Below are 56116 nucleotides of genomic sequence, written 5' to 3'. Positions count from 1 at the left end.
CCAAGCCCAGAGGTTCAGGTTGCTGCGCTGGGCCGTCGGCGTCAGGTGCCGCTCGAACTCCCGCTCCCGCCAATGGCGCATGAGCTTCGGCAAAGGAATCTTCACCGGGCAGACGCTCTCGCAACGGCCGCAGAAGGTGGAGGCATTGGGCAGCAGCCCGGTCTTGTCGATGCCGACCAGGCTGGGCGTCAGCACCGAGCCCATCGGCCCAGGATAGACCCAGCCATAGGCATGCCCGCCGACCGCGCCATAGACCGGGCAGTGGTTCATGCAGGCGGCGCAGCGGATGCAGCGCAGCATCTCCTGGAAGTCGGTGCCGAGCATGTTGGACCGGCCGCCATCGATGAGCACCACGTGGTACTCCTCCGGCCCGTCGAGGTCGGCCTCCCGCCGGGCGCCGGTGGAAAAGGTGGTGTAGACCGAGAAATCCTGTCCGGTGGCCGAGCGCGCCAGCAGCCGCAGCAGGCTGGTCGCGTCCTCCAGCGTCGGGACTACCTTCTCGATGCTGGCGAGCGCGATATGCACCCGTGGCAGGGTCTGGGTCAGGTCACCATTGCCCTCATTGGTGACGATGACGCTGCTGCCGGTCTCGGCGATCAGGAAATTGGCGCCGGTGATGCCGACATCGGCCTGCAGGAACTTCTCCCGCAGCTTGGTCCGGGCCTCGGCCAGGATGTCGCGGCGCTCGGCGAAGACGCGGTCGGCCGGCAGGTCTGTATGCAGGCGGCGGAAATCGGCTTCCCAGTCCTCCCGGTTCAGGTGGAAGGCGGGGGCGATGATGTGGCTGGGGTGCTCCTGGCGGAGCTGCAGGATGTACTCGCCGAGGTCGGTCTCGACCGGGCGGATGCCGTTGGCTTCCAGGTGGGCGTTGATCCCGAGTTCCTCGGAGATCATCGACTTGCCCTTGGTGACGGTCTTCGCCCCGGCCTTGCGGCAGATCTCCAGCACCACGGCCCGGGCATCATCGGGGGTTGAGCACCAATGCACCATGCCGCCGGCGGCCAGCACCTTTGCCTCATAGGCATCGAGGTAGAAGTCGAGGTTGGCCAGCGTGTGGTTCTTGATGTCGCGGCCGATCTCCCGAAGCCGCTCGAATTCCGGCAGGTTGGCAACGGCCTGGGCGCGGCGCTGCAGGAAGGCGCCCTTGGCGGTACCGAGCGCCTTCTGCAGGCCGGGATCGGCCAGGGCGCGGGCGGCGTTCTCCTTGAAGGCGGGCGAGGTGATGGCGACCACGGGCGAGCTCCTGTCTTCCCCGTATGTAGCGCCTCGGGCTCCGCTGGTCAGGGGGCGATGGCTATCGCTTCGCCTCCACCAGCCGTTTCGCCTGCTCGGCCGCGGCATTTCCCGCATCGGCCACCCGCCGCAGCTCCAGCCTGGCCGCCGCCAGCTCCTCCTCGCTCTGGTCCTCCAGCGCGATGAGCCGGTTGTGCGCACCCTTGGTGGCCCGGATTAGTTCGTCCAGCTTCACGTGAATAGCCTGGGTGTCCCGGTTCTGGGCGTGCTGGATCAGGAAGACCATCAGGAAGGTGATGATGGTCGTGCCGGTGTTGATCACCAGCTGCCAAGTGTCGGAGAAGCCGAAGATCGGCCCGGTCACCGCCCAAACCACCACGACGACAACCGCCGTGATGAAGGCCCAGGACCGCCCGGCCTGGTGCGAGGCCCATTGTGCGGCGCGGGCGAAGGGAGATGATTCGGCCATACGGCGGGAACGCCGCATGGCCGGGCTTCGTTTCGTTCCCGCGGGTTAAACCCCGGCAATCATTCCGCGGCGGCGGCGAAGAAGCGGTTCTTCAGCCCCTTCTGGTTCTCGTAGATCGAGCCCTGCTTCGCCGCCGGCGGCAGCGGCAGCTTGACCGGCACCGGGGTGAGCCGCGGCGTCAGGGTCGGCTTGCCCGCGACCATCAGCCGGTCATAGGCCTCCATCCCCTCGGGAAAGCCGAGCAGCGGCCAGGCATCCGCGGCGCGGAACTGGAACAGCAGCAGCCGCCGGTCGCGGTTCGAGGTATTCGGCGCCGAGCCATGCACCGCCCGCACGTGGTGCACGGTGATCGACCCCGCCTTCCCGGTCAGCGGCACCGCGGCGCGGTAGTCCACTTCCTTCTTCCCGGGATCCATGGCGCCGCAGAAGCGGCCATCCTCCCCATGATGGTCGTGCACCACCGGGTCCTTGTGGCTGCCGGGGATGATCAGCAGCGGGCCGTTCTCCAGCTCCATGTCGTCCATCATCACGCCGACCGCGGCCAGGTCATCGTTGGTATGGGGGTAGAAGGCCCAGTCCTGGTGCCATTCGACGGCGGCGCCGAAGCCGGCCGATTTCAGGTTCAGCTTCGCCGTGTCGAAGCGGATGTCGGGACCCCAGAGGTCCTGCAGCACCGCGACGATCTTCGGGTGCCGCACCAGCGCCGCATAGGCCGCGTGGTGCAGGTGCGGCGCCTTGATGCGGCGGACGCGGGGCTGCGCCGGGGTGTGGCTGTCCTCAAGGTCGTAGATCGCGTCATGCGCGGTGATCGCGCGGGCGCGCTCGACGAAGCCGTCGGTCACCGCGCGCAGCTCGGCGACCTCGGCCGGGCTGAGGACGTCCGGCACCACGATGGCGCCGACGCGGTCGTATTCGTCCTTCTGGGCCTGGGTGAGCATGGACGTGGCCTCTCTCATGTTTGGCCGGCCGGTTCACGTCCTTCGGCTTTGCCTGCGGACGACCGGGCGGCTAGGTCTTGTACCAACGCCGCGCCGCGCGCTGCGCTTCCCGCATGCTCTCGGCCGGGCTCTGCTGGCCGGTGACGACGCGGGCGAACATGTCGACGACGACCCAGTTCTCCCCGACTGCGCCGGCAGCCGGGGTGATCGGGCCACGATAGCCCTCGTAGAACGGGGTATCCATGGCGTCGCTATAGACCTTCAGCTTGGGGTCGAAGGCCCAGACCGCGCTCTGCGCATAGGCCTTCAGCGGCTGCGACCAGTAGCCGAGGCAGCCAGTCAGCCAGGGGTCGTACTGCTCCGCCTCCATCATGAAGCGGATGTACTCCTTCGCCGCATTCGGCACCTTGGTGTATTTCGGCACCATGGCGCAAAGCGTCAGCGCCGTCTCCGGCGCCTTCTTCGCGGCGCCATAGGGCATCTCCGCATGGTCGGTATCGGCGGCGATGGCGTTCTGCGCCGCGTCGGCCGCGGTCTTCAGCGAGTAATAGACCGAGACGCCGTTCTGGGTCAGGCCGATCTCGCCGGAGATGAAGGCGCGGTTGTTGCTGACGCCGTTCCAGGCCATGGTCCCGGCGACCATCGTCTCCTGCATCGCCTTCGCATAGTCGAGCGCCCGCGCCGTCGCCGGGCTGTCCAGCGTGACCTTGCCGTCCTCATCGACCAGCGACGCACCATGCGACCAGAGCAGCCAGTTGGCATAGCCCGGCGCGTCCCCCGGAGCGTGGCTCAGCGCGAAGCCGCAGGGATGGCCGATGCGCTTCAACCCCTGGCAGAGCTTGAGGAATTCGCCGAGGTCGTTCGGGATGCCGTCGAACCCGGCCTCCTTCACCCAGGACTTGCGGTAGACCACCGGCCCGGTGGTGCCGCCCATCGGCAGGCCGAGCCAGGACTTCGACTTCCAGCGCCGTCCATAGGTCTCCGCCAGTTCGTACCAGCCGCCGTACTTCGCGCCGAGATAGTCGGCGAGGTCGGTGACCTCGAGCAGCTTGTCGGCATAGAGGTGCGGGTCGGCGCTGAAGCCGATGAGGACATCGGCCCCCTGCCCCGTATTGGTGGCGACCGCGACCTGCACCGGCATGTCCGGCCAGTTCACGTAGTCGACGCGGACCTCGATCCCGGTCTGCTCGGTGAAGCGGCGGGTATTGGCGTTGAAGATCGCCTCGTCCGGGTCGATGTACTTGGCGGGGCGGAGGACCCGCAGCTTCGCGCCGCGTTCCAGCGGGAAGCCCGGCGGCTTCACGTCGGCCCTGGTGATGGCGCGGGCCGGCAGGGCGCCGCCGACGAGCAGCCCGGCGCCCAGCGCCATGGCCCCGCGCCGGCCGGGCCGGGGCATCCTGGGGTCCGTCATGCTTTCCTCCCGCGGTTGGTCCGCTGCGCAACGCTAACGGTATGCCGCGCCGGCCGGCAAGCCGCGTGACCGCGAGCCGCCCCGGCGATAGCCTGCCCGCAAGGGACAGGAGGAAACGCCCATGGATCAGGCGATGGCCGCATGGCCGACGCGCGTGGCGGCCGAGGCGGCGCTGGAACGCCGTGGCCGCACGCTGGATGCCGATGTGCTGATCGAGATCGGCGACAAGGCTTGGCTGGCCTCGATCCGACGCGGCGAGGTGGCGGCGCTGCAGCGCGGCCCCTTCGTGCTGCCCGCTTTCACCCTGGCGCTGCGCATCACCGCCGAGGGCATGGCGCGCTTTCTCGCCCCCGCCCCGGTACCCGGTTGGCACGACCTGCTGGCGCTGCGCCGCCAGGGCGCGCTGCGGATCGAGGGCGACACCACCACCTTCTTCGCCCACCTCGCCTGGTTCAAGGGCGCGCTGGCGCTGCTGCGCCAGGGCCCGGCGCCGGCGAAGCCCGCGGCGCCCGCTGCCCCCTGGGGCAAGCCGTCCTTCGAGCCGGTGACCGGCCGCTACCTGCGGATGGACATCGAAGGCCGGCCGCACCGCGTCTATGTCGAGGAGGCCGGCGAGGGCGTGCCACTGCTGCTGCTGCACACCGCCGGCAGCGACGGACGGCAATGGCGCGACCTGCTGAACGACACGGAGATCACGCAACGCTTCCGCTGCATCGCCTTCGACATGCCCTGGCATGGCAAGTCCTCCCCGCCCGCGGGCTGGGAGGGCGAGGAATACCGGCTGACCACCGCCGGCTATACCGGGCTGGTGATGGCGGTGGCGCGGGCGCTCAGGCTCGACCGGCCGGTCGTCATGGGCTGCTCCATCGGCGGGCGGATCGTGCTGGACTTGGCGGCGGAGCATCCGGATGCGCTGCGCGGCGTCATCGGCCTGCAGGGCAGCGCCTTCACGGGCAGCTACTACGACCTTTCGGTGTTGCACCACGCGCGCATCCATGGCGGCGAGGTCTGCGGCGCGATGGTCTCGGGGCTGGTCGGCCCTACCGCCCCCGAGGCGGGGAAATGGGAGACGCTATGGCACTACATGCAGGGCGGCCCCGGCGTGTTCCGCGGCGACCTGCATTTTTACGCCGAGGAGGGCGACCTCCGCGGCAAGCTCGCCCGCATCGACACCGCGCGCTGCCCGGTTGCCTTGCTGTGCGGCGAGTTCGACTATTCCTGCCGGCCGGAGGATACAAGGGCGACCGCGGCGGCGATTCCGGGCGCGACGGCAGTGATCATGCCGGGCCTCGGTCATTTCCCGATGAGCGAGAACTTCGCCGGGCTCCGGCCGCATCTGCTGCCGGTGTTGGAGGCGATGGCGGGGCGCTGAACCCCGCCGCTCAACACGCCGTCGCGTGCCGCGCCTTGATCAGGCGCAGCACCTCGTCCGGGTCCTCCGCCCACCAGCGCCTCGACAGCAGCTCGACCTCGACGAAGCCGCGGTAGCCCGCCGCTTCCGCCAGCGCCCGGATGCGCGGGATGTCGATGCAGCCGTCGCCCATCATGCCGCGGTCGAAGACCAGGTCGGTCGTCGGCACCAGCCAGTCGCAGGCATGGAAGGCGGCGATGCGGCCCTTGGCGCGGGACATCTCGCGTTCCAACGCCGGGTCCCACCAGACGTGGTAGACGTCGAGCGCGACGCCAGTGCCGGCGCCGAGCTCGTCGCAAAGGTCGAGCGCCTGGCCGAGCGTGCTGAGCACGCTGCGGTCGGCGCAGGTCATCGGGTGCAGCGGCTCGAGCGCCAGGGTCACGCCGGCGGCGCGCGCCTCGGCCAGGATGGCGTGCAGGCCGTCCCGCACCATCTCCCGCGCGCCGGGCAGATCCTTCGACCCGGGCGGCAGGCCGCCGCAGACCATGACCAGGCAGGCGGCGCCGAGCGCTTGGGCCTCGGCGATGGCGCGGCGGTTGTCCTCGATCGCGGCGGCGCGACCGGTAGCTTCGGCGGCGGGGAACATGCCGCCGCGGCAGAGGCCGGTGACTGTCAGGCCCGCGTCGCGGATCCGCCGCGCCGCAGCCTCGACGCCCATGGCGGCCAGCACGTCGCGCCAGGGGGAGATGCCGGGGATGCCGTGCCGGGCGCAGCCCTCGATGCAGTCGGCAAGGCCCCAGCGTTCCTTCACCGTGACGGTGTTCAGCGACAGCGGACCGGGCGGGCTCATGCGACGCCGTGCACCGCGAGCAGCGACCGCATGCGCGCCGCCGCCAGGTCCGGGTCGGACAGCAGGCCCGCCACGTCGGCCAGCCGGAACAGCTCGGAGAAATGCCGGATGCTGCGCGTGGATTGCTGGCCGCCCACCATGGTGAAGTGTCCCTGGTGGCCGTTCAGCCAGGCCATGAAGACCACGCCGGTCTTGTAGAAGCGGGTCGGCGCCTGGAAGATGTGGCGCGACAGCGGCACGGTTGGCGCCAGGATGGCGTGGAAGCCGGCGAGGTCCTTAGCCGAGAGCGCCGCCAGCGCACCGCCGACCGCCGGGGCAATTGGGTCGAAGATGCCGAGCAGCGCGTCGGAATGACCCTCGGCATCGCCGGCGATAAGCTCGGGGTAGTTGAAGTCATCTCCGGTGTACATCCGCACGCCGGCCGGCAGCCGGCGGCGCATGGCGACCTCCTTCTCCTTGTCGAGCAGGCTGATCTTCACGCCGTCCACCTTGGCGGCGCTGTCGCGGATGACGGCCAGCGCCGTCTCCATCGCCTTGTAGTGGTCGGCCTCGCCCCAGTAGCCGTCGAGCGCGGGGTCGAACATCTCGCCCAGCCAGTGGATGATCACCGGCTGCTTCACCTGCGACAGGATGCGGGCATAGACGCGTTCGTAGTCGGCCGGCCCGCGCGCCGCCCTGGCCAGGGCGCGCGAGGCCATGAGGATGATGCGGCCGCCCATCCGCTCGATCGCGGCACACTGTTCCTCGTAGGCGCGGATGACGTCGTCGATGGTCACGTCGGGGTCGGGTGCCAAGTGGTCGGTGCCCGCGCCGCTGGCCATCACCGCGCCGGGCATGTCCTGCATGGCGTCGAGGCTGCGCCGGATCAGCTCCTGCGCTGCCGTCCAGTCGAGGCCCATGCCGCGCTGCGCGGTGTCCATGGCTTCCGCCACGCCGAGCCCGAGCGACCAGAGGTGCCGGCGGAAGGCGATGGTGCGGTCCCAGTCGACCCTGGCGTCGAGCCAGGGGTCCTGCTCGGCCAGCGGATCGGCCACGACATGCGCGGCGGCGAGCGCGAGGCGCGGGACGGGTGGCGTCGCCTTGGGGAAGGCGCGCGGCGCACTCAGGGTGAAGGGCTTCAGGCCGTCCGCGGTGGGCAGGATGATGGTCGGCATCGTCGGTCTCCCGCAAAGGAAGCAAGAGCGGGGAAGAACCCCCGCACCCCCCTTTCCTTTTGTGAGTCTGGCACCCTCCGCGTGGCGGCAGCCGACTCCCAAAATAGATGGGGGGCTCGGGGGGAATACCTTCCCCCCGCCTTATGCTTCGAGCTTTTCCAGATCGATCCAGCGCCGCTCGCGCCAGCTCCGCAGCCCCGCCTCCGCCAGCTGCACGCCCTTGGCACCCGCCATCAGGTCCCAGGGGAAGATCGGCGTCTCGCCGACGAGGTAGCACAGGAACATCTCCCACTGCACGCGGAAGCCGTTCGGATAATCCTGGCTGTTCGGCACCTCCTGCCAGCCCGCGAAGAAGTCGATAGGCTGCGGGATGTCGGGATTCCAGACCGGCTTCGGCGTGTTGACGCGACTCTGCGTCCAGCACTTCTGCAGGCCGGCGATGGCGCTGCCATGCGTGCCGTCCACTTGGAAGGTCGCAAGGTCGTCGCGCCTGACGCGCGTCACCCAGCTGCTGTTGATGTGGGCCACGACACCACCCTTGAGCTGGAAGGTCGCATAGGCCGCGTCGTCCACATCGGCTTGGTACGGCCTGCCGTCCTCCCCGATCCGCTCCGGGATATGCGTGGCGCCGAGGCAGCTCACCGCCTCCACCTCGCCGAACAGGTTGTCCAGCACGTAGCGCCAGTGGCAGAGCATATCGAGGATGATGCCGCCGCCCTCGGCCGCCTTGTAGTTCCAGGACGGGCGCTGCGCCGGCTGCAGGTCGCCCTCGAAGACCCAGTAGCCGAACTCCCCTTTCACGCTGCAGATGCGGCCGAGAAAGCCGCTGTCGATCACCATCTTCAGCTTTCGCAAGCCTGGCAGGAACAGCTTGTCCTGCACCACGCCGTGCTTGATCCCGGCTGCCTTGGCACGGCGGGCGACGTCCAGCGCATCCTCCAGCCGGTCGGCGGTCGGCTTCTCCACATAGATATGCTTGCCGGCGGCAATCGCTTGGCGGATCAGCCCGGCACGGAGCTGCGTGGTCGCAGCATCGAAGAAGAGCTCGTCCTTCGAATCGGCCAGACAGGCGTCGAGGTCGGTGGAGATGCGCGTTACATTGTGCGCGCGGGCCAGCGCTTCCAGCTTGTCGCGGTTGCGGCCGACCAGGACCGGGTCGGGCATCAGCCGGTCGCCATTGGCGAGCCGCACGCCACCATCGGCGCGGATCGCGGCGATGGAGCGCACCAGGTGCTGGTTGGTGCCCATGCGGCCGGTGACGCCGTTCATGATGATGCCGATGCGGCGTTCCGCCATGCTTCCCTCCCGCTGGCCGGTCTGGGTAACCGGCTGGTTACTTTGGCGCGTCACGCCCCGGGCGGTCAAGCTTCACCACAGCCCTTTTCACCAGAGACCGGGCACGAAGCGGTGGCGGACGCGACGGGCATAGTCGTCGTAGCCGGGCAGGCCCTCCCGCAGCGCCGCTTCCTCCCACCCCACCCGAAGCGCCAGGATCGCGGCGCCGATGGGCAGGCCTAGCATCCCGAGCGGCGACCCCAGCAGCAGCGGCATGCCGAGGAAGAGAAGCAGCGCACCGGCATACATCGGGTGCCGCACCCAGGCGTAGGGGCCGGTGTCGACGACATGGTGGCCGCGTTCCGGCTGCATCCGCACCGCGGGAGAGGCAAAGCTGTTGGCGGCGAAGGTCCAGGTGGTCACCGCATAGCCGCCGACGAAGAGCAGCGCGCCGATCCCCTGCAGCCAAGCCGGCATCGCGGCGAAGCGGTGGTGCGCGGCGTCCCGCCCCATGCCGAAGAGCCAGAAGCACCACAGCAGGCCGACCGCCAGCAGCAGCAGCTTGTCCCGCCGCGGCTGGTTGCCATGCGCCGGCAGGGTCATGCGTTCGCGCAGCAGCGCCGGGTCGTGCCGCAGCAGGAACAGCCCGACGACGATGCTGCCCAGGCCGAACAGCGCCAGGAAGGCCCAGCCCGCCGGCCAGTCCGCGGTGCGGGCGCCGCGATACAGCAACCAGCCCTGCGCCAGCAGCGCGATGACGGTCTGCACCAGAAGCTTATGCAGCATCATGGCCGCAGATAGCCGCGGATCACGGCGATACAATGGGCCTCTCGCGCCGCCAGCGCAGCCGGATCGCCGAGATCGGCGCGAAAGATGGTGGAGAGCGTATGCAGGTTCGCCACGTAGAAATGCCCGAGCGCGACTATGGTTATGTAGAGCTGCACCGGATCGACCCCGGCGCGGAAGACGCCGGCCGCTTCCCCGCGCGCGAGCACCGTACCGATCTGCCCGACCAGCGGCGAGTACATCGCCGGCACTTGGTCGCTGGCGGCTAGGTAGGCGGCGCGGTGGATATTCTCCTGGTTCAGCAACGCGACAAATTCCGGATGCGCCGCGGTGTAGCGCAAGTTGAAGGCGACAAGCCGCGCCATGGCCTCCTCCGGCGGCAGCGCATCCACCGCCAGCGCACGTTCCTCCGCTCGTTTCATGGAATAGGCGGTCTCGAGCACCGCCAGCCACAATGCCTCCTTGTTGCCGAAATAGGCGTAGATCATCCGCTTGTTGGCGCCGGCTCGCGCCGCGATCTCGTCCACCCGCGCGCCGGCCAAGCCCTTTTCGGCGAATTCCGCCACCGCCGCGTCCAGGATACGTTGCCGTGTCGCCGCGGCGCGAGGCGAGAGCGCGCCGTCCATCAGGCGGCCAGCACGCGGTCGAGCAAGGCGTCGGGCACGACCTCGTCCGCATCGGCCAGCGGGTCGCGGGGCAGCACGCGATGGCGCAGCACGGCCTCCGCCAGCGCCAGCCGCGCCGGGTCGTCCAGCCGCCCGGCTTCCCAGGTCATCGCCGCGGCGCTGGTCAGGTGGTAGAGCGCGCTGGCGGCTTGGCGGGCGAGTGCCGGGTGGTCCTGTGCCCGCGTGGCCAGCGCCGCGGCGCGGTCGAACAGCGGCAGCGCCCCCTCCAGCGCCGCACCGTTGCCGAGCAGCCCGGCGACATGCGCCCGCAGCACTGGCAACGAGCCTTCGCGTTGCGCCGCGCGCAACACGTCGAGCGCGACGATGTTGCTGGTGCCCTCCCAGATGCTGCCGAGATGGCTGTCGCGCAGCAGGCGCGGGTCGGCCCACTCCTCGATATAGCCGCAGCCGCCACGCACCTCCATCGCGTCGCCGGTGACGCGCCGGGCGTCGCGACAGGCGCGGAATTTCAGCAAGGGCGTCAGGATGCGCAGCAGGGCATAGGCGCCGTCCTCCCCGGCGTCGCTTCGGCGCAGCGCCTCCGCCGCCTGGAAGACCATGCTACGCGCCTGCTCCATGGGCAGCACGAGCTTCATCAGTTGCCGGCGCATCAGAGGCATCTCGACGAGGCGGCGGCCGAAGGCAATCCTGTGGCGCGCGACGAAAACCGCTTCCGTGACCGCCCGGCGCATCAGCCCGGCGGCGCGCATGCCGTTCGACAGTCGGGAGGCGTTGACCATGTCCGCCATCTGCTTGAAGCCGGCCTCCGGCTCGCCGACCAGGAAGGCGGTGGCGCCATCGAGGCGCACTTCGCCGGAGGCCATGCTCTTGGTCCCCAGCTTGTCCTTCAGCCGGACGATCCGGTAGGCGTTCGACGAGCCGTCTGGCCGTTCCCGCGGCAGCAGGAACAGGGAGACGCCACGCAGCCCTGCGGGGCCACCGACGCGGCGCGCCAGCACCAGAGCCATCCCGGCATCGGCATTGCTGCAGAACCACTTGTCGCCGGTCAGCCGCCAGGTGCCGTCGGCGGCTTCCTCGGCCAGCACGGCGGTCGCGGAGATGTCCGACCCCGCGCCCTGTTCCGTCATGAACATCGCGCCCTGGCGCAGGGCGTCGAGGTCGGTCGCGGTCAGCGCCGGCAGGTAGCGTGCGACCAGCGCCGGGTCACCAAAGCGGCGCAGCGTGCGGGCCAGCGCGTCGGTCATGGACAGCGGGCAGCAAAGGCCGAACTCCGCCTGCACGAAAAGATAGGTCAGCGCATATTTCGCCGCCGGCGGCATCGGCGCCGGCCAGCCCAGCACGCCGGGGCGATGCGACATCGCCGCCAGCCCGTAATCGCTGAAGGCGATCCGCTCCATCTCCCGATAGGCCGGGTGGTACTCGATCGCCTGGGCATCCTCGCCACGCCGTGTGCGGTGACGCAGCACCGGCGGATTGCGGTCGGCCAGCCCCGCCAACTCGTCCAGCCTGCCGCCGGCCAGCGCCCCAATGCGGTCAAGATGAGGCGCCAGGTGCGCCAGCAGGTCGGGCGGCAAGTACAGCGATAGCACCGGCACAAGCCAAGGGTCGACCCGGCATAGGTTCAGCCCGCGGCTGTCCGGCACGGCCTCGGCGCCGGTGGGCGCGGCCTGCTGCGTTGCGGCTGGGCCGATATCCATGGCCTGTGCTCCTTCCCCGGCCTCCAGCTTAGCCCGGGCGGGGCGAGGAGGTAGCGTCGCTCGGCCGCACCCTGGTTGCCGGGCAGCAGGACCTGTCCGCATCCCGCCGATAAGATGAACGCATTTTCACCTTTGCCTCGGTCGTTCCCGTCGTCGTTCGCGTTGTGGTGCGCTGCATCGGCTCGATATGTGTCCAATCGCCCAAGCAAAGCATGTCCGCACGGAGAGGGAGTGCCAGGAAAGACCATCGCCACCGCCCTTACGGGGAAGAGCGCATCCATCATTTCTGTCGTGCCGGAAACCGGTCTGGCGGAGGTGACGCATGTGGTCGCCACTCGCCGGATCGGCGCGGTGGTAGTGATGGATGCCGCCCGGAAGCTCGTCGGCATCCTCTCGGAACGCGACGTGGTGGAAGCCTTTTCGCAGCGCGGCAAAGCGGTACTCGAGTTGAAGGCTGCCGACATCATGACCCGCGACGTGACGATGGTGGACCCGAAAATGCCGGTCGACCTGACCATGGAGATCATGGACCGCAGCTGTTTCGGTCACCTGCCGGTCTGCACCGAGGATGGCGAGCTGACCGGCATCGTCAGCATCCGCGACATGGTGAAGTACCGCATCATGCTGCACCAGCACGACGTGGAGAGCATGAAGGCCTACGTCACCCGCATGGCGTGACCCCTTGGCGCGGCGCCCCCTGCCCGGCAGGATCGCCGCCGCAATCCAAGGGGGAGACAATGCCATGACTTGGCAGCCGAGCGAGCGCTACCCGGACCCGTCGATCGTCGCGCTCGACCCGTCCTTCAAGAAGTATCACCTGGCGCTCTCGGCGGTGGAGAAGCTTTGGACCGGCTCTCGCTGGGGCGAGGGCCCGGTCTGGTTGGGCGATGCGCGTTGCCTGCTCTGGTCCGACATCCCGAACAACCGCGTGCTGAAATGGGACGAGACGACCGGCACGGTATCCGAGTGGCGGAAGCCGTCGAACAACGCGAACGGCCATACGCGCGACCGCCAGGGCCGCATCATCGCCTGCGAACATGCCGGCCGACGCGTCGTGCGCTTCGGATACGACGGCAGCATCACCGTCATCGCCGAAAGCTTCCAGGGCAGGAAGCTGAACAGCCCGAACGACGTGGTGGTGAAGTCCGACGGCAGCATCTGGTTCACCGACCCGCCCTTCGGCACCTATGCCTTCTATGAGGGCAACAAGCTGCAGGCCGAGCTGCCGCACACCAATGTCTACCGCGTCGATGGGCAGAGCCTTGAGATCACGCTGGTCGCCGACGACATCGACCATCCGAACGGCTTGGCCTTCAGCCCGGATGAAAGCCTGCTCTACATCATCGAGAGCCGGTCGGAGCCGCGCAACATCCTGGCCTATGACGTCGTCGGCGGTACCAAGCTGGCGAAGCGCCGGGTCTTCTACGTCTGCAAGCCGGGAGAAACGCCGGACGGCTTCCGCGTCGACATCGACGGCAACCTCTGGTGCGGCTGGGGCATGACGGCGGAGTACGACGGCGTGCGCGTGCTGAACGCCGGCGGCGAGCCGATCGGGCATATTCACTTGCCGGAACGCTGCGCCAATCTCTGCTTCGGCGGCCGCCACCGGAACCGGCTGTTCATGTCGGCGGCGCAATCGCTCTTCTCGCTCTACGTCAACACGCAGGGCGTCGCGGGAGGCTGAGCAAGGTTGGGGAGGGAAAAAGGCATTCCCTCCCCAAGCCCTACCCTTCCCGTTTCTGTGAGTCTGGCACTCGCCGCGCGGCGAGTGCCAGACTCACAGAAATAGATGAGGGGTCTGGGGAGAACACCTTCTCCCCAGCCTTCCTTCACATCTTCTTCCCGGTCGTCCAGCCGCCATCCACCGTCAGGATGCTGCCGGTGACGAAGCCGTTCTCCTCGGCGGCGAGGAACATGATGGCGCGGGCGATCTCGTCCGCCTCCCCCCAGCGTCCCAGCGCGTGGATGCCGCGGACCACCTCGGAATAGACGGGATCCTGGAAATAGCGCTCGGTCATCGCGGTGCGGGTCACGCCCGGCGCCACCGCATTCACCCGGATGCCCTTCTCGCCGAGTTCGAGCGCCATCTCCTTGGTCAGGCCAACGACGCCGTGCTTCGACGCCGTGTAGGCCGCCCGGTTCGGCGCCGCCATCAGGCCGAGCGTGGAGGCGAGATTGACGATCGACCCGGTCTTCCCCGCCGCGACCAGCTTCCGGGCGAAGGCCTGGCTCGGCAGGAAGGTGCCGGTCAGGTTAACGGTGATGATCCGCTGCCATTCCTCGAAGGACAGGTCGAGGACTGGCACGATCTCGCGCATGCCGGCAGAGTTCACCAGCACGTCGAGCCGGCCGAGCGTGGTCTCCGCCGCCTCGACGAAGGCGTTCACCGAGGCGGGCTGGGCGACGTCGATGCGGAAGGCCTGCGCCTCCCCGCCCCGCTGGCGGATCTCGGCCGCCGTGGTCTCGGCGCGCTCGGGGTCGAGGTCGCCAACCGCGACCCGGCCACCTTCCTTCGCCGCGGCGTAGCAGACCTGCTGGCCGATTCCGCTGCCCCCGCCGGTGACGAGCACCGCGCGATCCTGGAACCGCATGTCGTTTTCCTCCCGCATGCGCCGGCGTGGCGCGGCGCCCAGGGGCATTCTGCCGGCTAAGGAAAGCGTGGCAATCGAAAGCCGTCAGCGCCCCGCGTCGCTCGCCGCCAGCAGCGCGTGGGAGACCAGCGCCGAGACCGCACCCATGGCCGGCAGGGCGGCCGGCGGCTGCACCGGCAAAAGGATCGTGAGGCGGCTGAGGTCGCTCACCATCTCCTGCGCCGCCTGACCCGGCAGGGCTCGCAGCAGGCCGAGGGCGCGGCGGGCCAGGGCCTGCGCCTCGGCATAGGCGGCGCGGTCGGTCAGGCGACCGCACTCCTGCGCCGCACCGAAGGCCTCCAGCGCCAGGGCGGTAAGCCCCGCCGCTCGCTCGACCGGCGGGGTGGTGGGGATGGCGGTTTCCACCGCGCGCAGCGCCGCCCCCTTGGCCGCGGCATCGGCGGGTGCCGCGGCCAAGGGGGCGAGCGTCGCCTCCAGCGCTGCATCGGGACCGTCGCCGCGGCGGGCGAGGCGGGCTGGTCCCTCGTCGGTCGCGGCGGCGACCAGGATGTCGGCGCTTTCGGCATCGCCGGCCGCCCGGGCTGCCGCGGCGCCCTCGATCTGCGCTGCCATGCGGTCCAGCAGCAGGGCGCGCGAAGCGGGGGTCGCCGGCCCGCCCTCGCCCGCCTCGCCGCTCTCGCCCGCCTCGCCGAGCGGCGCCGGCGCGGCGGCAACGCAGCCCGGATCGGCGGCCCGCACCGGGTCGGCGGCGCCGGCCAGCAGCACGGAAATCCCGAGGCCAAGCCAGATACGGGGGCGGTAGCAAGTCATGGCATCTCGGTGTTGCGACTGGATTGCAATATTATGGGAAGCGAGGAGGCCGGGGAACGCCGATGCTGCCGATCGGGGGAATTCTGGACACGGCGGCGCTGGTGCGGCTCCGCACGCTGCTGGCGGAGGCGCCCTGGCAGGATGGCCGCGGCACCGCGGGCGCCGCGGCCGCCGCGGTGAAGCGGAACCTGCAGGCCGAGCCCGCCCATGCCGCGACCCGCGCCGCGGCGGCGGAGCTGGAAGCGGCGCTGCGAGCGCATCCCGTCTTCACCTCCGCCGCCCTGCCGCTGCGCATGACCCGGCCGCTGTTCAGCCGCACCCTGCCCGGCGGCGGCTACGGCCGGCATGTCGCCAACGCGCTGATGGGCGAAGGCCCGGGCGCTGTCCGTACCGACCTGGCCTGGACTCTGTTCCTGGGTGGCGAGGTCAACGGCGGCGCGCTGGTGATCGAGAACATCGGCGGCGAGCGGGAGGTGGCGCCCGAGGCAGGGCTGCTCGCGCTCTATCCCGCGTCCAGTCTGCACCGGGTCGCCCCGGTGCTGTCCGGTGAAAGGCTGGTTGCCTTCGGCTGGGTGCAGAGCCGGGTGCGGGACGCGGCGCGGCGGGCGCTGCTCTTCGACCTGCACCTGGCGGAGGCGGGCGTCGAGGATGCCGCCCTCCGCGTCCAGCTCGCCCGCGCCAACCTGTTGCGGATGTGGGCGGAGGGCTGAAGCGGATCGCCGGAGGGCAAAACCGCCTGGAGGCGTCGGGCGCCTTCCCCGGGAGAGGCGCTTATTCGGCGGCGACGGCCGGCGGCGCGGTGCCGCCGTGCTTCGCGCCACGCTTCGGCTCGTGCGCCATCTCGCCCATCGCCTTCTCGACATGGCGGCTGAACACGTATTCCGCCGGGCGTTGGTTGGTCAGGTCGATCTCGGGGGCCATCTCGCCCTCGGTTCGCGGGCCGCGCATCTGAACCGCCAATGCCTTCCAGGGGCGCTTCACGGCATCGACCACGGCGGTCGCCTCGAACCCGCTATGCACCATGCAGTCCGCACATTTCTCGTAGTTCCCGGTGCCGTACTTGTCCCAGTCGGTCTCGTCCATCAGCTCGGCAAATGTTTTGGCATAGCCCTCCCCCAGCAGGTAGCAGGGCCGCTGCCAGCCGAAGATGTTGCGCGTCGGGTTGCCCCAGGGCGTGCAGTGGTAGGTCTGGTTGCCCGCCAGCATGTCGAGGAAGAGCGGGCTGTTGCCCATCTTCCAGCCCTTGCCCTTGCCGCGGGCGAAGATCCCGCGGAACAGCTCCTTGGTCTTGCGGCGATTCAGGAAGTGCTGCTGGTCCGGGGCACGCTCATAGGCATAGCCGGGCGAGACCATGATGGCGTCAACGCCCATCTTGGTGACGCTGTCGAAGAACTTCGCCATGCGCTCGGGCTCGGCATTGTTGAACAGCGTGGCGTTGATCGCCACCCGGAAGCCGCGCGCCTTGGCATCCTTCAGCGCCGCGACGGCACGGTCGTAGACCCCGGTCTGGGACACCGCCCAGTCGTGCTGGTCCTTGTCGCCGTCCAGGTGAATGTCCCAGGTGAAGCGCGGATGCGGCTTGTACTGCTCGATCCGCTTCTCCAGCAGCAGGGCATTGGTGCAGAGGATGATAATCTTGCCGCGCGCCAGGATCTTCTCGACGATCTCCGGCATCTCCTTGTGCAGCAGCGGCTCGCCGCCGGCGATCGCCACCACGGGGGCGCCGCACTGGTCGACCGCGTCCAGGCATTCCTCGACCGAGAGGCGCTTGTTCAGGATGGCGTCGGGATAGTCGATCTTGCCGCAGCCGGCGCAGGCCAGGTTGCAGCGGAACAGCGGCTCCAGCATCAAAACCAGCGGGTAGCGCTTCCGCCCCGCCAGATGCTGTTTCAGGATATAGGCGCCGACCTTGATCTGCTGCCGCAGCGGGATACCCATACGCCGTCCACTCCTCCTCGGGCGGGGTCCCTGGCTGGGAAACGCGCCGGCCCGCGATGATAACCCACGGATGCCATAGCATCCCTGGCAAGAACCACACCCATTCCCGGCGGATCAGACCCGCGCCAGACGGCGGGCGGTCACGACGCCGCGCTCGCCTCGGGCTCCAGCAGCGCGGCCGGTAGCTTGAACTGCACGTCCTCGACGACCCCGCCCATGGTCGAGACCTCGACCAAGCGGAGCTCGGCGATGGCCGCGATCACTTCCTGCACCAGGGCTTCCGGTGCGGAGGCCCCAGCCGTGATTCCCACCGTCTCCGCCCCCCGCAGCCAGTCCGGCTGCAGCGCCGTCGCGTCAGCAATCATGTAGCAGGGCACCCCCTGCTCCGTCCCGATCTCCCGCAACCTGTTGGAATTGGAACTGTTGGCCGCGCCGACAACCAGCAACACGTCCACCTGCCCCGCCAGTTCCCGGACCGCCGACTGGCGGTTCTGCGTGGCGTAACAAATATCCCGCGTATCCGGCCCCTGGATGTCGCTGAAGCGGCGGCGCAGTGCCTCGATCGTCGCACGAGTGTCGTCCACCGACAGCGTGGTCTGGGTCACGTAGGCGACAGGCCGGTCGGGCGGGATCGGCAGGCGGTCGACTGCCTCGGCGCTGGCAACCAGGTGCACCTCCCCGGGAATCTGGCCCAACGTCCCCTCGACCTCCGGGTGCCCGGCGTGGCCGATAAGGATCACGGTGCGCCCAAGCGACAGGTAGCGCCGGCCTTCATTGTGCACCTTGGAGACCAGCGGGCAGGTCGCGTCCAGCACCGGCAGGCGACGGCCTGCGGCATCCTCCTCCACCGCGCGGGAGACACCATGGGCCGAGAAGACCGTGACGGCGCCGGCGGGCACCTCGTCCAGCTCCTTGACGAAGCGGGCACCCTTGGCTTCCAGCGATTCCACCACGCGGCGGTTGTGTACGATCTCGTGCCGGACATAGACCGGCCGGCCATACTTCTCGAGCGCACGCTCGACAATATCCACTGCCCGGACGACCCCGGCGCAGAAACCCCTGGGCTGCGCCAGTATGATTCGCATTCCCCCACGTCCCCCGCTTTTGACGCACACCCCGTCATGCCACACCGCATCGCATCCGGGACCGCCGCATCTTGCGCCATCTGATTTTTGCGGCAGGTTGCGGCGCGCTTGCAACCAGGGAAGGAATGATCCTCCTTCCCGAGGAGAATTGCCCTGTCCTCGCTCCATCTCCTGGTTCGTACTGGCAGCCGGCTGCTGCCCTTCCTGCTGTTGGCCTTCCTGGCCTGGCCGGTGCAGGCCGCCGCACATGCCGTGGTCGTCGCCTCCGACCCCGCCGCCGGCGCCAGCCTGGCTGTCGCGCCGCGGCAGGTGACCGTCCGCTTCAACAGCCGCATCGACCATGGCCGCAGCCGGCTGGTGCTGGTCGGGCCGGATGCGGTGCAGGTGCCCCTGGACCCGGCGCCTGAGGGTGAGCCGACGGTGCTCGAAGCGCCGGTCGCCGCCGCGACCCTGGTCTCCGGCGCCTGGCGACTGCGCTGGCAGGTACTGGCGGTGGATGGCCACATCACCCGCGGCGACATCCCTTTCACCCTGACGGCGCCCTGAGGGTGGAACAACTCCTCGACCTCTATGGCTTCGCCAGCGTGGTGCTGCACGCGGCAGAGCTGGTGGCCCGCACCGCCCTGCTGGGCGGCGTCGTCTTCTGGACCCTGCTTGCCGTTCCGCTCGGCCGCCTGCTGCCGCCTGGGGATGCTGCCCGGCTGCGCTCGATCGGGCGTGCCACCGTGGTCTGGTCGGCGCTGGCGACCCTCGGCGCGACCCTGGGCCTGACCGGGCTCGACCTCGCGGCGCTGTCGGCGACGCTGGATTCCTCCTTCCTCGACCTGTTGGGGGCAGATTTCGTCCGCGCCGCGGCGGTCGCGGCGGCCGCCATCCTGCTGCTGCTGGTGCTCGCCCTGGGGCCGGCCGCACTTGGTCCGGCCCGGCGCTGGGGACTGCTGACGGCCGGGCTGGCGCTGCTGCTGGGGGCGACCGCCGGCAGCCATGCCGTGGCGCGGACCGAAGGGCGGGCCATGCTGCTGGCGGCGACCGGCCTGCACCAGCTCGGCGCCGCCTTTTGGATCGGCGGCTTGCCGGCGCTGCTGGCCAGCCTTCGCCTCAGTCCGGCCTCCGCCCGGCTGGTCGGCCAGCGCTACTCGCACTTCGCCGCCGCCGGCGTCGGGCTGATCCTGCTGGGCATCGCCGGCTACTGGGTCGGCTATATCGGCAGCGTCGAGGCGGTCTACGGCACCGCCTATGGCGCCATGTCGGCGACCAAGGCCGTGATGCTGGCCATGCTGCTGACGCTCGGCGGGTCCAACTGGCTGCTGCTGCACCGGCTGCGCGCGTCGGAGGGCGGGCTGCTGCGGGTCCGCCGCTTCGTCGAGGCGGAGATCATCCTCGGCATTGCCGTGCTCGCAGTCGCCGCCTCCCTCACCTCTGTCCCCCCCGCCGCCGACCTGCCCGACGACCGGGTGACCTGGGGCGAGATCGCCGAGCGCTTCACCCCGGCCTGGCCGCGCTTCGAGAGCCCGAGCCATGCCGACCTGGCCATCCCGGCCCTGCAGTCGCAGCTCGATGCCGAATGGCAGCAGCGCCAGGCGGCCGAGGCGGCCAAGCCGCAGGCCTTCACTCCCGGGGAGGGCCTGCTGCCGCCGCGCAATGCCCAGGACATCGCCTGGTCCGAGTACAACCACCACTGGGCCGGTGTGATGGTGCTGCTGGTCGGCCTCGCCGCCCTGCTGGACGCGACCGGGCGGGTGCGACTGGCACGGCACTGGCCGCTGGTCTTCATCGGCCTCGCCGGCTTCATCTTCCTGCGCTCGGACCCCGAGGCCTGGCCGCTCGGCGAGATTGGCCTGCTCGACAGCCTGCGCGACCCGGAGGTGGTGCAGCACAAGCTGGCCGGGCTGCTGGTGGTGGGCTTCGCCGTCGTCGAGTGGTGGGTGCGGCTCGGCCGCATCACCGGGCGGGCGCGCTTCGTCTTTCCCTCGGCCATGGTGGCCGGCGGCGTGCTGCTGCTGGCGCATACCCATGCCATCTCCAACGTGCGCGACGCCCTGCTGGTCGAGCTGTCGCACCTGCCGCTGGCGGTGCTGGCGGTGGTCGGCGGTGCCGCCCGTTTCACCGAGTTGCGCGGTCCGGCGGAGATGGCGCGCGTCGCGCGCTGGGTCTGGCCGGTCTGCCTGGTGCTGATCGGGCTGCTGCTGATTCTCTATCGTGAGGCGTGAAGGTAAGGCCGAGGGAGAGGGCATTCTCCCCGTTGGACGCATGCGTCCAACCCCCTCATCAATTTTGGGGAGTCTGGCGCCCTCCGCGCGGCACGTGCCTGACTTCCAAAAAGGGAAGGGTGGGGTTCGGGGGGGAATACCTGCTTCCCTCCCCGACCTTCTTCCCTGCCCCCTGAAAGCGTGCCGATTCCCCAATGGCTATTGACACGCCCCTCGCCGCCCGGCTGGCCGCGCGCCTGGTCGGCTGGAGCATCCGCCGCCCGGCGCTGGTGCTGGCCCTGACCCTGCTGGTCGCCGCGCTGTCCTGCTGGGCGGTGGTCACCCGCTTCGCGCTGAACACTGACGTCGTCGCGCTCTTTCCCCCGGACATCCCCTGGCGGCAGACCGAGGTGGCGATGGACCGCGCCTTCCCGCAGCGGGTGGACCTCATCGCCGTGGTGCTGGACGGTGCGACGCCGGATGTGGCGGAACGAGCGGCATCCGCGCTGGCCGGGGCGCTCGAGGCCCGGCCAGCGCTGTTCCGCAGCGTCTCCCGCCCCGACGCCGACCCTTTCTTCCACCGCAACGCGCTGCTCTTCCTGGACCAGGCGGAGGTCCGCGCCACCACCGAGCGGATGATCGCGGCGCAGTCCCTGCTCGGGACCCTCGCCGCCGATCCCAGCCTGCGCGGCGTCGGCCGCGCGCTGGACCTGGTAGCCGAGGGTCTGAAACGCGGCGAGGGCGACCCGCAGGTGCTGGGCCCGGCCCTGGCGGCGCTTGCCGGCAGCGCCGAGGCCGCGGCCGATGGTCGCTTCCTCCCGCTCGACTGGGCACGGCTCTTCACCGGCCAGGCGCCAGACCCGCTGGCGCTGCGCCGCTTCATCCTGGTCAAGCCGGTGCCGGACTACGGCGCACTGGCCCCGGTCTCGGCGGCGGTCGATGCGGTGCGGGCCGAGGCGGCGCGGCTCGGCCTGACGGCGGAGAACGGGGTGCACATCCGGCTGACCGGCGACCTGGTGATGGCGGACGAGGAATTCTCGACCGTCTTCGGCAGTGCGATCGTCGAGAACATCCTGTCCCTGGTGGCGGTCGCCGTGCTGCTCTGGCTCGGCCTGCGCTCCGGCCGACTGATCTTCCCGATCCTCGGCACGCTGGTGCTGGGCCTGCCGATCACCGCCGCCTTCGGCCTGCTGGTGGTCGGGCCCTTCAACCCGCTCTCGATCGCATTCGCCGTGCTCTTCATCGGCTTCGGGGTCGATTTCGGCATCCAGTTCGCCGTGTCGCTCCGCGAGCAGCGCTACCGCCTGGCCGACCAGCCCCTGCCCGCGGCGCTGGTCGAGGCGGCGCATGGCGCGGGGGAAGCGATCGCACTCGCTGCCATGGCGCTCGGCTGCGGCTTTCTCGCCTTCCTGCCGACCGACTACCGCGGCGTCTCGGAACTCGGCCTGATCGCCGCGGCGGGGATGGTGGTGGCGGTGATCCTCAGCCTGACCGCCCTGCCGGCCTGGCTGATGTTCACCCGGCCACGGCCCGAGCGGGAGCCGGTCGGCTATGCCGCGCTTGGCAGGGTCGACCGCTTCCTCGCGCGCAATGCGGCCGCGGCGGCGGCGGCGGCGCTGCTGCTTGCCATCGGCTGCGCCGCGCTGCTCCCCTGGCTGCGCTTCGACACCAACCCGCTGAACCTGCGCAGCCCGAAGACCGAGGCCGTCGCCACCTTCCGCGAACTGATGCGCAGCCCCGACACCACACCGAACACCATCGACGCGTTGGCGGCCGACCTGACCGCCGCCGAGGCGCTGGCGAAGCGGCTCGAAGCGCTGCCGGAGGTTGCCGGCACCATGACCCTGGCGAGCTTTGTCCCGGCGGGGCAGGACGCGAAGCTGGCCCTGATCCAGGACGCTGCCGACCTGCTCGGCCTGACCCTGGAGCCGCCGGAGGTTGCGCCGGCGCCGACCGATGCCGAGGCCAGTGCCGCGCTGGCCAAGGCCGCCGCGGCGCTGCGGGTGGCGGGTGGGGCGGGGGCACCGCGGCTGGCGACGGCGCTGGACCGCGTGGCAGCGGCGCCCGGAGCGGCGCGCGACCATCTGGCCGCGGCGTTGCTGCCCGGGCTGGCCTCGACGCTGGACGCGCTGCGCCAGGCCCTCGCCGCCCGTCCCGTGACGCTGGACAGCCTGCCCGACAGCCTGCGCCGGTCCTGGATCGCGCCGGACGGTCGGGCACGCATCGAAATTCGGCCGCGTGACCTGTCGGACCATTCCGATGCCATGGGCCGCTTCGGCCGGGCGGTTCAAGCGGTGGTGCCGGACGCGACCGGCCCGGCGATCTCGGTGCGGGAAAGCGCCGAAACCATCGAAGCCGCCTTTATCCAGGCCGGAGTGATCGCCACCGGTCTGACTGTGCTGCTGCTGGTGCTGGCTCTGCGGTCCGTCAGGCTGGCGCTATTGGCGCTGGCGCCGTTGACCCTGGCCGGACTGCTGACCATGGCGACCTGCGTCGTCATCGGCCAGCCGCTGAACCTGGCCAATATCATCGCCCTGCCCTTGCTCTTCGCGCAGGGGGTCGCCTTTAAGATCTACTACGTCGTCGCCTGGCAGCATGGCGAGCGGTCGCTGCTCGCATCCTCGCTCACCCGCGCGGTGGTCTACAGCGCGCTGACCAACGGCACGGCCTTCGGGGCGCTGGCGGTTTCCGGCCATCCCGGCACAGCCAGTATGGGGTTGCTGCTCATGTTGAGCCTGCTGTTTGCCCTGACGGCGGTAATGCTGACCCTGCCTGCGCTGCTGCCGCTGTTTGCCGCGGATGCGCGTCGTGGACGGCCGGACTAAAGGATGCGCGTGTTCGATACATTCCTCGCCCGGCTCGGGGCGCTGTCCTGGCAGCGTCAGCTGCTCGCCGCCCTCGGCCTCGGCCTGCTTTCCGCCCTCGCACTGCCGCCGGTGCATGCGGTGCCCGTGCTGCTGCTGGCCATTCCGGGCCTGCTGACCCTGGTTTGCGGACAGCCCAACTGGCGGCGGGCGGCCTGGATCGCCTTTGCCTGGGGCTGGGGCCATGGCGTCGCCGGCATCTGGTGGGTAACCGAGGCCATCCTCAAGGATGTTGAGCATTTCTGGTGGCTGGTGCCGCTGGCGGCACCGGTCCTGGCAGTGGCGCTGGCGGCCTTCATCGTGCTGCCGGTGCTCGTGGCGCGGCTGTTGCCGGCGGGCTGGCCGCGGGTCTTCGCCTTCGCCGGCGCCTGGGTACTGGCTGAGCTAGCGCGCGGCTTCGTCCTCACCGGCTTTCCCTGGAACCTGATCGGCACGGTATGGGCCTTCGCCGCCCTGCCGGCGCAGGGCGCCGCCATAATCGGCGTGCATGGCCTCTCGCTGGCGACGATGCTGCTGGCCGGGGTCCCGCTGCTGCATGGCCGCACCCCTTGGGCGCTCGCCGCGCTGACGCTGGCCGCCTTCGCCGGCTTTGGCGCCTGGCGCCTGTCCCTGCCCGACCCGCCGGACCAGCCGGTGCAACTGGTGCTGGTGCAGGGCAACGTGGCGCAGGAGGTGAAATGGCAGCAGGACCAGCGCATGCCGATCTTCCGGCGCTACCTGGGCCTGACAGAAACGGCGGCGCAGGCAGCCCATCTCGCGGCACCCCATGATCAATTAGTTGTGATATGGCCTGAGACTGCCAGCCCTTTCCTGCTCACCCAGGACCCTGAGGCACGACGCATGGCGGCTGAGGCGCTGCCGGTGGGGGCGCGGCTGCTGGGCGGCACGGTTCGCGCTGAATGGAGCCCCGATGGCCGGCTGCGGCAGGTCTGGAACAGCTTGGCGGTGCTGGACTCCGCGGGCCGGGTGCAGGGGGTGTACGACAAGTCGCACCTGGTGCCATTCGGCGAATACATGCCGCTTGCCGGCCTGATCCCAATCCGCATGGCGGCGGGCGGGATGGACTTCTCGGCCGGTCCCGGGCCGGTGCCGCTGGCACCGCCCGGCATGCCGCCCTTCGGCGCGCTGATCTGCTACGAGGTCATCTTTCCCGCTGCCGTGACACCGAAGCCGCGCCCGGAATGGCTGGTGAACATCACCAATGATGCTTGGTTCGGTGAGACCTCTGGCCCCTGGCAGCACTTGGCGGCGGCGCGGCTGCGCGCCGTGGAGGAAGGCCTGCCGCTGGCGCGGGCGGCGCAGACCGGCATCTCCGCTGTCTTTGATGCGCGTGGCCGGCGCTTGGCTTTCCTGCCGATCGGCGCCACCGGAACGCTGACGCTTCCCCTACCGGGCGCGGTCGCGGCACCGCTCTTCGCTCGGTCCGGCTTGGTGCTGCCGGGCTTTGCCGCGCTGCTTTGCATGCTGCCGGGACTTGTGAAATGGCGTTTGATACGCAGGCGTGTGTTATCACCCCATCGATAAAGCGAAAGCGACACAAAGATCGTTTTTGAGAAATCTCTTGAGTATTGACGCCTTCTTAATCCTCCCGTATGACGGGTGGGCAGACGGTGGCCGACGCGGGTGCGTTGTGCGACCCGCTGTTTCGGACGCGGCCCGCGAGCAGGAAAAACGGTAGATGCCGAGCGACGATATCGTCGAACGTCCCGAGCGTGAGCACCGTCCAAGCCCGATCGACGTCCATGTCGGTGGCCGGGTCAGGCTCCGCCGTACCCTTCTCGGCATGAGCCAGGAGAAGCTCGGCGACGCGCTCGGCCTGACCTTTCAACAGGTCCAGAAGTACGAGCGCGGGGTGAACCGCATTGGCGCCAGTCGGCTCTTCGACCTTTCCCGCGTGCTTGACGTGCCGATCGGGTTCTTCTTCGACGACATGCCCGATGCGCTGGGCGGCAGCCAGCACGCCGCCCGCCGCAGCTACGGACTGGCCGAGCAGCAGGAAGGTTTCGACGACGAGACCCTGCACCGGCGCGAGACGCTGGAACTGGTCCGCGCCTATTACCGCATCAACGATCCCTCGGTCCGGAAGCGGGTGTTCGAGTTGATCAAGAGCCTGACACCAACCGATTGAAGCAGATTGCCGAAGGGCGGGACCGCCCGGTGGCGCTTATCAGCCTTGCCTACGCATGGCGCGCTGGGCTGTTCACCCGTCCCGAAGCTGTGGGTTGTCGAAGACCGGCTCGCGGTAGCGCCGAAGCGCGGTATCCAGCGCTGCCGCAAGATCGCGCTTTTGCTGATCTCCAAGCAGCTTTCCGATCTCCACGTCGCGCTGCCGCTGCCGCAGAAGCAGCAGGCTGACCCGGCCGGGCCGTTCCTCCAGCCTCAGCCGGGTCCAATACGGATCTAGCGCGACCGCTTGCCGTCGGCCATGCGCATCGGTGCGGCAGATGGTCAGGTTGCCCTCGGTCAGCACCAGTACCTCCATGCTGCGCGCCGCCCAGCGCCGGTGCAGCAGCATCAACCCGAGCACCAGCGCCGATTCCAGCCCGGTGAAGCCCAGCACCGGCCATGCGCCGAAAAGGGTGAAGATGCCGCCGATGGTCAGCGAGGCGGTCAGCACCCCGCCGGCGAGAATCGCCATGCCCCGCGGCCCCAGGCTGCGCGCCGGGGTGCAGATGGCCTCGAACAGGATGGGATCCGGCTGGGCTGACATCGTGCACATGACATGGGAAGGGAAGGCGATCCTGTCACCGTCGGAGACAAGCCGATGTCGCGTCAACCCATCCGCCAGGCCAAGCCGCTGCATGGCACCGCGGAGGCGCCGCGCCGCGCACGGCTAATGTCGCGCGACCAAGCGGCCGCCTTCCTGCGCACGCTGGCCACCGCCAATCCCAAACCGGAAACGGAGTTGCTGTACCGGGATCCGTTCTCTCTGCTCGTCGCGGTGGTGCTGTCGGCGCAAACGACGGACGCGGCGGTGAACAAGTGCACGCCGTCGCTCTTCGCCGCGGCGCCGACGCCGGCGGCGATGGCGGCCCTGGGGGCGGAGGGGATCGGGCCGCATATCCGCCGCATCGGCCTGTGGCAGGGCAAGGCGCGCAATGTCGCCGCGCTGGCTTCGCTGCTGGTAGAGCAGCATGGCGGCGAGGTACCGCGCGACCGCGCCGCGCTCGAGGCACTGCCGGGCGTCGGCCGCAAGACCGCCAATGTCGTGCTCAACGTCGCCTTCGGCGAGAACACAATGGCCGTCGACACGCATATCTTCCGCCTTGGCAACCGCACCGGCCTAGCGCCAGGCAAGACGCCGCGGACGGTTGAGGACGGGTTGGTAAAGCGCTGCCCGCCGGAGCTGCTGCGCGACGCGCATCACTGGCTCATCCTGCACGGGCGCTATGTCTGTAAGGCGCGGCTGCCGGCATGCTGGCGCTGCATCGCGGCGACGCACTGCAATTACCGGGACAAGGTCGTGCCGCCGGCTTGAACCGCTGCGGCCGACGCAGGCGTGATAGGAACCGCGTTCGGCCGCTACGCGTTCCGGTTGTACAGCGAACTACTGCCGCCCCGGCGGTCCTGCTTCTTCCGAAGGCCGGTTTGCTGCACCGCCGGCGTGCCCCTTCCGGCGGTCCTTGTTTGATGGTCCGACCACGAAGGGAGTTCGCATGACCGATGCCCTGCCGGGCAGCGTTGCCCAAGCTATGACCCTGTCCCAGCCCGCCCGGCGGCCGATGCTGCTCTGCCTCTCCCATTTGCGATGGAATTTCGTTTTTCAGAGACCGCAGCACCTGCTGACGCGGGCGGCGCGCGACCATGAGGTAATCTTTTTTGAGGAGCCGTTGTTCGAGCCGGGCATCGTGCCGCGGCTGGACCTGAACACGACGCCCGAGGGAGTAACCGTCGCTGTGCCGATGCTGCCAGAGGGGTTGCAGGGCACGGCCATGATGGCGGCGCAGCGCAGCCTGCTGGACGCGTTGCTGGCGCAGGAGGCGGGCCGGCCGCTGATCGCTTGGTTCTACACCCCGATGGCGCTTGAGTTCGCTGCGCACCTGCGGCCCGACCTGACCGTCTATGATTGCATGGACGAGCTTTCGGCCTTCCGTGGCGCGCCGCCGCGCATGCTCGACCTGGAACGCGTGCTGCTTGGCCGTGCCGACCTGGTCTTCACCGGCGGGCGCAGCCTCTATGAAGCCAAGCGCGGTCGGCATCCGCGGGTGCATTGCTTCCCGTCCTCGATCGACGCAGCGCATTTCGCCGCGGCGCGGGTCACGCAGCCGGACCCGGCCGACCAGGCCGCACTGTCGCGCCCGCGCATCGGCTTCTTCGGCGTGGTGGACGAGCGGATGGACCTGGAACTGGTCAACGCGTTGGGTGCCGCGAGGCCGGACTGGACCTTTGCGATGATTGGGCCGGTGGTAAAGATCGACCCCGGCAACCTGCCGCGCTTGCCCAACATTCATTGGTTGGGTGGCAAGGGCTACCCGGAGCTGCCGCGCTACCTGGGCGGCTGGGATGCTGGTTTCATGCCATTCGCCCTCAACGAGAGCACCCGCTTCATCAGCCCGACCAAAACGCCCGAATTTCTGGCGGCCGGCCTCCCTGTCGTGTCCACGCCGATCACCGACGTCGTGCGGGACTGGGGGCCGAAGGAGGATGGGGGCTCGGGCTTGGTCGAGATCGCGGCCGACCCAACGACCTTCGCTGCAGCGCTGCAGGTGGTGCTGGACCGGCCGCGCGGGCCTTGGCTGAAGCAGGTGGACCGCCGATTGGCGCAGCTGTCCTGGGACCGCACCTGGGCGGAGATGCGCGGGTTGATGGCGGCACGGCGGACTGCCGTGCGAGTCCCGGTGCGGGAGGAGGCGGCGGCACTGAGCGCCTGAGCGGAACGAGGGCAGGGGGGAGAGATCCTTCCTGGACCTTCTGCATTTTCTTGGTCCGGCAGCCGCAGCGTGGCGAAAGCAAGCCGCCGAAAAGCAAGGGTGGAGCTTGGAGAGATCTTAGCTTTCCTTCCCCGATTTGGTCACACCGCCCCGCTCCATTCCGGTAACTGAGTTTCCTGCCGAAGCCTGAGGCGGCGGAAGTCGAGTGCAGCAAAAAGCTCGTCCAGTGTCGGCTCACGGTCCTGTGCCAAGGGCAGGGTGGTCTGCGCTTCCTCGGTGAAGCGGGCGCGAAGCGCCGGGTCGGCGCGCCGATAGGCGTCTTCCCACCAAGCAAGGATGCGCGGCTTGGCATCTGCCAGCGCCATGGCGCCGACGATCAGCCCGCTCTTCCGCTGGTTCGCCGCGCGTGACGCGGGCAGCAGGTTCCACAAATCGTTGCACGCCCATGCGGACCAGGGCAGGCAGTGGTCGATCTCCACGCCACGCGAGCGCAGCGGCTCGCCGGTCCAGACGCAGGCGACAGCCTCGCCGCGCACGACGCGACCGTCCACAAGGTCGCGCACCAGTGCGGTGTCGCGCAACGGCTCCAGCCAGGTCAGCGCACGCATCACCGCGTCTGCCGGGATGTCGCGGCCGACCCGGGCGCCATAGGCCTGGGTGAGCCGCACCCATTCGGCCAGCAGCATCGGCTCGATCCAGGCGGCCATGCGGCGCAGCGCCTGCCAGACGGGCAGCGGCACGCCGGTCGTGCCGTAGCCCCAAAGCAGTTCCGCGCCCAGTACGATCGGGTCCGTCGCGCGTGGCGGGCGGCGCGGCGTGGTGGGGAAGACCGGCGTGTTGTCGGCGAAGGTCAGGTGGGTGGCGGGCATCGTGGCGATCAGCCGGGCCGCATCCGCCAGCGCCCGGTGCAGCGCAGCGGCGAGGTCTCCGGCGAAGCGCGCCCCCGGCCGAAGGTCGTAGGGCGCGAGCGGCGCCAGGGCGCGGAAGGCCGGGGTGACGAAGCCCATCGCCTCGCCCGGCCGCTGCGGCAGGCGGCGTTCGACCAGCGGCTTGAACATGCGGATCCAGTAGAGCGCGACCAAGCCGAGCGGCAGCTCCACATGCTCGCCGGCCTCTCGCGCGATATTGGGCGAGCTGTCGGCGATGCGGGCGATGCAGCGCAGCAGGGCGAGCTTGTAGGTGGCGGCCTTCTCCTGCCGCAGGATCACTCCGCGCAGCAGCGGCAGCGCCCCGGCGCCGTCATCCGGCAGGTCGAGGATGACGGTTCGCCAGCGGATGTCGCGGCGGCCATGCCGGTCCTCGACGTGCTCGGTCGCCACCCTCAGCGCCAGGCCATGATCGAGGCCGAGCCGCTCCACCTCGTTCGCGTCGACCGGCCACATCGGCCGGTCCTCCGGCGCCGGGCCGTGGCGCAGGGTCAGCACCAGCCGCCCGCCCGGCCTAAGCAGGGTCGCCAACTTGCGCATGGCGCGCGGGCGGTCCTCCGGCGGGATGTGCATCCAGACGCCACTGAGCCAAGCTAGGTCGAAGCCAAGGCCGAGCCGGTGGACCGCGGCGAGCGCGGGTAGCCGGTCGTCCAGCCAGCGGATCTGGGACGAAGGGTGCCGGCGCGCCGCCTCCTGCCGCATCGCTGCGGCGGGCTCGACCGCCACGATCTCCCAGCCCTTCGCCGCGAACCAGCCAGCGTCGCGCCCGCTGCCGGCCCCTATGTCCAGCATGAGGCCGGGCTTCGGCGGTAGGAAGGGCAGGGCGCCGGCATGGATCTGCTCGAAGCCGAAGGCTTCGTAGGCCTCGGCGAATTCGCGGAAGCCGCGGTGGTAGGGGGTGACGGTGTCCCAACCTCGTGGGGACGGCTTCGGGCGATCCTCGCTCACGTGGAGAAGCATAGGGCTGCCGCGGCCTGTGCCGGAAGAGGGTGCCGGGTCTTGCACGCCGCACGGCACGATGCCCTCATTGCCCGCAAGGAAGGGTCTCGCAGGGACCCGCGGGGAGAACGCCAGATGCGGATCGGATTCGTCGGATTGGGCAACATGGGCGGCCCGATGTGCCGCAACATGATGAAGGGCGTGAACCACGAGGTCGTGGTGCACGATTTGAACCCCGAGGCGGTGCGCGCCTGCACCGAGGCCGGCGCGACCGCCGCCGAAAGCCTGGCGGCCCTGGCCGCAAGCTGCGACCTCATCTTCACTTCGCTACCGACGCCGAAGGCGGTCGAGGCGGTGGTGGACGGTATCGCGCCGAACATCCGTCCAGGCACGGCGATGTTCGACCTGAGCACGAATGCGCCGGCGGTGGTGAAGCGCCTGCACGCGATCCTGGCGGAGAAGGGCGTCGCGCTGCTCGATGCGCCCGTCACCGGCGGCGTGGTGCGGGCGACCGACGGCACGCTGGTCGTCATGGTCGGCGGCGAGGAAGCGGTATTCGAGCAGCATCGCTCCATCCTAGCAGCCTTCAGCGGGCAGCTGGTGCATGTCGGTCCGGTCGGCAGCGCCTCGGTAGCGAAGCTGATCAACAACATGCTGCTACTGTGCAATTCTGCAGCGGCCGCCGAGGGGTTGATGATCGGCGCCAAGGCCGGCATCGACATGGGCAAGCTCACTGCCATCATCCAGAACGGCTCGGGCGACAGCGCCGGCATGCGCGGGCTGGCGGCACGGGCGCTGAAGGGCGAGTTCAAGGCGAGCTTCGCGCTCGACCTGGCCTACAAGGATCTTGGCTTGGCGGTGGACCTCGAGGCCGAGTACGGCGTGCCCGGCCTGCTGGCACCGCAGGCCCTGGCGCTGCTGCGCATGGCGCGCGGGATGGGCTTCGGCCAGCTCGACACCACGGCGATGCTGAAGGTCTACGAGTCCATCCTGGGCTGCGAGGCGCGGCTCTAGCGTCTCGGTGTCCGCGCCGCCCTGCGGACGTGCCGGGCGGCGAGCAGCGCCGCCAGCTCCTCGTCGCCCTCGGCGACCGCGTTCAGGATCAAGGCGTGTTCCTGCCAGTCCTGCGCCGCGCGTTCGATGGAGTTGCGGCGGAAGACCATTTCGGTCCGCTCGCGCAGCGGCCGCATCAGTTCCTGCAGCACGCGGTTGGCACCGGCTTCGGCGAGCAGGACATGGAACTCGGCGTTCAGCGCCGTCACTTCCTCGGCCGGGCTGGTGGTGGAGAGCGCCGCACCGCGAGCCAGCAATGCTTCGATCCGCGGCACCTTGGACGGTGCGCGGTTGCGGGCGGCAAGGCGGGCGTTCAATCCCTCCAGCACTGCCCGCACCTCAATCAGCTCTTCCGCCACATCGGTCGAAAGCATCGCCACCTGGGCGCCGCGGCCACCCGGGGCATCGGCCGCCGGGACCGCCAGGCCTTCGACCACCAGCTGCTTGATGGCCTCGCGGATCGGCACCCGGGACATGCCGAGCTCGCCCGAGAGGCGTTCCTCCACCAGCCTGTCGCCGGGTGCCAGGCGGCCGGCGAGGATTGCCTCGCGCAGCGTCCGCAGCGCTTGCTGGCTGAGCGGCAGGCGCGGCGTGCCGGCCTCCGCATCTGGGCGGGGCAAGGGAAAGGAGCGGCTCATTCTGGTCCGGTCATGGTCGCAGGAATATCGGCATATCCGCAAGTCTCTGTATACGGTAAATGCAAGCACAAACCACACATTGTCATATTGCAACGCAAACGACAGCTATTTCGCCCAAAATTTAGGCTATTTGACGCAAAATGCATGCTGGATTTGCGGAGATCGCCGGCTGAGCCCCGTGAGATTTCATTGACAGCTTCACTCTCCGTATACAAACATCCGTCATCCATCGCCGAGATGGATCGCCAGGGCGGCCGCGTCGGCCACCACAATGACGGGATGGATTGTGCATGGATGTCCAGCTCGATGCGGTGCACAGCGTCTACTTGCTCGGCGTCGCGGCCATCGTCCTGTCCATGGTGCTGCGGGCCAATGTCGTCGTTCCTGCGATCATCGCCACCTTCGCCGTCGCCGCGACCTTCTCCGGCAGTCTGATCGGCGCCACCATCTCGATCTTCAACGGCTCCCTCGTCGCGGCGAAGGAGCTGTTCAGCATCTTCCTGGTCATCGCGCTGATGACCTCCCTGCTGAACGCGTTGCGGGCGCTGGGCGCCGACCAGCAGATGGTGCAGCCCTTCCGCAGGGTCATGACCAACGGCCATGTCGCCTTCGTGGTGGTCGCGGTCGAGACCTATGTCATCTCGCTGTTCTTCTGGCCAACGCCGGCGGTGCCGCTGGTGGCCGCCACGCTGCTGCCCGCCGCGCTGGTTGCCGGCCTGCCGCCGATCGGCGCGGTGATCGCCATCGCCGTCGCCGGGCAGGGGATGGCGCTGTCCTCCGACTATGTGATCCGCGTGGCGCCCGGCATCAGCGCCCGTGCCGCCGGCCTGCCGGATGCCGCGGCGATCATTGCCGACAAGGCGCTGGTGCTCTCGCTGATCACCGGTGCCGCCGCGCTGCTGCTCGGCTATCTCGCGGTCCGCAAGCAGATCCAGGCGCCGAGCCAGCTGCACCTCGACCGCTGGCAGGCCGGTGCCTCCATGGCGAACAGCCTGGCCGAGCAGCGCGAGCAGGTCGCGCCCAATATCGGCTCCTTCGACAAGTCGGTGCTGGCGCTGCAGGCGGCCGAGGGCGTCGAGCCGGGGCCGGCCGCGGCGCTGGCCGGCGGCGGGACGCTGGCCGTGGCGCCGGCCGCGCGCTGGTGCAAACTGCTGTCGGTTGCCACGCCGGTGGTGTTCGGCTGCCTCATCCTCTTCATGCTGGCGCCCAAATTCTTCCCCGACCTGCCAGACCTGAAGGGCGGCGACGCCGCGGCGCTGGTCGGCGGCACGGCGGCGCTGATGATGCTGGTGGCGACCTTCGCGGCCGACGGCGCGAAGGCGATGCACACCGCGGCCGACCACATCATCGACGGCCTCGTCTTCTCCTTCCGCGCCATGGGAACGGTACTGCCGATCGCCGGCTTCTTCTTCCTCGGCGCCGCCGAGACCTCGGGTGCCATCCTCGGCCTGCCCGCCGGCACCCAGGGGCCCGGCCTGCTCTTCGAGGTGATCCATTCGGTCGAGCACCTGATCCCGCACAGCCCGACCGTCGTCGCCTTCGCCGTGCTGCTCGTCGGCATGGTCACCGGCATCGACGGCTCGGGCTTCGCCGGGCTGCCGCTGACCGGGGCGCTGTCCGGCGCGCTGGGGCCGGTCGCCCAGATCGACCCGACGACGCTCGCCGCCGTCGGCCAGATGGGGGCCGTTTGGACCGGCGGCGGCACCCTGATCGCCTGGTCCTCCCTCATCGCCGTCGTCGGCTTCTGCCGGGTGCCGGTGCTGGAGGCGGTCCGCGTGCTGTTCCTGCCGGTCTGCGCGGGCCTGATCCTGTCCACCCTTGCTGCCGTGGTGCTCTGGTGAGTCCCGCGCCGGCTGCCGTGCCTGTCCTGATTTGAAGGGAACGCCGTCATGCCCGAACTGATGAACCACGACGAATTCCGCACCGCGCTCGAGAACGCCATCAAGGGCAAGAGCGCCAACAAGTCGCCCTTCAGCGTTGCCTGGGCCACCGGCAAGCTGTCCCGCGCGCACCTGGCGCGCTGGGCGGAGAACCACTTCCACTATGTCGGCCCCTTCGCCGACTACCTCGGCTACGTCTATGCCCGCATGCCGGCGAAGTACGTGGAGGCGAAGGACTTCCTGCTGGCCAACATGTACGAGGAGGAGATCGGCGGCGACCGCCATACCGACCTGCTGATCCGCTTCGCCGAGAGCTGCGGCACGACGCGGGAGCGGGTGATGGACGAGGACAACATGTCCCCGACCACCCGCGCGCTGCAGTCCTGGTGCTACGCCGTGGCGATGCGCGAGGACCCGATCGTCGCCGTGGCCGGCCTGGTGGTGGGCCTCGAGAGCCAGGTGCCGAGCATCTACCGCCGGCAGACCCCGACCCTGCGGGAGAAGTACGGCTTCTCGGATGAGGAGGTGGAGTTCTTCGACCTTCACATCGTCTCCGACGAGATCCATGGCGAGCGCGGCTACCAGATCGTGCTGGAGCACGCCAACACGGTGGAGCTGCAGCAGCGCTGCCTGAAGATCTGCGAGATCGGCGCGGAGATGCGGCTGCTGTATACTACTGCGCTCTACCGCGACTATGTCGAGCAGGAGCTGCCGCTCTCGGCACTCGGCCTCGACCTGCCGCTCGCCGCCTGAGGCTGCACCGCGCGGGGCATTCCGGCGCCCCGCGCCTTTTACGGGTACCCAATGCCGATCGTGACATTCCGCAAGGGCGAGGAAAGCTTCGCCGAAGAGATGGCGGACAACACCAACCTCGTGGTCCGTGCGGGCATCAAGAAGTTTCCCTGGCCACACCTGCGTTATGGCTGCGGCATGGGCAAGTGCGGCAAGTGCACCTGCCGCATCCTGGCCGGGGCCGAGGCGCTGCCGGAGCCCAACTGGAAGGAGCAGAAGGTGCTGGGGGAGGAACGGCTCGGGCAGGGCCTCCGCCTCGCCTGCCAACTCTGGCTGCAGCATGACATCACGCTCACCCAGGATGGCGTCGCGCTGCCCGGCGCCGCCCCGAAGCCGTGAAGGCATCCCGATGTATGTCATCCTGACCAGCAAGCCAGGCCAGTTCCGCACCGAGCTCGTCGAGGGCGTGCGGGCGGTCGAGGCCTATGACTACCTGTTCGGCGGCACGGCCAAGGCGCGCTTCGTCATCGCCGAGCTGGAGCGGGCGACGAAGATCCGTGTCATCGACGAGGTCGAGCCGCCGGTGCTGAACCTGGTTCCGACCAAGTTCCTGCCGAGCTACGAGACGATCGAGGCGGCGCGGCAGGAACTGGACCACCTAACCGCCTTCGGCAGCGTGCGCGCGGCGCTGCGGCAGGTGCCCGTCCCTGGGCCGGTCCCGGCGAACGCATGATCACTGTCACGTTCGTCACGAACGACAACAAGGCCGCACAGGCGCCGGAGAACAGCAACCTGCTGCGCGTGTCGCTGCGCGAGAAGGGCGGCATCCCCTTCAAGTGCGGCGGCGGGCTCTGCGGCACCTGCAAGTGCCGGATCGAGCAGGGGATCGAGAACACCGACGCGGTGAAGCCGAGGGAGCGCAAGCACCTGACGGAGGAGCAGTTCGCGGAAGGCTGGCGGATGGCCTGCCAAACCTTCGTGAACGGCGACGTCAGCGTGTCCTGGCCACCACCGCCACCGAAGCCCGGGAGCACGCCCGCATGAAGACTGCGTTGAAGCTGGAACTGGCCGAGGCCCAAGCGATGGTCGCGGCGGCCCTGGCCAAGGCCGCGGCGATCGGCGTGCTGCAGACGGTCTGCATCTGCGACGAAGGGGGCTTCCCGCTGGCGCTCGAGCGGATGGACGGGGCCCGGGTGACCGGGCCGCAGATCGCCTGGAACAAGGCCTTCACGGCGGCCGGGCACAAGCGGTCCACCCATCTGTTCAACACCCCGCCCAATGGGCCGGCGCTGCCGGGCAACGAGGCCTTCGGGATCCAATGGAGCTTCGAGGGACGCTTCGCGGTCTTCGTCGGCGGCTTCCCGATCGTGGTGGACGGCGCGGTTGTGGGCGGCATCGGTCTGTCCGGCGGGAATGGGGAGCAGGACATCGTCTGCGGTCTGGCGGGGCTGGCGGCGCTGCGGGACCTGTTGTCGCCGTGCGGGCACCAAGTGGTGGTTGAGGCGGACATCAAGCGGTAGCGGTGTTTTTGTGGGACGGGGCGCTTGCATTGCCGGCCCCGTCTGTTAGAACCCGCCCCCACGACGGAATGCGGGCGTAGCTCAGGGGTAGAGCACAACCTTGCCAAGGTTGGGGTCGAGGGTTCGAATCCCTTCGCCCGCTCCAGTCGGTTTCCTTACAACCTGTCTCTCCCAACCAGGGCACCGCGCTAAGGCGCAGGTTTTCGGCCGGTTTCAGCCTCTGCCTTGATGGTGCTGCTCCGGAACGAGGGCGGATTTTCTCTCCGAAATGCCGGAGGGTCTCCGGACCTTGAGGGTTGGCCGACTTAACCCTCAAGCTTTATCTGCTTGAAAACACACGATCTTCGGACGGAGCATCGGTCCCATATTCAGCGTTTTGACTGCCTACCGGTCAACGCGAAGGATGAGATCAGCTTTCGCCCCCAAGCCCTTGCCCCTCGCGGAACTCCGATAGACCGTCCTGGTCCATTCCCGATCGGAGGCAGCCGCCCTGCCCACGCCGTATGACATTTCTGGACTGATCGCCTGGATCAAGCGGGAGGAATGGCGCGGCGCCTTTGCCGAGTTCCTCGACCGCCACACTGCCAGGGCCTGCGCAGCTGCAGGTATCAAGGTGCAGGAGATCGCGGATGTCCTCGGCATCGATGCCGCCACGGTCGTCTGGGGCGCGGCCTTCGAGGATCTGGTCGCTACCGATCAACCTGACGGGCGCAATCTCGCGGACGACTATCTCCGCCGGCGCGGCTGGAAAGAGGGCGCGTCCACACGCGAGTACATTGCGGGCCTGCACCGGTCGACGATCAGCCTTTATGAGGTGAGCGGGCTCGTGCCGGGCGAATCGATGCAGCTGCGCGACCTGATCCGCGGCGGCGATCCAGTGCGCGTGTCGGAGAAGCTGGGCTCCCAAGGGCTGCGACAATGGGACCGCGTTGCCACGCGGGTGATTTCGCTCCGCGAGGGAGCCGTGATCAGTGGCACGCTGATGCCCTTCGACGAGGACACCGGCGAGGCGCTGCTTGCCTCGCTCCGGAGGGCCGGGACGAAGGCGCCCCGCGAAGTCGCCAAGGTGGCGCAGGAGTTCGGTATCGAGACGGACACGACGACTCTGGCCGGCATGATGACACCGGATCTGCTGCTCGCCGGTGCCGGCTTCATGGTCACGAATTTCTGGCTCGATGCAGCGCTCCAGGCGGCACAGGGTCGGAGTCGGCCGGATCTGGTCAACAGCGAGGGTGACCCACTCGACTTCACCACAGTGCACTTCCCCTTGCTGGGGGGCGTCAAGCCCGAGCAGATCCGCACGGCGCTGGCCGCCATCCCAACACTCCGCCAGGAAGACCCGGGCTTCTGGAACTGGTTGGACGTGCCCGGAGCGGGGCCGCAGATCCCGCCGCGTCGGGGAAAGGCCCAGACCTTCTTCAGCAAGATGGAGGACGGGTCCTTGGTGCTCGGCACGCTGGTACTGAAAGGGCGTCGCCTGTCACTGGAGGTGAACTCCACCGCGCGGGCGGAGCGAGGCCAGGCGCTGCTCGGGCCCGTGCTGGCCGGCTTGGTTGGTCCGCCCCTCATCGAACGGACCGACCTTGAGCAGATGCTGGCAACCGAGCGGCCGCCTCCGGAGCCGAGCGGCCTTTCGCCAGAAGATGAGCGCGCACTGATCTGCCAGACACTGGAGGATCACTACCGGCACATTCTCGACCAGCCGATCCCTTCTCTCGGCGGCAAGTCGCCCCGCGCGGCAGCAAAGACACCGAAGGGGCGTGAGAAGGTCGTGGCCTGGCTCAAGACGCTGGAGAACCACTCGGCCAAGCGGCCCGCTGGGCACTCCATCGGCGAGTACGATTTCGGCTGGATGTGGCAGGAGCTCGGGGTCACGGTCTTTCGACGATGAGGCTGTTCCAGTCGGCTGATTGCGCAAAATCCTCCGCAGCGGTGACGCGCGCTGAAAGGCGCAGGTTGGCCGGGGTTGGCGTGCGAGGCTTGAGGGTTCCCCGACGAAATGAACAACTGAAACCCTTTCCGTCTCTTCTTGAGGGTTGGGCGATCTCGCCAACAAGGCCCAACCGCTTGACCTTGTACTAACCTCGTGGCGAGCCTGGCTGCGAACGCGTCTTCCGTCAGGGCCCGCGCCAAGGCGTCACAGATTTGTTTGAAGCAAGTGCCTTGGCTCCACGCCAAACATGCGGTCGCATCATATGCGACGGCAAAGCGGGGAGGACGGGATGATATGGGTGTTGGCGGTGACATTCCGAGGCAGCGCACCCCGTCTGACGAGGCGTCGGCCGCGACCACGTCGGGCGCCGAGCCCAGCGTGTGGCGGACCCCGGCCAAGCCTGCCTCATTCTCGCCCGCTTACGACGCGAGCTGGCATCCCAAGCGCGGCTACAGGGCGGTCGGAGTAACCCGCGCCGTGGGCGAGCGACCGCGGGCTCTACAGTCTGCGGGGCGACGTGCTCCGCGGGTGCACTCCGATTTGCGCCAAGAGGAGCATTTGAGCACGACCGCGTCCGCCGTATGCGCTTGCCGGTCCTCGCGGCCGAAGCGATCGACAGCTTGGAGTTCCGCGGGGCTGAGGCCTGCGATTGGATCGCCTGGGCCACCGCGGCGCGGACCAATTAGAATCTAGATGCGTGACGAGAAATGCAGCTGGTGCGGGGACCAATACCTGCCGGTGGCCGTCCACGTCTCGCACTGACGTTGCCCAGCTTCGGTGGGCTTGGGCAGAGGCTCGTCTGCGAAGAGGGAGGACGGGAGGCGTGGACGCAGCGGCCGACATCTCGGCGGACCCGGCGCGCGACCCGCGGGTAGCGGTCCGCGAGGCCCGCGCCGAGCAGTATTTCAAGCGCGACCTTGAGGACCAGCGCCGTTGGTACGGCGAGCGCGCCTCCCGCTTCAAGGGCCGCGCCCAGGCGCTCGGCCTGGCGGTGGTCACGGCTGGCGCCGCCACCGCCTTCCTGCAGGTGTTCCGCGGCGCGCCCTGGGTGGCGGTGCTGACCGCGCTGCTCGGCGCGGCGGTGGCGGTGGCCGAGGGCTGGCGGCAGATCGCTCGCTACGACGAGGCCTGGGCCGCCTACCGGCTGGCCAGCGAGCGGATGAAGCGCGAGCGGCGGCTGTACGTGAACGGGGCGGGCGAGTACCGCGGCCTGGCCGAGGAGGAGGCGGCGTTCCTGCGCTTTGTCGAGGCGGTCGAGGCGATCGTGGCCGAGGAGCAGCGCATTTATTGGAGAGGCCGCAATGAGGGCGGCGCTCCGGCCCAGCGCGCGACACCGGCAGCCGACCGTGGTGACGTTGGCGTGGGAGTGGCGGGCACGGGAGCAGCGGAGCGGGCCCATGGCCGTCCCTGACGCCGGCAGCGCCCCGCAGCTCTTCCTGAGCCATGCCGGGGCGGACACCGAAGCCGCGCGGCGGCTGAAGCAGCGGCTTGAGGCTGCGCCGGACGCGCTCGCGGCGGGGCTTCGGGTGTGGCTCGACGTGGACGACCTGCGGCCCGGGGGGGTCCCCTGGCAAGAGCAGATCGAGGAAGTCATTGAGGAACGCGCCACCGCCTTCGCGGTCTACATCGGCTCCCGGGGCGTGTCGGCTTTTGTTTGGCCCGAAGTACGCTTGGCTTTGTCGCGCGCCGTCAAGGGCGACGGCCGCTTCCCATTCGTACCTATGATTGCGGCCGGGGTGGACAGCACGTCGCTGCCCGGCTTCGTGCGGCAGTTCCAGGCCGTGCGCGACCCCGAGAACAATCCCGAGGAGTTCCGGAAGCTGCTCGCCGCGGCGCTCGGCCGCGGCGACGAGGCCGGCGGCCTCAAGGCGGAGGCGGAGCCCTTCTTCGGGCTGCGCGCCATCGGTGAGGAGCGCAGTCATCTCTTCTTCGGCCGCGAGCGCGAGACCGAGGACCTGCTCCGCTGCCTGCGGGAGCGGCGGTTGCTGCTTGTGGCGGGCGATAGCGGCAGCGGCAAGTCGTCGTTGGTGAAGGCCGGGCTGGTGCCGCGCTGGCGCGCCGGCGCGCTGGCCGAGCTGGACGACCGCTGGCGGGGCGAGAACCTCTGGCAGGTTGTCGAGATGCGGCTCGGCCAAAAGCGGCTCGGCCAGAAGCAGCCCGGCCAGAACCCGCGCCTCGCACTTGGGAAGGCGGTCGAGGCAGCGGCACGGCGGCTTGGCGTTAGCTTTAATGACAGGAACAAGATGGCTGAGGCGGCCGAGCAGGGGACCATCGGCAGCGTCCGGCGGGCGCTGCGCTGCGGACTCGATCCGCAACGCACGCGCACGCTGGTGGTGGTGGACCAGCTCGAGGAGTTGGTGACATCGACGCCCAAGGAGCAGCGCAAGAGCTTCGTGGAGCTGCTGTTCGGGCTCGCCGATCCGGCGGACGAGGCCTTCTCGGTCGTGCTGACGATGCGGCGCGACTACTACAACCTACTCTCGGCTCCCGAGTGCCGGACGCTTTACGACCGGCTGGAGGCGGACGAGCGCGCGGCCCTCTACCCGCTCGGGCGCATGACCGACGAGGGGCTGCGCCGGATCGTCACCGAGCCGCTCCGAATGGCCGGGGTCGGCCGGGGCGAGCGCGAGGCGCTGGCCGACGCGGTGCTCCGGGACGTGGGCGCGCGGCCGGGCGACCTCGCCCTGGTGCAGTTCGCGCTGACCCGCGCGTGGGAGCGGCGGGCGGAGTTCGGGGGCGACCTGCTGCGCGCCTACGGCGGCGTGGGCCGGGTGGACGGTGCCCTCGCACTCGAAGCGGAGCGCGTGTTCGAGCAGGAGCTCGGTGGCGAGGCACAGGAAGCGGAGGTGACGGCCGCTTTGATCCGGCTCGCACGGCTGGAAGGCACCGCCGGACCCACGCGCCGTGTCGCACGGAGGCGCGAGTTCCCGGACGAGCGCTGGGGACTGCTGCAAAAGCTGGCGACCGAAGCGGGGAACCGCCTCGCCCTCATCGGCGGGGATCAGGCGGATGAGGTTGATGGTGCGGTGAATGGTCGAGAGACGGCCGAGATCGCGCATGAGGCGCTGCTGACGCGCTGGCCGAGGCTGCGCCGTTGGCTGGTCGACGCGCAGGACGACAAGCGGACCCTCGACCGACTGGCCGACCAAGCAGCGGAGTGGGCCGACGCGCCGGCCCCGGAGGCCAAGGACAAGCTGCTGGCCAAGACGGATGCGGAGCGCGAGGCATTCCAGTCGCTGGCGCGCGTGCGGCGGTCTTGGCTCTCGGCCGAGGAGCGGGCCTTCGTGGCGGCCAGCGTCAAGGACCACAGAAAGCGTCTGAAGGACAACGAGGAGCGCCTCAAGCGGGAGCGGCAAGCAGCATTCGACTTGGCCGAGGCCGAGAGAAGGCGTGCCCAGGAACAGGTCGAGGCGGCCTGGAAACAGGCCGAGGCGGCCAAGAAGGCGCGCGGCTTGCGCAATCTCGCGACGGCCGCGGCTGCGTTCTTCTTCCTGGCCGCGGTCTCGGCCGTGGCCCTCTGGGCCGACGCGCGGGCCGCCAAGCGCGAGACATTCGCGAATGTATCGCGCGCGCTCGCGGCGTTGTCGGAGACCGCCAGCCTGCATGGGCGGTACACGGACGCCCTCAAGCTCGCGGTCGCCTCGTGGCCGCGAACGGTCGCCGACCCGCGCCCGATGCTGGAGAGGTCCTTGCACGCCATGGGTCTCGCCACGGAGGGGAGGATGGAAGCTGACCCGCCGCTGCGCCACGAGGCGCCGGTACTCTCCGCCGCCTTCAGCCCGGACGGGAAGAAGGTCCTCACCGTCTCCAGCGACGGCGCGGCCCAACTTTGGAGCACGGCCACCGGCGAGCTCCTCGGGCCGCCGCTGCGCCACGAGGTCCCGGTGCTCTCCGCCGCCTTCAGTTCTGACGGGACGAAGGTCTTCACCGTCTCCGGCGACGGCGCGGCCCAACTGTGGAACGCGGCCACTGGCGAGCCGCTCGGGCCGCCGCTTCGTCATGAGGTGCCGGTGCTCTATGTCGCCTTGTCACAAGACGGGGCCCGGCTCCTCATCATATCCGACGACCGCACGGCGCGGCTGTGGGACCTGCGGGGCGAGTCACCCAGCGCCACGTCGCTCCAGGGATACTTGGGGCCGGTGCGCATTGCCGCGCTCTCCCACAACGGGCCGCCGCGGGTCCTCGCCATCTCAATCGAAGGCGTGGCGCAGCTCTGGGACGCGATTACCGGCGCCCCGGTCGGCGAGCCCATGCGCCACGTAGGATCGGTGGTGTCCGCCGCGTTCAGCGCGGACGGGGCGTGGATTGTCACCGCCTCCGAGGACCGCACGGCGCGCTTGTGGAACGCGGCCACTGGCGAGCCGCTCGGGCCGCCGCTGCGCCACGAAGGACCGGTAGTGTCCGCCGCGTTCAGCGCGGACGGGGCGCGGATTGTCACCGCCTCCGAAGACCGCACGGCGCGCTTGTGGAACGCGGCCACTGGCGAGCCGCTCGGGCCGCCGCTGCGCCACGAAGGACCGGTAGTGTCCGCCGCGTTCAGCGCGGACGGGGCGCGGGTGGCCACCACTTCTCAGGACCGCAACGTTCGGCTGTGGGATGCGTTCACAGGCTATCAACTCGGCCCGCCCCTGCAGCACGAAGGGGCCGTGCTGTCCGCCGCCTTCTCACACGACGGGACCCGGGTCCTCACCGTCTCCGATGGTCGCGCGGTGCATCTATGGGACGCGGCCGGCGGCGAGCCAATCGGGCCCCCGCTGCTCCACGAGGGGGCCGTGCTGTCGGCCGCGTTTAACCGGGACGGGACGAAGGTTGTCACCGTTCCCGCCGTCGGCACGGCGCAGGTGTGGAACGTCGCCACCAGCAAGCCACTTGGCCGGGGGATGCGGCATGGGGACGTGGTGACCGTTGCCGCCTTAAGCCCGGACGGGGCGCTGGTGGCCACCGCGTCCGGCAGCCCCTTCTTCGGGCGCGGCGGCACGGCGCGGGTGTGGGACGCCTCCACCGGCGAGCCCCTCGGCCGGGAGATGCGCCACGAGGGGCCTGTGCAGTCCATTGCCTTCAGCCCCCTGGACGGGTCGCGGTTGGTCACCGCCTCCACGGACGGCACAGCGCGACTGTGGCGCGCCCACGACGCCACCCCAATCGGCAGGCCCATGCGGCATGAAGGACCCGTGCTGGCCGCCGCCTTCAGCCCAGACGGGGCACTGGTGGTCACTGCGTCCAGCAACCCCTACTCCAATCGGGGCGGCACGGCGCGGGTGTGGGACGCGGCCACCGGCGAGCCCCTCGGCCGGGAGATGAACCACGAGAGTTTGGTGCTGTCCGCTGCCGTCCGCCGCGACGGGCCCGACCGGGTGCTTGTAATCACCGCTTCCGCCGACCGTACGGCCCGGGTGTGGGACGCGGCCCACGGCGAGCCCCTCGGGCCGCCGCTGCAGCACAAGGACGCAGTGACCGCTGCCGCCTTCAGCCCGGACGGGACTAAGGTGCTCACCGCGTCCAGCGACCGCACGGCGCGGCTGTGGGACGCGATTACCGGCGCCCCGGTCGGCGAGCCCATGCGCCACGAGGGCAGCGTTCAGTTCGCCGCCTTCAGCCCGGACGGGACCAGGGTGCTCACCACGTCCAGCAACCCCTACTCCAATCGGGGCGGCACGGCGCGGGTGTGGGACGCGGCCACCGGCGCTCCGATCGGCCGGGGGCTGCGACACAGGGACGCGTTGAGCGCCGCCGCCTTCAGCCCGGACAAGACGCGGGTGATCACCGCGTCCGTTGACGGCACGGCGCGCCTGTGGGCCTCCAACTGGCCGCTTGGACCGATCACCGCGGTGGCCTGCGCCCTGCTCGACGGCAAAGGGGTCGAGCGTTTGGATGACCTAGCCGAGCGGCACGGGATCGTCGTCAGCGATGCGATCTGCGGTCCCGACATGCCAGCGCCTGACCCGACTCGGCTCGACCGGCGGTGAAAGGGTGCACAAGTCCAAGTTGCCCGAGCGCTCGGCGCGCGGGCCGTCAGCTCCAACCCGCCGCGGAGACAGATGCTGGCCGCCGGTGGCGTGGACCGCCGCGGCGTGGGGGAGAGAAGACTTGGCGAACCCAGACCATCATCTGCCCGGCGCTCACCGGATGATACGATCCAGCGTCTTCTCGAGCCGCCCGAGCTCCGATCCAATGTCGTTGCTCTGGCCGGACAGGATGGCGTGGACCGTGCTCCAGAACTCTTCCGACACCCGGCTGTATTGCACCCCGGCGGCGGCGGATGGCCGAGCCACCGCGCTCCTGAAAGTTCCGTAGAGCTCGCTGAAGAACGGATTCGCCGTCAGCACCTCATGGTCCCTGTAGAGCTCGCCGATCGTCGGATTGAAAGCGCCGACGACCGCGCGCCGCTTCTGCTCCGCCCTGCTGGTCAAGTGACGCACCAAGCTGATCGCTTCGCTGGGAGCAGCCGAGTACCGCGACACCGCGAGCTGCTCGCCGCCGAGCGCGCCGGTGTGCTTCCCGTCCGGTCCACCTTTGGGCAGCACGGCGATCCCGACCCTGCCCTTGACGGCGCTTCGCTCGGCGTTGAGCAGCGGCCAAGCGTAGGGCCAATTGCGCATGAAAACGGCATTGCCGGATTGGAACAATTCGCGTGTTTTCTCCTCGTTGTGGTCCAGCACGCCGGGCGGCGCGATCGTGTTGATCCACGAGGCGGCCGTGGTCAGCGCCTCGACAGCCCTCGGGTTGTTGACCGAAATGGAGCCGCCGGGCTCGACGATGTTGCCCGCCCTGTAGCTGTCGAGCCACTCCAAAGCATTGACAGTCAGGCCTTCGTAGGCGCTTCCCTGGAAGGCGTAGCCCCACATCCCTTTGTTGCCCGCTCGGCGCTCGCCCTCCATGACGAGGCGGGCGGTTTCGGTGAGTTCCTGCCAGGTCTCCGGGACGCGGCGGCCGTATTTTTCGAGGAGATCCTGCCGGTAGTAGAGAAGTCCCGCGTTGACGAACCAGGGCATGGCCACCAACCGGCCGTTGACGGTGTTGTTCTCGATCATCGGCCCGAAGTGCTGCGCGACCTCGCCTCGGCCAATACTTCCAGATAGGTCAATCAGGTGGGTGGCTAGAGTATTCATCCACACCATGTCAATCTGGAACACGTCAATATCGCTGGAACCCGTCTGGAGGCGTTGTTGGTAAAAGGCCAAGCGTTCGTTGCTGCTGAGGGGTAGCGAGATTAGTTGTACTCTGTTCCCCGTTTCCTTGGCCCAGGCTTCGGCACCCTCTTGGCAAAGCGTCCTCTCCATGCCGGCATCGGTGCAGGAGATGGTAATCGTGGTCTGAGCGACAGCCGGCCCGGTGAGCGCGGTCAGAGCAGCGATCGCGGCGGCCGCAGCTATGCTTCTCATCCGAGTTCTCCGTCTTTCACCTCGCCTGCTCCTCGACCGCGCGGCCGTGGTGGTCGGGTACCGGCCAGGGAGTACGACCATATCACGCCGCCGACCTGATGGGGGAAGACGGCCTCCCTCTGACATGGCGACCCGCCGGAAGGTGAGCTTCTGCGTCGCTGTCATGTTGCTGGCACGGAGGCTCGCTAGGTCTGCGGCGCTCTCCCGAGACGCGCATCCGGCTGCCGGCCCGCCGAGACTCGTTGGGGCGAGTGGCGCATAGGGCGAACCTTTCCAAAATGATGAGGCCCTCTTCCAGCGCCTCGATCGGCTTGGTGAGTAGGCACTGAAGGTGTGCCCGCTTTTTCATGCCGCCAGCGGCTAAGCTGGTTATTGGAATGGCGGTGAGGCTGGTTGTCGTGGCTTCGAACATCAGCATGGGGGTGGGTGATGCTATTTTCACGGCCAGCTTAGCACGAAAGCGCAATGCTCTGTGAGTGCTTCGCTTCTATACCTGAGCTGTCACCGCCTACATCACGGGCGGCGCGCTGCTCCATCTACGCCGGCGGAAATGGTTCCATCGCCTTCGGTCACCCGAGCCCAGGAGGATGGCGCCCATCGAGGATCACCTCGACGGGATCCGACGCCAACAGGGTTAGGTTAGTAGTGGCAACATGCCCAAATAGCCCAGCTCAATCTTCTCGGCGGTCGCCATTTCGCTGATCGAGGCGTACCGCCCCTCGTCCAGCAGCCGCTGGTACCGGAACGCCTGCGCCAGCGCCCTCACCAGCGCTGGGCCCGGACGCAGCATCACGCAGAACTCACGCCGGGTTCTCCTGCCGCTTGTTGACGCCGACGACGCGTTTCTACGGCCTGTAGGATGAGCGGCAGCATGCAGAGACGGAGGCAAACCCAGAATAGATAGCGTGCTGGGCCATCTTCTAGGCCCCCATCGTCTACCAGGCCATGTGAGACGGCGTTGCGCAGATTCATTCCATTTCGGTCGACGAGGAGCGCGGCCAGATCAAACACCATGTCCTCGCCTATAGAGCCGGCTTGGGTGCACTTGGATGAGTTTGCCGGTTTTACAGGTATTATCCCCGTGCGACCCGGCGCCGGCCTCAAGATGGCCCAAGCCGGCTCTATAATATGGCCTCAGTGGTGGCTCGTCCCTCGTTGAGGAGCATCTGATTCAGATTCCAGTCCTCCTGCTGCATGAACCGGTCGATCGAAACAGCGGTGTGGCCGGCCGTCCGCAGCAGCATTCGCAGGGCGTGCTCCAACTGAGGTACGAGCAGGTGCGTCGCCGTCGTAAAGTCGTCGTCAAACGCAGCCGCGAATGCCTTGACCCACTGGTGCTCCCGCCCTGGCGGAACGAAGGAGCTGCGGGCTACGAAGGGCAGCAGGTCGCGGGCGGCAACGGCGTGCTCCGCCGCGATGGCACGCCTGCCTGCCTCCACGTAAGTGCTGCCACAGAGATGCTGGTGGAAATTGGCGTGTCGAACCATGTGGTAACGGACCGCGGCCTCGCGCTCCGCTGGGTCGCTGGAGCCCATAGACGGCACTTGTCGAACCGTCTTGCCGTCCGCAGCGGTGATGACAATTGGTGCGAGGTGCATGAAGACGAAGCGCTCCGCGTCTTCGCTTACCTGCTCACGCAGATCACTTACAGATTGCGGCCGTAGGCGCATCACGTAGGCGGCCAGCGCGTCGGCGAGGGGTTTCCCGGCGACGGCGGCCTCGGCACGCTCCCAAGTCTCGCGCCCGTCAAAAGATGTCGACATAACTGCCAACTCGGCTTCAATGCGCGCTTGCTGCACGGTGAGCCGCGCGCGCAGTTCATTCTCCCGATCTCCACGGCTCTTCACCGGCATCGTCCGCAGGCGCTTGATGGCGACCTCAAGGAAATGAGCCGCCACTGAGGCCGAATCCGCCTCCCGAGCTTCAGACTGCCGTACGGCAAGGTCCACGGTGCGCATGACTGCCTGCTCAGCACGCGCGTCATCCCTCGCGCGGCGCCAGAACGCGACGGCTTGGTCCCAAAGCCCTTCCGCTAAGAGCTCACCGCCGGTTGCCGCCGCCGCGTCGGCAGCCCTCTCGCAAGCTTCTGCATTTGTGGTCGGCTCGCCAATTCCGAACTCATGCATGAGCCGGTTTGCGTCGAGGAAGCCTCGCCACTGTCGGGCCGCCTCGAAGGCTGCCGCCAGCTCGGCCGTCGCTTGGCGCGCACTCCGGTGTGTGCTCTCGCCCCGCCGGTCCACCAAGTAGGAAAGGCGCAGTGCCCTCTCCAGCGACTTCGGCGCGTAGACCCAATCCTCGCTGTTTTGCTTGACCCTGGCATCGGCGAGGTAAGCTTCGACAGCCATGGCCGCGTGCTTGGCCGGACCGCCGCCGCCGGTATGCCTGCGTGCCCAAAGGATGTCGGCTAGGCGGGCATTGAAGACGGGGGGCAAGCCTGCGTCCAGGGCCGCTCCGAAGACTTCCAGATGGGCGGCCGCGAAGTCAGCAGGCACTAACGTGCGCCCACCGCCCTCGAACGTCATCATGGGAGCGAAGGGCTCCTGCACCTGCTGGGGGCGCAGGACAGGCTCAAAGGCGAGGGCTAGCAGCGTGTACAGCTTGGCAAGCGGGGGATCAGCCTCGGCGGACGCAGCAGCGGATGAGAATGCAGTTCGTAGGTCGTGCGGTCGGGTATTTACTAGCGTGCCGAGCACGGCGGCCAAGTTGGCTCGGCCGAGCACAGCTGGATCGACGGCCAATTCGTCGAGGATCGTGTTCGCGGGGGCCATGGATTCCCGTTCTGAGTTAGCACGCTCACCATATCAACTGCTGGACAGAAGTCGAACGGGTGTTGAGGATGAGATCGACGGCACTGGTGACTTGGCGCGTCGCGATCGTCGCAAAGAGCATCCGGGTAATGGAGCAGTGCGAGGGCGGCACCCCTAACCTGATGGTGCAGCCGCGACTGCGCCAATGCGCACCGCTCAACTCGTTACATATCGCGGTGATTGGGTTCATCGCTGGTTCCTGTGGCCGCCGGCCGCACAGCAGGCTGCTCGGCCCAGAGAATTGGAAACGGCTCCATCAGCCGCGGCAAGGTGACGCCGTCCGGCTGCCGCCCATCGAGGATCGCCTCCACGATGTTCGGCGCGAGCAATGTCAGCCGCAGCAGGCTACCCAGATATCCCCGCTCGATTCGCTCCGCTGCCGCCATCTCGCTGATAGACGCGTAGCGTCCCTCCTCGAGCAGCCGCTGGTACCGGAACGCGCGGGCCACCGCCTTCACCAGCGCTGGGTCGGCCCGCGTCGGGAGGGCCACCTCGCCGCCGGCCCGGACCGGCGTGACCACCGTCTTCCGCCCCGGCCGCCGCCGGATGGTCAGCGGCACCCGCACCGTCACATGCGTCGCCAAGCTCATGCCGCCACCTTCAGCGCCTCGGGCGCGATGGCGGTGAGGTCACGGACCAAGCCGGCCAGTCCCTCCACCCGGAGCCGGATGTCAGCCCCGGCCGGCCCTACCACCACCCGCTCGACCAGCGACCGCACGATCCGCGCCTGCTCTGCCGGGAAGAGGTGCTCCCATAGCGGGTCAAGGCGATGCAGCGCATCCTGCGTCTCGCCCTCTGTCAGGTCCGGCGCCTCCCTGCGCGCCGCCCGCCATGTGCCAACCACGATCTCCGGCTGCCGCAGCAGCGCCCGCACCTGATCCACCACCGCGGCCTCGATCTCGACGGCTGACGCCCGGCGTACCGTGCGGACGTCAGCTGCTGATTATTCAGCAGCTTGAGTCCATTGCCCTGGTTCAAACTCGATCGCCTTTGAGACTAGATCATGCAGCGCTTCCTTTTTCACGCTAGCGCCTGGACCCGTGTCCGGAGCGCGTGATCGAGCCGAATCATCGCGTCGATCATCTCGTCTTGGATGCGCTGCCACTCAGGTTCTGGCGAACGGTACCCACCTGCGACCGGGTGGTAGACTCGGCATTGCTTGACGCCCTCCTTCTCCTGCCAGACCAGCGGCCCGCCGAAGGCGACTTCAATCTCTTCGCGGCCCTCCTTGAGGCGGAGCAGCTGGCGTCGGCCGTCGTCCCGCTGGACCAAAAGTTCAACGCGGGACGAGTCTCTCGCCACGACGTAGTTTATGGTGAAGCCGGCCTTGCCGACAGGACTGAACAGTACTCCGAGGCCCGCGTCCGGCACCCGTCCACGGTGTAGCTCCGTTCGCTGCGCAGCGCGTTCCGCCAACTGCGCGAGGAAGGCCCCGGCCAGCGTTGCGCGTTCGCCACGCTCCTTGCGCTCCGCCGCCTTCTTCTCCTCCAACCGCACCTGGAACTCCGCCGCCTCCGGCAGGGGAATTAGCTGCTGTACGTCCAGCAAGAGCCGGCCGTCGGTCATCCGGTGCGGGCGTAGGCGGACACAGCGAATGTCCAACCCGTACTCGCGTAGCCAGAGGACCGTCGTGGTCAGCTCCCTGCCGAAATCCGCTGACGCGAGGATGACGCGAGCTTCGCCGGCGAAGGTCCCCTCGTCCGGCGCTGTCCACCGGAGATGGGTGAGGATCTCGGCACGGGCTGCCTCCAGGTCCGGGGCGGCCTTATTCCGGTAGCGGGCAAGTGTCTCAGCCGCCTGATCGAATGTCATAGCCGAAACCATGGCGGCATAGCGAAGCGCCTGCAGTTCCATATGGCCGCTGTCCTCACCGCGTTTCAGCTCCACGACGACGAGATTGGCCCGCGCATCGAGGCACAGCAGGTCGATGCGTCGGGCGCTGTCAGCCCAGCCGCTGAACTCGTCGGTAAGCACCAGCATGCCTTCTTCGAGAACCGCGATGCGGTCCTTCAGCAGACGCTGGATATCGCTTCGCTCCCTCCACCCTTCTGCCTCGAATGTAGTGACCGCGACGGGCTCGATGCCCTCCGGCCTCGCTTCATAGATCGGCATGCAGTCGCGGTGCCTCGGTTCGCGTCGGAATCGAGCGTAACAGGGAAGGTGGCCGTGCGTCACCGCAGTGATGGTGGAGAGGCCGCCCGGACCGAGGGATTATGCGACCTGACCTGCTCCGCCCACGTCAGCGGCAATGGTTCCAGCAGCCGCGGCAGAATCATCCCCTCTGCCTGCCGCCCGTCGAGGATCGCCTCCACCATGCCCGGCGCCAACAGGGTCAGCCGCAGCAGCGTGCCGAGATACCCCCGCTCGATCCGCTCCGCCTTGGCCATCTCGCTGATTGAGCCATACCGACCCTCATACAGCAGCTTCTGGTACCGGAACGCTCGGGCCAGTGCCTTCACTAGCGCCGGGTCGGCGCGCGTCGGCAGGGCCACTCCACCGCCGTCCTCCTCCGGCGTTACCACCGTCTTCCGGCCTGGCCGCCGCCGGATGGTCAGCGGCACCCGGACCGTGATGCTGGTCGCCACGGTCATGCCGCCGCCATCAGTGTCCCGGGAGCGATGGCGGTGAGGTCACGGACGAGGCCGGCCAGTCCCTCCAGCCGGAGGCGGATGTCGGCTCCGGCTGGCCCGACCACCACCCGCTCCACCAGCGCCCGCACGATTCGCGCCTGCTCCGCGGGGAACAGCTCGTCCCAGAGAGGTTCCAACCGCCCGAGAGCCTCCCGTGTCTCGCGTTCGGTTATGTCCGGCGACTCGGCCCGCGCCATGAGCCAGGTGCCGACCACCACCTCGGGCTGGCGCAGCAGCGCACGGACCTGCCCGATCACCGCGGCCTCGATCTCGGCGGCCGACACGCGCCGTACGATGCCTTCCTCCCCGGCCGCGTCGCCCTTCAGCACCCGTTGGGCGACGTAGTACCGGTAGAGCCGGCCGTTCTTGCGGCAGTGCGTCGGCGACAGCGCCCGCCCGTCCTCGCCGAAGATCAGCCCCTTCAGCAGCGCCGGCGCGTGCTGCCGGTTCTGTGCAGCCCTGGCGCGCGGGCTGACCTGCATGACGGCCTGCACCCGGTCCCATAGCTCCCGGGACACGCTGGCTTGGTGCTCGCCGGGATAGACCTGCCCCTTATGCTCCACCTCGCCGACGTAGGTCCGCAGGTTCAGGATCTTATAGACATCGCCCTTGTCCAGCGGCCGGCCCGACTTGCTGGCCACGCCCTCGGCCTGGAGCCGCCTGGCGGTCTCTGTGCCGGACCCTGTCTCGACGAACAGCTCGAACACGCGCCGGACCCGCGCTGCCTCGGCCTCGTTCGGCACCAGCTTGCGGTTCGCAACGTCGTAGCCGAGCGGCACCTTGCCGCCCATCCACATGCCGCGGGCGCGGGAGGCGGCGAACTTGTCCCGGATCCGCTCGCCGATTACCTCTCGCTCGAACTGGGCAAAGCTGAGCAGGATGTTGAGCGTCAGCCGGCCCATGCTGGTCGTCGTGTTGAAGCTCTGCGTGACCGAGACGAAGGTGACCCCGTGCGCCTCCATGGTTTCGACCAGCTTGGCGAAGTCCATCAGCGACCGAGACAGGCGATCGATCTTGTAGACCACGATGATGTCGATCCGGCCCTGCTCGATGTCCTCCAGCAGGCGTCGCAGCGCCGGCCGCTCCAGGGTGCCGCCGGAGAAGCCGCCATCGTCGTAGCGGTCCCGGACCAGGAGCCAGCCCTCGGCGCGCTGACTAGCCACGTAGGCCTCGCAGGCGTCGCGCTGGGCGTCCAAGGTGTTGAACTCCTTCTCCAACCCCTCGTCGGTGCTCTTGCGCGTGTAGACCGCGCAGCGGAGCTTCTTCACGGTCGCCGGCATCACCTGCTCCGGCACTTTGCGGCGACTCATGCCTCGACCCTCCCCTTCAGACCAAAGAAGGTCCAGCCATTCCAACGCGTGCCGGTGATGTGCCGGGCGACGGCGGACAGCGACCGATAGGGCCGGCCCTCGAACTCGAAGTCGTCGGCCCGGACCGTGACGACGTGCTGGACGCCGTCGTATTCGCGGATCAGGCGCGTCCCGGGCAGTGGGCGGCTATCGGCCCGAATGCGGCGGAGGACGACGTTGCCGCCGTCCAGCTGCTCGCCAAGTGCCTCCAGCCTGGCCCGCGTCTCCGGCTTCAGCCCGCCATAGGCGAGTTCCTGGATGCGGTAGGCCAGCCGGCTTTGGATATAAGCCTTGTTGAACGGCGGCGGCTCCTTGCCGAACAACTCACGCCACTGCTGCTTCAGGTCGGCGATCGGCGCGGTCTGGAGCGCGGCTAGGCGCGATAGCACCTGTGCCGGCGGGATGCCGGGGATGACCGGCGTGGTTGGTGCCGGCGCGCTTACTGGTCGACGTCGGGTCATGCGAAGGCCCTCTCCAAGGGGTCCGCATGCACGCTCTGTCGGGCGGTGAAGTGTAGCGAACTTTCTCCGTCACCCGCGACCTGGGCGGCGTCGCGGGCGAAGTCCTCGGCAGTGCGGCTACGAAGCCGCACCAGACCCGCGGCCAGGATGGTGCAGACCTCGCAAAGGTGGGGCGGAAGGTGGCGGAGGTCGCGGCTGTTCCGCATCAGACAAACACCCCAGCCGCCATGGAAGCGGGAATTTCTGGCTGCTGGTCAGGTTTGTTTGGATTATGAAGGGATACCACACGATTTTGTGAGATCAACAAATGAATGTTAATGTTGCAATGTCCGGAATATCTCTCAAGAGCGCGGTAGTAGAGTACTGTGATCGTGTCTATGTTCATCGCGTTAAACTGTGGGAGCGCTTGCAACCCTCCGAAATGTTGAGGAAATATGAAATAATATTTTCGCAAGAACTCAGTACGAGAACTTCTGATATCACAGAACCAGATTTGGAAGAGGCCTACGCCCATACATATCGAGAATGGAGACTTGATCTCGAGAAGGACTTCCGGAAGCGGATAATCAACGGTGAAATCATATTGTGCGGAATACAAACCAAACCTACGCGCATGTCCGAACGAAGTGTCATTCCCGGCGCATGGGCTGCAGATTGTATCTTTGATTTTCGAAATGACATGTTGTGCGTAGACGACGTGATCTTTCACAATGTCGAAGCACATGCGGTCACGCCTATGGGCGTGACCTGCGCTCATCAAGCGCCATCCTCGCTTGTCACAGTTACCCAAGATAACATTCGCAGCCTGACCGACGAGGAGGTTCTCCTGCTTCTGGAGGATCATGCCCGGCGGGTGGTCGAGCATCCTGACTCAAAGCTGGTCGAGCCCGGCAAGATCTCGTTGATGCCCATCGTCCGCCGCAAGATGCTGCACCGTGCCGAGTGCGCGCTGACGCGCGAAACCCTTGCTGCGGAGGCAGCGGAATTGGAGGCGTGGATCGCCACGAAGGTGCCGTCGCATCACGTGCCCAAGGCCTCCACAATCGAAAACGTGCTGCGGAGTGAGTACCGGTCGCTAAGACCACGATCCAAAGCCACGATGCCATGATTGGGTGATTGGATCGTGCCTGTGGATCGTGGCCTGTCACTCCGCGCGAATGCATCCCGACGAACTGCTACGGGGTGCTTGCTGTGCAGGACTGGAATTGGCGCGATGAATGCGCGACCGAAGCTCAGGATCCACGCTCAAGGCATGCTCGGCTAACGCAAGCTGAGCTCGCCGAGCGCTGGCGTCTCAGTTGCCGGACGCTGGAGAAGTGGCGCCAGACGCGGCGCGGGCCAAGCCATCTCAAGCTGGGCGGTCGGGTTATCTATCGCTTGGAGGATGTTGAGGCCTACGAGGCGGCGCAGCTGCGGGGTGCCCGCTGATGGACGCCGCGATTGCCGCTGGGATGTCCGATCCGGCGCTGAACCCGCACTTCCGCCGTTGCTGGCATCAGCCACAGGACGCGTCGAGAAGCCTGACGGTGTTCAAGGCAACGGACCCTCTGACCGCCATGGGGCAGGCGCTGCAGAACGCCTGGCTGCGCAAGCGGCAGACTGACAAGAGGCGCTCGCCATGACCGCGCAGACTGGTGCCGCGCCGGTCGGGATCGAGCAGTCCGTCGCCGACACTCTCAGCCGCCCCTTTGCGATCACTTACTTCAAGGATTTCGCTGCGAGGACCAAGCAGGAGGGCAGCACGACCCTACCCGCCCTGGCCCAGCAGATCAGGCAGACCTCCCGGGCGAGCAAAGCCCAGCTCCCCTGGCTCAAGCTGGCCAGCTTCGGCACCAAGCTGAGCGACAAGAAGAGCCTGCGGCATGACGCGAACGTCTTGGCCATCAGCGGCGTCGAGGCGGACTACGACGGCGAGAACGTCCCGTTCGGCCACGCCGTGGAGATCCTGAGCAAGGCCGGCATCCTTGCCCTGGTCTACACCTCGCCCAGCCACACCGAGGACACGCCGCGCTGGCGCATCCTCTGCCCCACTTCGGGGGAGCTGCCGCCGGATCGGCGGGACGGGCTGATGGGCCGGCTGAACGGGTTGTTCGGCGGCATCTTCAGCGCGGAGAGCTGGACGCTGTCACAGGGCTACTACTTCGGCTCGGTGGCCTCGAACCCCTCTCACCAGGTCGAGCTGGTGGACGGGGCGCCCATCGATCTGCACGACGACCTCGACGTGATCTGGCGGGGCAAGTCGGGCCTCTCGGCACCGGCCACCGGTGCACCGGTGCTTAAGAATGGGCGCGTCGACGAAGCGCAGCTGCGGCGCGAGATCACCTCCGGCGAGGCCTTCCACACCAGCTCAGTGCGCCTGCTCGGGCGCTGGGCGCGCGACGGCATTGCCTGCCAGCAGGCGCGTGCGCGCCTGACCGCGATGTTTGACGAGGTGCCGGAGGAGAGGCGCGACGCAAGGTGGCAAGAGCGGCGAGGTGATATCGACCGCTGTCTCGAGGACATCTACGGCAAGGAGGCTGCCCAGCGCGACGCGGGGCGCCGCCCTGTCAGCAACCGCGGCCAGGGCGTGCCGACGGCCGAGGAGGGCGCGTGGCTGCCTCCGGTCGACTTCCTAGCAGACGGCGAGATGACCGGGGTGCCGGAACTTCGCCCCGAGCACCTGCCCGACACGCTGTACCCGTTCGTGACCGACACCGCGGCGCGGATGGGCGTGGACCCGGTCGCAGTGGCGCTCTCCGCCCTGGTCAGCTGTGCCAGCGTGGTGCACGAGGACTGGCGCATCCAGCCGAAGCGCCATGACGATACCTGGACCGAGGCGGCGCGGATCTGGGGCGCCATCGTCGGCGACCCGTCCATCCTCAAGACCCCTGTCATCGCCGCCTGTACCCGCCCCATCGAGCGGCTCGAGCTCGCAGCACGGGACCAGCACGCTGCCGCCGCACAGCGCCACAAGGCCCAGATGGCGGCCTGGAAGGAGGCGGGCAGCGATCCCGCGGCCAAGCCCGTGCCGCCGCGCCTCGACCGGTACCTGGTCGAGGGCACGACGATCGAGGCGCTGTCCGAGGTGCTGCGCGACGACGAGGAAGCGCGTCACCGGGTGCCCACCGGCCGGGTGCTGGTGCGCCAGGATGAGATGAGCGAGTGGATCGCAGGCTTTGACCGGTATCGGTCGGGCGGTCGCGGTGGCGGCGATCGCGGCGCCTATCTCAGGCTCTACAACGGCGGCAGCTATGTGGTGGACCGAGTGGGCCGCGGCAGCTTCGCCGTGCCGAACTGGTCGGCCTGCGTGCTGGGCGGCATCCAGCCTGAGCCGATCCAGCGGATTGCCCGGGACGCCGCGGATGACGGCCTGCTGCAGCGGTTCCTCTACTGCGTCCCGGCCCGACAAGGCATGGGCCAGGACCGGCAGCCCGATCGCGCCGCCATCGCCCGCTACGAGGCGCTGATTGCCTCTCTGGTGGCGTTGCAGCCGCAGCAGGTGCAGGACACTGGGCCCGCTGCACGGCGCCGGGCACTGGTGCTGGCCGAGGCGGCGCATCGTCACCGGGAGGAGATGGAAGGCCTCGTCCGTGCCATGGCCGCACTGCCCGGCACCTCCAGTCGGCTCAAGGTGTAGCCGCCGGAGTGAAACTGACCCGGTCGCCGGTTGAAATCTGACCCAGGTTCTAGGGTGCCCTGTCACCGCGATGGGGGCCCGGATGCTTGGGGGAGAGCTGGCATTGGAGATC

Annotated in this window: 52 protein-coding genes and 1 tRNA gene (1 of these 53 cut by a window edge); 26 read left to right on the top strand and 27 right to left on the bottom strand. The window is 68.7% G+C overall.

Annotation, left to right across the window (positions count from 1 at the left end):
- The 4 genes from E2C06_RS15940 to E2C06_RS15925 form a co-directional block, all read right to left on the bottom strand.
- Positions 1 to 1233, bottom strand: partial view of a LutB/LldF family L-lactate oxidation iron-sulfur protein gene (locus tag E2C06_RS15940; protein ID WP_241671308.1) — the 5' portion only. It extends 201 nt beyond the left edge of the window; only the first 1233 of its 1434 coding nucleotides appear in the window; its start codon is at positions 1231 to 1233; its stop codon lies off the left edge, out of view.
- Positions 1234 to 1294: 61 nt separating this feature from the next.
- Positions 1295 to 1720, bottom strand: coding sequence for a low affinity iron permease family protein (locus E2C06_RS15935; RefSeq protein WP_241671307.1), 426 nt, complete (start codon positions 1718 to 1720; stop codon positions 1295 to 1297).
- Between the two features lie 41 nt (positions 1721 to 1761).
- Positions 1762 to 2640 (bottom strand): phytanoyl-CoA dioxygenase family protein, encoded by an 879-nt coding sequence (locus E2C06_RS15930; protein WP_133289600.1) that lies wholly within the window; start codon positions 2638 to 2640, stop codon positions 1762 to 1764.
- A 70-nt stretch (positions 2641 to 2710) separates the two neighbouring features.
- Entirely contained in the window at positions 2711 to 4051 is a 1341-nt protein-coding gene (locus E2C06_RS15925) for an ABC transporter substrate-binding protein (RefSeq protein ID WP_241671306.1), read from the bottom strand.
- A 121-nt stretch (positions 4052 to 4172) separates the two neighbouring features.
- Between E2C06_RS15925 and E2C06_RS38745 the strand changes: the two genes are divergently transcribed.
- On the top strand, positions 4173 to 5423 hold the full coding sequence (locus E2C06_RS38745; RefSeq protein ID WP_206664557.1) for an alpha/beta fold hydrolase: 1251 nt from the start codon (positions 4173 to 4175) through the stop codon (positions 5421 to 5423).
- Between the two features lie 10 nt (positions 5424 to 5433).
- Here the strand turns inward: E2C06_RS38745 and E2C06_RS15915 are convergent, their stop codons facing one another.
- The 6 genes from E2C06_RS15915 to E2C06_RS15890 form a co-directional block, all read right to left on the bottom strand.
- Positions 5434 to 6252 carry a sugar phosphate isomerase/epimerase family protein gene (locus tag E2C06_RS15915; RefSeq protein ID WP_133289599.1) on the bottom strand — a complete coding sequence of 273 codons (819 nt, stop codon included), beginning with the start codon at positions 6250 to 6252 and terminating at the stop codon, positions 5434 to 5436.
- Positions 6249 to 7406, bottom strand: coding sequence for a dihydrodipicolinate synthase family protein (locus tag E2C06_RS15910; RefSeq protein ID WP_133289598.1), 1158 nt, complete (start codon positions 7404 to 7406; stop codon positions 6249 to 6251). The genes E2C06_RS15915 and E2C06_RS15910 overlap by 4 nt, the downstream gene beginning before the upstream one ends.
- 141 nt (positions 7407 to 7547) lie before the next feature.
- On the bottom strand, positions 7548 to 8702 hold the full coding sequence (locus E2C06_RS15905) for a Gfo/Idh/MocA family protein (RefSeq protein WP_133289597.1): 1155 nt from the start codon (positions 8700 to 8702) through the stop codon (positions 7548 to 7550).
- A gap of 87 nt (positions 8703 to 8789) precedes the next feature.
- Positions 8790 to 9470: a methyltransferase family protein gene (locus E2C06_RS15900; RefSeq protein WP_206664556.1), complete on the bottom strand. Its 681-nt coding sequence runs from the start codon at positions 9468 to 9470 to the stop codon at positions 8790 to 8792.
- Positions 9467 to 10093 carry a TetR/AcrR family transcriptional regulator gene (locus tag E2C06_RS15895; RefSeq protein WP_133289596.1) on the bottom strand — a complete coding sequence of 209 codons (627 nt, stop codon included), beginning with the start codon at positions 10091 to 10093 and terminating at the stop codon, positions 9467 to 9469. The genes E2C06_RS15900 and E2C06_RS15895 overlap by 4 nt, the downstream gene beginning before the upstream one ends.
- Positions 10093 to 11790: an acyl-CoA dehydrogenase family protein gene (locus E2C06_RS15890; RefSeq protein ID WP_133289595.1), complete on the bottom strand. Its 1698-nt coding sequence runs from the start codon at positions 11788 to 11790 to the stop codon at positions 10093 to 10095. The genes E2C06_RS15895 and E2C06_RS15890 overlap by 1 nt, the downstream gene beginning before the upstream one ends.
- Positions 11791 to 12021: 231 nt before the next feature.
- Here E2C06_RS15890 and E2C06_RS15885 point away from each other — a divergent pair, with 231 nt between their 5' ends.
- Together E2C06_RS15885 and E2C06_RS15880 are read left to right on the top strand one after the other, a co-directional pair.
- Complete coding sequence (locus tag E2C06_RS15885; RefSeq protein ID WP_165982426.1) at positions 12022 to 12468, top strand: CBS domain-containing protein; 447 nt, start codon at positions 12022 to 12024, stop codon at positions 12466 to 12468.
- Positions 12469 to 12532: 64 nt separating this feature from the next.
- The gene (locus tag E2C06_RS15880) at positions 12533 to 13474 is read left to right on the top strand and encodes an SMP-30/gluconolactonase/LRE family protein (RefSeq protein ID WP_133289593.1); all 942 of its coding nucleotides are present in this window, start codon (positions 12533 to 12535) and stop codon (positions 13472 to 13474) included.
- Between the two features lie 145 nt (positions 13475 to 13619).
- On the opposite strand, the gene E2C06_RS15875 is transcribed toward E2C06_RS15880, so the two are convergent.
- Positions 13620 to 14381 carry an SDR family NAD(P)-dependent oxidoreductase gene (locus tag E2C06_RS15875; protein WP_165982425.1) on the bottom strand — a complete coding sequence of 254 codons (762 nt, stop codon included), beginning with the start codon at positions 14379 to 14381 and terminating at the stop codon, positions 13620 to 13622.
- Between the two features lie 84 nt (positions 14382 to 14465).
- A complete protein-coding gene (locus E2C06_RS15870) occupies positions 14466 to 15191 on the bottom strand; it encodes a hypothetical protein (protein ID WP_133289591.1) in 726 nt (241 codons plus the stop codon).
- 62 nt (positions 15192 to 15253) lie between these two features.
- Between E2C06_RS15870 and E2C06_RS15865 the strand changes: the two genes are divergently transcribed.
- Positions 15254 to 15901: a Fe2+-dependent dioxygenase gene (locus E2C06_RS15865; RefSeq protein ID WP_133289590.1), complete on the top strand. Its 648-nt coding sequence runs from the start codon at positions 15254 to 15256 to the stop codon at positions 15899 to 15901.
- Between the two features lie 61 nt (positions 15902 to 15962).
- Here E2C06_RS15865 and hpnH read toward each other — a convergent pair whose 3' ends face one another.
- A complete protein-coding gene (gene hpnH, locus E2C06_RS15860) occupies positions 15963 to 17129 on the bottom strand; it encodes an adenosyl-hopene transferase HpnH (protein ID WP_133289589.1) in 1167 nt (388 codons plus the stop codon).
- A 140-nt stretch (positions 17130 to 17269) separates the two neighbouring features.
- Positions 17270 to 18214, bottom strand: a complete 945-nt coding sequence (gene ispH, locus E2C06_RS15855; RefSeq protein WP_133289588.1) for a 4-hydroxy-3-methylbut-2-enyl diphosphate reductase — start codon at positions 18212 to 18214, stop codon at positions 17270 to 17272.
- Between the two features lie 210 nt (positions 18215 to 18424).
- Here ispH and E2C06_RS15850 point away from each other — a divergent pair, with 210 nt between their 5' ends.
- The 5 genes from E2C06_RS15850 (at position 18425) to E2C06_RS15830 (ending at position 25395) form a co-directional block, all read left to right on the top strand.
- On the top strand, positions 18425 to 18760 hold the full coding sequence (locus E2C06_RS15850) for a copper resistance CopC family protein (protein ID WP_206664555.1): 336 nt from the start codon (positions 18425 to 18427) through the stop codon (positions 18758 to 18760).
- A gap of 2 nt (positions 18761 to 18762) precedes the next feature.
- Positions 18763 to 20424 (top strand): copper resistance D family protein, encoded by a 1662-nt coding sequence (locus E2C06_RS15845; RefSeq protein WP_133289586.1) that lies wholly within the window; start codon positions 18763 to 18765, stop codon positions 20422 to 20424.
- Between the two features lie 194 nt (positions 20425 to 20618).
- Positions 20619 to 23228, top strand: coding sequence for an MMPL family transporter (locus E2C06_RS15840; protein ID WP_133289585.1), 2610 nt, complete (start codon positions 20619 to 20621; stop codon positions 23226 to 23228).
- 9 nt (positions 23229 to 23237) lie between these two features.
- Positions 23238 to 24791 carry an apolipoprotein N-acyltransferase gene (gene lnt, locus E2C06_RS15835; RefSeq protein WP_241671305.1) on the top strand — a complete coding sequence of 518 codons (1554 nt, stop codon included), beginning with the start codon at positions 23238 to 23240 and terminating at the stop codon, positions 24789 to 24791.
- Between the two features lie 154 nt (positions 24792 to 24945).
- Positions 24946 to 25395, top strand: a complete 450-nt coding sequence (locus tag E2C06_RS15830; protein WP_133289583.1) for a helix-turn-helix domain-containing protein — start codon at positions 24946 to 24948, stop codon at positions 25393 to 25395.
- A gap of 72 nt (positions 25396 to 25467) precedes the next feature.
- On the opposite strand, the gene E2C06_RS15825 is transcribed toward E2C06_RS15830, so the two are convergent.
- Positions 25468 to 25977: a DUF2244 domain-containing protein gene (locus tag E2C06_RS15825; protein ID WP_165982424.1), complete on the bottom strand. Its 510-nt coding sequence runs from the start codon at positions 25975 to 25977 to the stop codon at positions 25468 to 25470.
- Positions 25978 to 26103: 126 nt separating this feature from the next.
- Here E2C06_RS15825 and nth point away from each other — a divergent pair, with 126 nt between their 5' ends.
- Together nth and E2C06_RS15815 are read left to right on the top strand one after the other, a co-directional pair.
- On the top strand, positions 26104 to 26745 hold the full coding sequence (gene nth / locus E2C06_RS15820; RefSeq protein ID WP_133289636.1) for an endonuclease III: 642 nt from the start codon (positions 26104 to 26106) through the stop codon (positions 26743 to 26745).
- Positions 26746 to 26923: 178 nt separating this feature from the next.
- The gene (locus tag E2C06_RS15815) at positions 26924 to 28138 is read left to right on the top strand and encodes a glycosyltransferase family 1 protein (RefSeq protein ID WP_133289581.1); all 1215 of its coding nucleotides are present in this window, start codon (positions 26924 to 26926) and stop codon (positions 28136 to 28138) included.
- Positions 28139 to 28278: 140 nt separating this feature from the next.
- Here E2C06_RS15815 and E2C06_RS15810 read toward each other — a convergent pair whose 3' ends face one another.
- Positions 28279 to 30012 carry a methyltransferase gene (locus tag E2C06_RS15810; protein ID WP_165982423.1) on the bottom strand — a complete coding sequence of 578 codons (1734 nt, stop codon included), beginning with the start codon at positions 30010 to 30012 and terminating at the stop codon, positions 28279 to 28281.
- On the opposite strand from E2C06_RS15810, the gene E2C06_RS15805 reads away from it, so the two are divergent.
- A complete protein-coding gene (locus E2C06_RS15805; RefSeq protein ID WP_133289579.1) occupies positions 29896 to 31017 on the top strand; it encodes an NAD(P)-dependent oxidoreductase in 1122 nt (373 codons plus the stop codon). The two genes, E2C06_RS15810 and E2C06_RS15805, sit on opposite strands and share 117 nt — an antisense overlap.
- On the opposite strand, the gene E2C06_RS15800 is transcribed toward E2C06_RS15805, so the two are convergent.
- A complete protein-coding gene (locus E2C06_RS15800) occupies positions 31014 to 31694 on the bottom strand; it encodes a GntR family transcriptional regulator (protein ID WP_133289578.1) in 681 nt (226 codons plus the stop codon). The genes E2C06_RS15805 and E2C06_RS15800 overlap by 4 nt on opposite strands.
- Positions 31695 to 31984: 290 nt before the next feature.
- Between E2C06_RS15800 and E2C06_RS15795 the strand changes: the two genes are divergently transcribed.
- The 10 genes from E2C06_RS15795 to E2C06_RS15750 all read left to right on the top strand — a co-directional run bounded on the left by E2C06_RS15795 (position 31985) and on the right by E2C06_RS15750 (position 43725).
- Positions 31985 to 33535: a hypothetical protein gene (locus tag E2C06_RS15795; RefSeq protein ID WP_206664554.1), complete on the top strand. Its 1551-nt coding sequence runs from the start codon at positions 31985 to 31987 to the stop codon at positions 33533 to 33535.
- A 48-nt stretch (positions 33536 to 33583) separates the two neighbouring features.
- Positions 33584 to 34327 (top strand): TenA family transcriptional regulator, encoded by a 744-nt coding sequence (locus E2C06_RS15790; RefSeq protein WP_133289576.1) that lies wholly within the window; start codon positions 33584 to 33586, stop codon positions 34325 to 34327.
- A gap of 51 nt (positions 34328 to 34378) precedes the next feature.
- Positions 34379 to 34705, top strand: coding sequence for a 2Fe-2S iron-sulfur cluster-binding protein (locus E2C06_RS15785; protein WP_133289575.1), 327 nt, complete (start codon positions 34379 to 34381; stop codon positions 34703 to 34705).
- 10 nt (positions 34706 to 34715) lie between these two features.
- Complete coding sequence (locus E2C06_RS15780; RefSeq protein WP_133289574.1) at positions 34716 to 35039, top strand: ferredoxin; 324 nt, start codon at positions 34716 to 34718, stop codon at positions 35037 to 35039.
- Positions 35036 to 35350: a 2Fe-2S iron-sulfur cluster-binding protein gene (locus E2C06_RS15775; protein WP_133289573.1), complete on the top strand. Its 315-nt coding sequence runs from the start codon at positions 35036 to 35038 to the stop codon at positions 35348 to 35350. The genes E2C06_RS15780 and E2C06_RS15775 overlap by 4 nt, the downstream gene beginning before the upstream one ends.
- Positions 35347 to 35826, top strand: coding sequence for a GlcG/HbpS family heme-binding protein (locus E2C06_RS15770; protein WP_133289572.1), 480 nt, complete (start codon positions 35347 to 35349; stop codon positions 35824 to 35826). Before E2C06_RS15775 ends, E2C06_RS15770 begins: the two co-directional genes overlap by 4 nt.
- Positions 35827 to 35896: 70 nt before the next feature.
- Positions 35897 to 35971, top strand: a tRNA-Gly gene (locus E2C06_RS15765).
- A gap of 468 nt (positions 35972 to 36439) precedes the next feature.
- Positions 36440 to 37717 (top strand): hypothetical protein, encoded by a 1278-nt coding sequence (locus E2C06_RS15760; RefSeq protein WP_133289571.1) that lies wholly within the window; start codon positions 36440 to 36442, stop codon positions 37715 to 37717.
- Between the two features lie 865 nt (positions 37718 to 38582).
- Positions 38583 to 39170 carry a DUF4231 domain-containing protein gene (locus E2C06_RS15755; protein ID WP_165982421.1) on the top strand — a complete coding sequence of 196 codons (588 nt, stop codon included), beginning with the start codon at positions 38583 to 38585 and terminating at the stop codon, positions 39168 to 39170.
- The gene (locus E2C06_RS15750; RefSeq protein WP_165982420.1) at positions 39157 to 43725 is read left to right on the top strand and encodes an nSTAND1 domain-containing NTPase; all 4569 of its coding nucleotides are present in this window, start codon (positions 39157 to 39159) and stop codon (positions 43723 to 43725) included. Before E2C06_RS15755 ends, E2C06_RS15750 begins: the two co-directional genes overlap by 14 nt.
- Before the next feature lie 153 nt (positions 43726 to 43878).
- Here the strand turns inward: E2C06_RS15750 and E2C06_RS15745 are convergent, their stop codons facing one another.
- The 10 genes from E2C06_RS15745 to E2C06_RS15700 all read right to left on the bottom strand — a co-directional run bounded on the left by E2C06_RS15745 (position 43879) and on the right by E2C06_RS15700 (position 52388).
- Complete coding sequence (locus tag E2C06_RS15745; protein WP_133289568.1) at positions 43879 to 45141, bottom strand: ABC transporter substrate-binding protein; 1263 nt, start codon at positions 45139 to 45141, stop codon at positions 43879 to 43881.
- A gap of 634 nt (positions 45142 to 45775) precedes the next feature.
- Complete coding sequence (locus E2C06_RS15740; RefSeq protein ID WP_193560465.1) at positions 45776 to 45931, bottom strand: hypothetical protein; 156 nt, start codon at positions 45929 to 45931, stop codon at positions 45776 to 45778.
- On the bottom strand, positions 45931 to 46155 hold the full coding sequence (locus tag E2C06_RS40790) for a DUF4209 domain-containing protein (RefSeq protein WP_133289567.1): 225 nt from the start codon (positions 46153 to 46155) through the stop codon (positions 45931 to 45933). Before E2C06_RS40790 ends, E2C06_RS15740 begins: the two co-directional genes overlap by 1 nt.
- Before the next feature lie 107 nt (positions 46156 to 46262).
- Positions 46263 to 47909, bottom strand: coding sequence for a DUF7380 domain-containing protein (locus E2C06_RS15730; RefSeq protein WP_133289566.1), 1647 nt, complete (start codon positions 47907 to 47909; stop codon positions 46263 to 46265).
- A gap of 203 nt (positions 47910 to 48112) precedes the next feature.
- Positions 48113 to 48538, bottom strand: coding sequence for a hypothetical protein (locus E2C06_RS15725; protein WP_133289565.1), 426 nt, complete (start codon positions 48536 to 48538; stop codon positions 48113 to 48115).
- The gene (locus E2C06_RS15720) at positions 48535 to 48831 is read right to left on the bottom strand and encodes a hypothetical protein (protein WP_241671304.1); all 297 of its coding nucleotides are present in this window, start codon (positions 48829 to 48831) and stop codon (positions 48535 to 48537) included. The genes E2C06_RS15725 and E2C06_RS15720 overlap by 4 nt, the downstream gene beginning before the upstream one ends.
- 137 nt (positions 48832 to 48968) lie before the next feature.
- A complete protein-coding gene (locus tag E2C06_RS15715; protein WP_133289564.1) occupies positions 48969 to 50060 on the bottom strand; it encodes a DUF4268 domain-containing protein in 1092 nt (363 codons plus the stop codon).
- 59 nt (positions 50061 to 50119) lie between these two features.
- Complete coding sequence (locus E2C06_RS15710; RefSeq protein WP_133289563.1) at positions 50120 to 50539, bottom strand: hypothetical protein; 420 nt, start codon at positions 50537 to 50539, stop codon at positions 50120 to 50122.
- Complete coding sequence (locus tag E2C06_RS15705) at positions 50536 to 51888, bottom strand: recombinase family protein (RefSeq protein ID WP_133289562.1); 1353 nt, start codon at positions 51886 to 51888, stop codon at positions 50536 to 50538. Before E2C06_RS15705 ends, E2C06_RS15710 begins: the two co-directional genes overlap by 4 nt.
- Complete coding sequence (locus E2C06_RS15700) at positions 51885 to 52388, bottom strand: DUF2924 domain-containing protein (protein WP_133289561.1); 504 nt, start codon at positions 52386 to 52388, stop codon at positions 51885 to 51887. The genes E2C06_RS15705 and E2C06_RS15700 overlap by 4 nt, the downstream gene beginning before the upstream one ends.
- Positions 52389 to 52695: 307 nt before the next feature.
- Between E2C06_RS15700 and E2C06_RS15695 the strand changes: the two genes are divergently transcribed.
- The 4 genes from E2C06_RS15695 to E2C06_RS15680 all read left to right on the top strand — a co-directional run bounded on the left by E2C06_RS15695 (position 52696) and on the right by E2C06_RS15680 (position 56004).
- A complete protein-coding gene (locus E2C06_RS15695; protein WP_133289560.1) occupies positions 52696 to 53496 on the top strand; it encodes a hypothetical protein in 801 nt (266 codons plus the stop codon).
- A 74-nt stretch (positions 53497 to 53570) separates the two neighbouring features.
- A complete protein-coding gene (locus tag E2C06_RS40605; protein WP_338324213.1) occupies positions 53571 to 53816 on the top strand; it encodes a helix-turn-helix transcriptional regulator in 246 nt (81 codons plus the stop codon).
- Positions 53816 to 54010, top strand: coding sequence for a hypothetical protein (locus tag E2C06_RS15685; protein ID WP_133289558.1), 195 nt, complete (start codon positions 53816 to 53818; stop codon positions 54008 to 54010). Before E2C06_RS40605 ends, E2C06_RS15685 begins: the two co-directional genes overlap by 1 nt.
- Positions 54007 to 56004 carry a DUF3987 domain-containing protein gene (locus E2C06_RS15680; RefSeq protein WP_133289557.1) on the top strand — a complete coding sequence of 666 codons (1998 nt, stop codon included), beginning with the start codon at positions 54007 to 54009 and terminating at the stop codon, positions 56002 to 56004. The genes E2C06_RS15685 and E2C06_RS15680 overlap by 4 nt, the downstream gene beginning before the upstream one ends.
- Positions 56005 to 56116: the final 112 nt, after the last annotated feature.

Origin of the sequence: Dankookia rubra (assembly GCF_004355005.1) — a bacterium.
Lineage (GTDB): Bacteria > Pseudomonadota > Alphaproteobacteria > Acetobacterales > Acetobacteraceae > Paracraurococcus > Paracraurococcus ruber_A.
The sequence above is the reverse complement of the archived record's forward strand: the minus strand, read 5'-3'. Positions and strand labels throughout refer to the sequence as shown.

Coding starts and splice junctions, on each gene's coding strand:
- E2C06_RS15750 (WP_165982420.1), top strand. CDS start 39,157: ATGGCCGTCCCTGACGCCGGCAGCGCCCCGCAGCTCTTCCTGAGCCAT.
- E2C06_RS15840 (WP_133289585.1), top strand. CDS start 20,619: ATGGCTATTGACACGCCCCTCGCCGCCCGGCTGGCCGCGCGCCTGGTC.
- E2C06_RS15875 (WP_165982425.1), bottom strand. CDS start 14,381: ATGCGGTTCCAGGATCGCGCGGTGCTCGTCACCGGCGGGGGCAGCGGA.
- E2C06_RS38745 (WP_206664557.1), top strand. CDS start 4,173: ATGGATCAGGCGATGGCCGCATGGCCGACGCGCGTGGCGGCCGAGGCG.
- E2C06_RS15715 (WP_133289564.1), bottom strand. CDS start 50,060: ATGCCGATCTATGAAGCGAGGCCGGAGGGCATCGAGCCCGTCGCGGTC.
- E2C06_RS15935 (WP_241671307.1), bottom strand. CDS start 1,720: ATGCGGCGTTCCCGCCGTATGGCCGAATCATCTCCCTTCGCCCGCGCC.
- E2C06_RS15785 (WP_133289575.1), top strand. CDS start 34,379: ATGCCGATCGTGACATTCCGCAAGGGCGAGGAAAGCTTCGCCGAAGAG.
- E2C06_RS15925 (WP_241671306.1), bottom strand. CDS start 4,051: ATGACGGACCCCAGGATGCCCCGGCCCGGCCGGCGCGGGGCCATGGCG.
- E2C06_RS15800 (WP_133289578.1), bottom strand. CDS start 31,694: ATGAGCCGCTCCTTTCCCTTGCCCCGCCCAGATGCGGAGGCCGGCACG.
- E2C06_RS15770 (WP_133289572.1), top strand. CDS start 35,347: ATGAAGACTGCGTTGAAGCTGGAACTGGCCGAGGCCCAAGCGATGGTC.
- E2C06_RS15910 (WP_133289598.1), bottom strand. CDS start 7,406: ATGCCGACCATCATCCTGCCCACCGCGGACGGCCTGAAGCCCTTCACC.
- E2C06_RS15780 (WP_133289574.1), top strand. CDS start 34,716: ATGTATGTCATCCTGACCAGCAAGCCAGGCCAGTTCCGCACCGAGCTC.
- E2C06_RS15705 (WP_133289562.1), bottom strand. CDS start 51,888: ATGAGTCGCCGCAAAGTGCCGGAGCAGGTGATGCCGGCGACCGTGAAG.
- E2C06_RS15825 (WP_165982424.1), bottom strand. CDS start 25,977: ATGTCAGCCCAGCCGGATCCCATCCTGTTCGAGGCCATCTGCACCCCG.
- E2C06_RS15915 (WP_133289599.1), bottom strand. CDS start 6,252: ATGAGCCCGCCCGGTCCGCTGTCGCTGAACACCGTCACGGTGAAGGAA.
- E2C06_RS15930 (WP_133289600.1), bottom strand. CDS start 2,640: ATGCTCACCCAGGCCCAGAAGGACGAATACGACCGCGTCGGCGCCATC.
- E2C06_RS15830 (WP_133289583.1), top strand. CDS start 24,946: ATGCCGAGCGACGATATCGTCGAACGTCCCGAGCGTGAGCACCGTCCA.
- E2C06_RS40790 (WP_133289567.1), bottom strand. CDS start 46,155: ATGGTGTTTGATCTGGCCGCGCTCCTCGTCGACCGAAATGGAATGAAT.
- ispH (WP_133289588.1), bottom strand. CDS start 18,214: ATGCGAATCATACTGGCGCAGCCCAGGGGTTTCTGCGCCGGGGTCGTC.
- nth (WP_133289636.1), top strand. CDS start 26,104: ATGTCGCGCGACCAAGCGGCCGCCTTCCTGCGCACGCTGGCCACCGCC.
- E2C06_RS15865 (WP_133289590.1), top strand. CDS start 15,254: ATGCTGCCGATCGGGGGAATTCTGGACACGGCGGCGCTGGTGCGGCTC.
- E2C06_RS15730 (WP_133289566.1), bottom strand. CDS start 47,909: ATGGCCCCCGCGAACACGATCCTCGACGAATTGGCCGTCGATCCAGCT.
- E2C06_RS15775 (WP_133289573.1), top strand. CDS start 35,036: ATGATCACTGTCACGTTCGTCACGAACGACAACAAGGCCGCACAGGCG.
- E2C06_RS15680 (WP_133289557.1), top strand. CDS start 54,007: ATGACCGCGCAGACTGGTGCCGCGCCGGTCGGGATCGAGCAGTCCGTC.
- E2C06_RS15745 (WP_133289568.1), bottom strand. CDS start 45,141: ATGAGAAGCATAGCTGCGGCCGCCGCGATCGCTGCTCTGACCGCGCTC.
- E2C06_RS15795 (WP_206664554.1), top strand. CDS start 31,985: ATGGATGTCCAGCTCGATGCGGTGCACAGCGTCTACTTGCTCGGCGTC.
- E2C06_RS15900 (WP_206664556.1), bottom strand. CDS start 9,470: ATGATGCTGCATAAGCTTCTGGTGCAGACCGTCATCGCGCTGCTGGCG.
- E2C06_RS15710 (WP_133289563.1), bottom strand. CDS start 50,539: ATGACCGTGGCGACCAGCATCACGGTCCGGGTGCCGCTGACCATCCGG.
- E2C06_RS15890 (WP_133289595.1), bottom strand. CDS start 11,790: ATGGATATCGGCCCAGCCGCAACGCAGCAGGCCGCGCCCACCGGCGCC.
- E2C06_RS15905 (WP_133289597.1), bottom strand. CDS start 8,702: ATGGCGGAACGCCGCATCGGCATCATCATGAACGGCGTCACCGGCCGC.
- E2C06_RS15700 (WP_133289561.1), bottom strand. CDS start 52,388: ATGACCCGACGTCGACCAGTAAGCGCGCCGGCACCAACCACGCCGGTC.
- E2C06_RS15790 (WP_133289576.1), top strand. CDS start 33,584: ATGCCCGAACTGATGAACCACGACGAATTCCGCACCGCGCTCGAGAAC.
- E2C06_RS15895 (WP_133289596.1), bottom strand. CDS start 10,093: ATGGACGGCGCGCTCTCGCCTCGCGCCGCGGCGACACGGCAACGTATC.
- E2C06_RS15725 (WP_133289565.1), bottom strand. CDS start 48,538: ATGAGCTTGGCGACGCATGTGACGGTGCGGGTGCCGCTGACCATCCGG.
- E2C06_RS15695 (WP_133289560.1), top strand. CDS start 52,696: ATGAATGTTAATGTTGCAATGTCCGGAATATCTCTCAAGAGCGCGGTA.
- E2C06_RS15880 (WP_133289593.1), top strand. CDS start 12,533: ATGACTTGGCAGCCGAGCGAGCGCTACCCGGACCCGTCGATCGTCGCG.
- E2C06_RS15805 (WP_133289579.1), top strand. CDS start 29,896: ATGGATCTGCTCGAAGCCGAAGGCTTCGTAGGCCTCGGCGAATTCGCG.
- E2C06_RS15870 (WP_133289591.1), bottom strand. CDS start 15,191: ATGACTTGCTACCGCCCCCGTATCTGGCTTGGCCTCGGGATTTCCGTG.
- hpnH (WP_133289589.1), bottom strand. CDS start 17,129: ATGGGTATCCCGCTGCGGCAGCAGATCAAGGTCGGCGCCTATATCCTG.
- E2C06_RS15685 (WP_133289558.1), top strand. CDS start 53,816: ATGGACGCCGCGATTGCCGCTGGGATGTCCGATCCGGCGCTGAACCCG.
- E2C06_RS15815 (WP_133289581.1), top strand. CDS start 26,924: ATGACCGATGCCCTGCCGGGCAGCGTTGCCCAAGCTATGACCCTGTCC.
- E2C06_RS15740 (WP_193560465.1), bottom strand. CDS start 45,931: ATGCTGCGTCCGGGCCCAGCGCTGGTGAGGGCGCTGGCGCAGGCGTTC.